Origin of the sequence: Pseudomonas sp. 1912-s, from assembly GCF_029269205.1 — a bacterium.
Lineage (GTDB): Bacteria > Pseudomonadota > Gammaproteobacteria > Pseudomonadales > Pseudomonadaceae > Aquipseudomonas.
On record NZ_JARIXR010000026.1, the window covers coordinates 1 to 56283 of the forward strand.

The following is a 56283-nucleotide window of genomic DNA, read 5'->3' on the forward strand; positions in this document are numbered from 1 at the left end:
GGCCCGTGGGCCCGTGGCTGGTCGAAGGCCTATGCCCAGTCACGCGCTGAACACCTGCTGACGCGCCTGAACATCCCCCAGCGGTGTGACGGAAATCTTTAGCAAAGGCATTTCCAGCACGGCGCGCAATTCGTGCACCAGGCGCTTTTCCAGCGCGGTGTGGCCTTGGGCGTCAGGCTTGCCGACCTGGGCCAGCAGGTTGAAAGCCATCTGCCGGTCGAAGAACTTCGGCTCCAGCGGACGTACGTTCAACAGTTCGGCGGTCTGGCGGGCGAGTTCACTGACGGCTTCACGGCCCTGGGCGGAAACGGCCAGGTTGGCGGTAGACTATATTACTTTGACAAAGGTTGTGGACAAAGTTGAAGAGTTTCGGAAGGGACTGCGCAGGGATGAGATTGTTAACGTCGCTATTTCTGTAACTAAGGAGGGAGATGTTTCTGTGACCCGGTTGATAGGGGGGGATAGGGCGGTATGGAACGCTCCAGAAACAAGGACTCAGTTCACGATAATATCGGGATATCCCTCCCCAAAAGGTATTGAAAAATTTCTAAAGAGTTCCAGCCAGAGCAAGCTTGAGGAAGAAATTTTTTATAGCGAACTTACTGAAGTTACAAAGAAGGTTATTAATGAAAACCAAATCAGAACTAAGAATGACATCGAGAAAACTATAAAAGAACTTAGACAGAACGAGCCGATCTGAACGTGCCTCTAAAGAGTCGAGCCGCAATGTCTACATGAAAATGTCGAAAAACTGGCCCGTCAGGAACCATCGTAGATTCAGGAGCTAAGTAACCTTGCCTGCCGCCACCTGACGCTCATGGATGGCCTGCTTCATCTGCGAGAGGATCTGCTCTTTGAAGCACGTCCGACGCTTTGTATCGTGCATACATGAATCAATGAGTCGCTCAGCGATCCGAGGTGTGTCGTTGAGTACCTGTTTAATGAGCGCTCTCCGCGCGCCCAAACGATTGCCCTGCCTAGCGGCGTCTCTCTCTGTCGCAGAACGGAACTTCGCCTTTGAAAGTTGAGGCATCGCAGCTGTCAGGGTTCTAGGGGCAATCGCCATGAACGCCACAGGCCCGACCAGCCTCAATGCATGGTCGTACTCGTTGAAGGATGAAATCTGCAGTACGCGGGAGTCTAAAACTCGGCCCCCGTCGTTTATTAGGGATTCGTAGATGATCTGTGTTTCATCCTCGACGATCGACGTACGCACCTCGTCTTTGTAACCAAAGTAGAACCCGAAAGGCAGCTTGTCGGTCATGGTGATAGCGTGCTTGACGAAGGTAAATGAATGGCAGAAACCTGCGACCACCGTTAGCTCTCCATGGGCAGCGTCTGTTATCGCCCGCAAATCATGACCGTACTGTTGCCAGCCAATGAAGCCGCCGTTGGGCATGGCCAAGCCATTCTCCGCGTCCCCATGACCATCGATAAAGACCAGCGGCAGTAGCCCCTTTTTACACTTGTCCCCGATCTCGATTATGGCAGCAGCCCAATTATCCCTACTCCTACACTGGAGGAGGTAAATGCGCGATAAGTCGTGGTTGATGTCCTGAGTCGACAGAGTCAGCAACGAGTCACGGATTCCCTCTTCTCGAATGCGAGCTGAATGCTTGTCGAGCTCCCCGAGGCAGTCGATGAGGAAAATGCTGTTGGCATCACAGGCAATCCTTTGCTCGAAATTGATCGTTAACACTTCGCTGTCGTCCATCGCAGCCCCTTCATTGCCTAATATTGGGTTGAGCTTGTTAACCACCAGCGCTACTGGTTACAGGAAGCTCGTCAGTGCTGCAGCGGTATTGGACAGGCTATCGCCTCCCTCATCGCGACACCTGCGTAATTGAATGGCCTTGACCACTCATTTGCATTCAACTTGACCATTTGTTTGCATTGAATTGACCAGCGCACGGGGGTGCAGCATGATCGGTAGACCCAGAGCGGACATCGAAACGTCCGCTGCGGCGTGCTGTTAGTAGGCATGAATGCGCCAAGCCAAGCAATCGGCGTCGCCTTAGAGGAAATTTACGGCGTGCAGTTAAGCTCTCTTGCGTGGTCGAGGCACAGAATTCGAACCATTTATGTGTTTGACATACGTCGAGCCAGTACGGAGACGATCACGGGCGTGGGCTTTCCCGGGGGCAAGTTCGGGTTCGGAGTCTGAACATATGGAAATGTTGCACCTTGATTCCAAGCCAGCACATGCACTGCGGTCACGGTAAATCCTGAATTCTTGAGCATGTACTCGTTGTATTCCTCCGTCACTCCGGCTTTGATCTGATCCTCGCTAACGCCGGGTGGAACTGCACCGCGTTGCACGGTGTGTACCCACTCGACGGATGCAGGGCAGAGAGGCAGATCAACCAATCGATCCTCAACATTTTCTCGGTAAACCTTGGGCTTTTCCTCGATGCTCAAGTTGGCCGGAGTGCGCTTGTCATTGTCGTCAGGATGAGAACCGATGAACCATCCGACGACGACCTTCGGCTGGAACGCCGTGATTGCCTTAAGTAGTTCGTCGGACGGCTCGAACAAGTCTGAGTTGACGATCTCCGCAGTCACTCCGTGATCCTTCAACCGGGACCGAGCGAGATCGATCAAATGGACGTTGTTGTCAATCGCCAAGACAGGCCGGCTTCTAGCAAGGCTTAAAGTGCTCCACCCAGCTCCGCATCCCACCTCCAAGGTCGCTTCAGCGGGAGCAATCTGGCTGAGGTGTTTATAGATATCTTCACTGTCGAATTGAGTTGATTCACGATCCCAAAACTCAGAATAGTCTTTTGGTGTCATCCGTTGAAGCATTGCCCTCTCCTTTAAACATGCCATATTTTTCCGCTGCGTAATCAAGCGGTATGGTTGTTAACGGCCATCGGGCACGAAAACTTTAACGAGCGGGTGGCATGCGCCAATGTCGTTTGTGGCGCCGTGCGAGAGCAATTTGCTGCATTACGACCGGTTTTTGCCTTTGCTCGCCGGCTGCATAGCTACTTCTGTCGATCAAGGCGCACCCCTGCGCTGGTCAAATTCGATGCAAACAAATGGTCAAGTTGAATGCAAATGCCTGACCAGTGGCAATCCAAACAGGTGATCAAGTGGAGTGCAATTCTCCAGACACCACTCCCAGTCTCGAAGAGGCAGCATTTTTCCGGATGATGATTCTAAATAGATGTTGGCGCCGATGCCGAGTTGACCCAGTTGCCGAGATTTACTGACCCAGTCTGACTCCTCGTGAATCATTGTTTGTGCTCGATTGTTGTAGTTTTAGAGGTGGGACAGTCTTGCGTCGGCAATTGGGTCAATCCGGGGACAGCATCAACAGCTAGGTTTTCAACAGGTCATGAAAGTATCCGAAAACGCCGTGTTAGAGCATTGCGACAGTTTTAATTCTCTAGCGCATCAGTTCGAAGCGGCATTTAGTTACATTGCGACAGTTTTGCGCTTCCTCCAAAGGAGGCTGAACCCCGCGAATTCCGTGTACCGATTGCGACAGTTTTAATTCTCAAAAATCACCAGTGCATTTGAATTCCAAGACATCGACGCTTTCAGTAAACCGATGGCCATCCCTACCGATGAACAAATGAAAGCTGCACGCGAGCAGTTTGAGAATGATTATGTGGTACGTAGGGCTCTCAAGCCCGCGTCGGGAAGGTGTTTGGCTAGGCTTGCAGCTGAGACCGTCGGCGATTACATCGAGCCCGCCTTTGAACCCTCATGTGATCAAGCACTAGCATTCGCGGAGCTGACTGATTACCTACGCGACTATCGCGACTGCGCCGAGCACTACTCAAGCACCGCCCGCCTTGAGGTTTTTGATCAGTTGCAGGAGCTCCTAGACCGGCTCAGTGCTCTGGGCGTAACGTTACGCTACGCGACCAGACAGATAGTGCAGAAGGACGCCTCCGAACCGCAGCAGAAACCACAGCCAGTGGGTCAGGTGCTTTACCTCTTGGCATTCATGCATGGAGAGGCTCCGGAAGAACTCGGACTGCCAAGGAAGCTTAATTTTCGGTAAACCTTATCTAAAGGCAACTCAACAAAACATGAAATACCCATCCAAGATTGCAACAGGCGATGCTGGAGAATATTTTTTTGCCTACAAGATTTCGTATGTTCTCGGTTGGCCTTGTCGACTCTTCGATATCGACATTGGCATTGATGCACAAGTCGAAATACTGGACGAGAATCGAAATAGCACCGGGCGATTTGTCGCCTTCCAAGTGAAAACTTCTGCAGATGAGGAGCCTCAGCCTTACTGGTACGTTTCGAAAAATCAGCTCGACTACTGGCGCGACATGGACATACCGGTATTTGTTGCATTGGTCTCGCTAAAAAAGCAGACTATTCACTTGCATCAAATAAAGAAAAAATCCCGCTACCACATAACTGAGAAAGACTCAGTCCGGATTGATTTTGATTTAGTTAATGAGCACTTCACCGAATCAAGCGGCAAGCGAATTAAGGCGGCAGCCGAAGAAAGCACCATGTCGGCAATACAGGAACATTTGTCTAAAGTCCAGATTAAGATCGACGAAGTCAAATCAGCAATCGAAGAGATGGACGATTACTCAGACCCACCCAGCTTAATTGCTATTATGAACAGTAGGTGGGGGGCCTACAATGACTTATTACAAGCCAAAACTCTTTCCGCCAGTTATAAGGTCGGGGCACCCGAATGCAAGCAAATGGAAGAAACCTTAGAGGCAGCCCTGAATGAGCTGAGAACTTTCATGGAAGACTGGAATATGCATATCGATTGGGATGACCGAAAGTACGGGGACGGCGAGATTCAAAAATTCATTGATGAGGCTTAATACCTCACCAACACATTTATCAACCTGTTAGCGTCTTATTTGACACATGCGAAACAAGAGAAGCATGCAGGTTTTGGTTCGCGGATCACGGTTCAATGACTGCCGAAGGCAGCCTCACAACGCCGCCAGCAACATTCTCATCCCTCATCAGGATTTTCTGGGCTTGGCTCGCGCGGTTGGCTCAGCCACCAATGGGTCTTCGGGCCAATAATGCTTTGGATATCGGCCCTGAAGATCCTTCTTTACTTCCACGTAGGTGCTGCGCCAGAAATTTGCGAGATCTTGGGTGACTTGCACCGGCCTGCGGGCCGGCGACAGGAGATGCAAAAGCAGCGATTGCTTACCAAGGGCGATGCGTGGGGTTTCTGCTAGGCCAAAAAGCTCCTGCAGGCGCACTGCGAGGACTGGTGGATGCTGCGAGTAGTCAATACGAATATTGGAGCCGGAAGGCACCTGGATGGTCTGAGGTGCCTGAGTCTCCAGTTCCTGTGGAAGCGGCCAAGGCAGAAGATTTCTGACAATCGAAGCCAGATCCAGATGACTGAAGTGGCTGATCCTCGCGACTTTGCCCAAGTACGGTGTGAGCCACTCTTCCAACGTGGCCAGAAGATTGGCATCGCTGAGGTCAGGCCACTTGCTTTCTGCTTGGCCATTGTGGATATCCAGCTGACGCAGCAGATCGACCCGCGCCTGCCATTGGCGCAGCTCAGGGTTCCAAGGCAGGAGCTCGAGGCCCTTACGCCTCACCAGGTTGACCAAGGCCAACGAACGGGTTTGCTCATCAAGATTCGGCAGGGGTGTCGTCGACAGGATGAGCTGCCCAACCTTCAACTGCCGCTCAGCCTTGAGCACCCCTTCCCTTTCATCCCAATCGACCTCATCGACAGACCTCACGAGGTCATCTAGCTCGTCATCGAAAAGGGCCGGATCGAGGACACTCGCCAGGTAGATCCGCTCCTCACGCTGGCCTTGCCGGCTACCCAGATCGGCTACCACCAGCCACTCGTGCTTGGTGAGAGCATCAGGCTCTGAGAACACGGCAGCCCGACCGTTGGAGAGACGGTACTCGGATGCACTTGCACGCCTCTGGAGACCGATTCGGTCAGGGTAGGCGAATGCCAGTAGACACCCTATCCATCTTGGGTGATCGGGTTCGCTGACAGGGTGAACGACACTCCCTCGTAGCAGGGATCGATACTGCCGAGCAGACTGCTTCACGCGCTGAAAGGAGCCACCGTCTCGACGTGAATGTTGCTCGCCGGATAATGCACTCAATCTGGTGTGAAGATCAGCACCTGCACCACGCAAGATGTCTTTCTCACCGAGCAGCGCCGCGATGTTGCAAGCAAGGTCATCCAGCCCCATCGCGTTGCCTTTAATGAGCATGTGAGCGATCCGTGGATGCGCTGGGAGCTCGCTCATGGCTGATCCGTGTGGTGTGAGCTGTCCAGCATCGTCGAGTGCGCCCAGGCGCTTCAGCAGGTCTCTACCTTGGCCGAAGGGAGCTGATGGAGGTTGGTCGAGCCAGGTCATCTCCTCCGGCTTCATTCCCCACCGGGCCAATTGGAGAGCCAGGGCTGCAAGATCAGCCTGCAAAATTTCAGGGGTACTGTAGCCAGCCATTTGTTCGTGCTGCGACTCAGACCAAAGGCGATAGCAGATACCTGGTTCCAATCGCCCTGCCCGTCCTGCACGCTGAGTAGCACTGGCCTTCGAAATACGCTGTGTGTCGAGCCGGGTCATTCCACTTCGAGGATCGAATTTCGGCACTCGCTCGAGACCACTGTCCACCACCACTCTGACACCTTCGATGGTCAAGCTGGTCTCCGCGATGTTCGTGGCCAGTACGATCTTCCGGGAGCCTTTGGGTGCCGGGTCTATCGCAGCACGCTGAGCATTTAAGTCGAGGTCGCCGTATAGAGGGCATATGATTACCTCTGGACGACCACTCAACTGCCCCTTGAGCGCCTCAGTCACCCGCCGAATCTCTGCCTGCCCAGGAAGGAAAACCAAAACGCTTCCCGACTGTTCGTTGATGGCAGCCAAACAGGTGTCAGTGACTCGCGCATCCATACGCTCGCCCGGCTGATATGGACTGCCCCAAACCGGTACGACCGGATACATCCGGCCCTCACTGGTGACCACAGGCGCATCATTCAGCACTTTTGAAAGGCGAGCACCTTCCAGCGTTGCGGACATCAGAAGCAACTTCAGTGGCGGCTCATCACGCAGAAGCTCACGAGCACTCACGCACAGAGCCAGTGCAAGGTCGGAGTCGAGGTTTCGCAGGTGGTATTCGTCGAAGATCACCACACCCACTCCATCAAGCGCGGGGTCATCTTGAAGCCGGCGAGCCAGGATGCCTTCGGTCACTACTTCAATCTGGGTTCGTGGGCCTACCTTGCTTTCAAGACGAATGCGGTATCCGACAGTCTCACCAACCTTCTCACCAAGCTCACTCGCCAAACGTTCAGCGGCGGCCCGAGCAGCCAATCGACGAGGCTCGAGCATCAGGATCTTCTGATCACCGAGCCAAGGCTCGTTCAGTAGTGCTAGGGGCACTCGAGTGGTCTTGCCAGCACCAGGAGGAGCTTCAAGGATTACTTCGTGGCGGTTGGCCAGGGCCTCTCGTAGGTCTGGCAATACGAGGTCAATAGGTAGTGAAATCATCGAGGCTCCCAAATCAGGGAAGCAGTATACGACGGGGGATCAAGCGAGGAGATTAAGCCCTCAGACTGAGACGGCGTTGTTTGAGAGTTTTTGACAAGAAAGTGATGATTTCTGTGCATTCAGCAAAACGTGGAATTCATCGAAGATCAGCAAACCCACGCCGTCCAGCGCCGGATCATCCTGCAAACGGCGGGTGAGGATGCCTTCGGTGACCACTTCGATCCGGGTGTTGGGGCCGACTTTACTGTCCAGCCGGATGCGGTAGCCGACGGTTTCGCCGACCTTTTCACCCAGCTCGCTGGCCAGGCGCTCGGCGGCAGCGCGGGCAGCCAGGCGCCGGGGTTCAAGCATCAGGATGGTTTGCCCGGCCAGCCAGGGTTCATTCAACAGCGCCAATGGCACCCGTGTGGTTTTACCGGCGCCGGGCGGTGCTTCGAGCACGGCTTCATGGCGCGTCGCCAGGGCGTCACGCAGGGCGGGTAAAACATCATCGATTGGCAACGAATTCATACTGGCTCCAAAGCAGAGCGGCGAGTATAACGGCGAACTGCCGGGTGTCGGTGGTGGTCTCAACGACACGACCCCGTCCTGCCTGGAATGCGGTCAAAGGTGGGAGCTGGCTTGCCTGCGATAGCGGTGTGTCAGCCAACACACCTGACACTGAACCACCGCCATCGCAGGCAAGCCAGCTGCCACATTTGATCATCGTCGCCTTGTAGACTGGCTTATAGTCACTTTCATTATGTTCAAGGAGAGTCCCATGCGTGTTGTTTCCCGTGTCATCGGCGGTGTTCTGGCCGTCACCCTGCTGAGCCAGTTGACGGCTTGCGGCTCGATTTTCTACCCCGACCGCCGTGGCCAGATCGACGGCAAGATCGACCCGGCAATTGCCGTGCTCGATGCGGTCGGCCTGCTGTTCTATGTGATCCCGGGCCTGATCGCCTTTGGTGTCGACTTCGCCACCGGCGCGATTTACTTCGAGCCAGGCAAGACCGCCCAGGTCGCCCCGGAAAAACTCCAGCAAGCCATCGGCGCCGACGGCAAGGTCGATAACGCCAAGCTGCAAACCATCATCCAGAAAGAAACCGGGCGTAACCTGCCGCTGGACGACCCGCGCATGATCCAGTTCAAGGGCAGCGTGCAACAACTCGCCACCCTGGGCCTGCAACCCGCCGCTTAAGGACTGACCCGCCCCATGACCAGCAGTCCAGAACACGCCCGGCTGTTGCGCCTGGCCACCCGCGCTTCCGTCGGCGTGGCCTGTGTGCTGATTGTGACCAAGGCCATCGCCTGGTGGCTCAGCGGCTCGGTGAGCATGCTCGCCGGGTTGACCGACTCGCTGCTCGACGGCGTCACCTCGCTGCTCAACTTGCTGGCCGTGCATTACGCGCTGCGCCCGGCCGATGACGACCACCGTTATGGCCACGGCAAGGCGGAGTCCCTGTCGGGCATGGCCCAGGCGCTGTTTATCGCCGGCAGTGCGGTGCTGATAGCCTTCCAGGCGTTCCAGCGCTTGCAGCATCCGGAGCCGGTGGGCGCACCGTGGCTGAGTATCGGCGTGATCATTCTGTCCCTGGCGCTGACGGCGGCGCTGTTGGTCCTGCAATACCGGGTGATCCGCGAAACCGGCTCCAACGCCATCCGTGCCGACTCGCTGCACTACCGCTCCGACATGATGCTCAACGGCAGCATCCTGGTGGCGCTGGTGCTGGCGGCGTTTGGTTTCCATCAGGTGGACGCCTGGTTCGGCCTGGGCATCGCGGCCTACATTTTGTGGAGCGCGATCCAGATCGCCCGGGAAAGTTTTTCGGTGTTGATGGACGAGGAACTGCCGCCGGACGTCAGCCAGCACATGCTGGAACTGGCGTGCAGCGTGCCCGGCGTACTGGGCGCCCATGACTTGCGCACACGGATTTCCGGCAGCCACTGGTTTGTGCAGTTGCACCTGGAATTGCCGGGGGAGTTGAGTCTGTCTGTGGCCCATGGCATCAGCGACCAGGCCGCCGATGCCATCCACAACGCCTACCCGCGAGCCGAAGTGCTGGTGCACGCCGACCCGCAGGAAGTGGTCAAGGGCGCGAAGGCCTAGTACTGCACCTGATACCCGCGACTGGTCAGGCAGTTGCCCTGGGCCTGGCGGTAGGTTTGCACCACCGCCGGGTCTGGAGCGTAGGTGACGGTCCTTGGGTCAAAACCACTTTGTTGCACGGCCCAGCGATAGCAGTCGTAACCGTCCTGCTGGACTTGTGCCGGTGACTGGCCGTTGGCCGGGTAAGCCACCACGTCATAACCATTGCCCTGGGGCACGGGTTGCGGCGCTGGCGCGGCCGGTGGCGGCTGCACCACTACGTACTGCTGGCTGCTTTCTTCGTAGGTGTAATAGGCACCGGCGGCGAGGAAGAACAGCGCGCTGCCCACCCACACTTCCCGCGCGTAGTCGGGCAGGTATTGCACGCGAATCCCGTAAGGCGGCGTCACGACGACGTAGCGCGGGCCTTGCGGGCGATACCAGTAGCCACCCGAAAAGAAGTAGTCCTGGCCGCGATACGGCACGCGGTAATTGCGGTCGGGGAAGCGGTCCACGATGTAACCCGGGCGGTATTGCGGGCCTGGGCCCCAGCCATTGCCGTGCCCGTCGGGGCGGCCTGGCCAGCGGTGATCGTTGGGATGGTAGTTGTTGCCACCGCCGTTACCACCATTGAAGCCGGGCCGGCCTGGGCCACCCTGGCCACCGTTGCCGGCTTGCCAATGCGGGTTGCCGTCGTTGCGACGCGGAATGTCCTGGTAATTGCCGGGGCGCGGTTCCTGGGTCTGGCGCACGGTATCCGGGCGACCCTGGATCGGCAGGTTATTGGCGGGCTGGGGCGCCTGGTGCGGGGGTTGCTGTTGATTGCCCTGCGGGCGACCTTGCCACTGGCCGCCACCATTGGGGCGCTCGAAATTCTGGTTCTGCGGCCGGGGCTGATTATTTTCGAAATGCTGATTCTGCGGACGTGGCTGATTGTTCTCGGGGCGGGGAGCTTCAGGACGCGGTTGATTGTTTTGCGGTCGAGGCTGGTTATTCTGCGGCCGCGGCTGGTTATTGCCCGGGTGCCCTTCCGGGCCTCTTTCATGCTGACCACCGCCCTCCTGGCGTGGCGGGTCGTCGGCCATCACTTGCGCACCAACGCTCATCATCAGCAAACCAACACCTGCCAAACGCCAGATGCGCTTCATGCTATTCCTCACTGCGGATTAGGGCCTACACGTAAGACTGGAAAACCGGGGCCCGGTTCTGCGACAGGTTATCAGTCACGAGAAGTATTTTCGCAGGCAATAAAAAGGGGCGACCCGTCGGTCGCCCCTTGAGAACTTCGTCCTGGCTCAACGCTTTTGACGTTGGCTCACCTCACGCCGTCTTGTGGACAGTGTGCAGCCCGGGGGCCGGGGCAACCCTGTGGGGTTGGCGGCCGCAGCCGGCCTTATTGGCGGGCTGCAGTGGACTGTATGTCCGGGCAGTGATTCTGTTGATAACTCTACGCCTGGGCCTCGGGCAGATGATTGCGAAGATTGCGTCAATAAACAGTGCTTGCGCAATTTTTAACCCTGGATAGATAATTCGCCGCAATAGTTACGACAAAGGCCAGCCCCATGAGCAAACTTGACCGATACGACCTGAGTATTTTGGCGGAATTGCAGCGCGACGCGAGGATCTCCAACCAGGAGTTGGCCGAGCGGATCGGCCTGTCGCCTTCGCCGTGCTCACGCCGGGTCAAGCAATTGGAGGACGACGGCTACATCGCCCGCCAGGTCGCCTTGCTCGACCGCAAGATGCTCGGCCTGAGCCTGACAGCCTACGTGCTGATCGGCATGGACCGACACACCCCGGAGCGTTTCGAGAATTTCGAGGCGGCCATCCGCACCTTGCCGCAAGTGCTGGAGTGCAGCCTGGTGACCGGGATGGACGCCGACTACCAACTGAAGGTGGTGGTGCCGGACATGGATCACTATCAGAAACTGCTGCTGGGCCACCTGACCCGCATCGAAGGCGTCACCAGCGTGCGCTCAAGCTTTGTGCTGAACCAGGTGCTCAACAGCACCGAATTGCCGCTGACCCACCTGCGCACTTAAGACCAGCGCGGAACAAATGTGGGAGCTGGCTTGCCTGCGATGCAAACGACTCGGTCTTTCCGAGACACCGAGGTGATGCAATCGCAGGCAAGCCAGCTCCCACAGACCGACGCAGGTCAATGTTGAGCCTACGATGCTGGCGTATACTTCTGGCCCTACCCCGCCGGAAACGACCCGATGAACTCGATTGATCCCGCCGTGTTTGAAGAATGGATGATGACCGGCCTGGTCAGCATCCTGATCATTTTCATGGGCTTTATCGTCTGGGACCTGGCGAAGAAATCCAAGGCCGGGCGCTTTGGCTCGATGATCCTGTTCTTCGTGCTGGGCCTGGGCGTTGCCGCGTTCATCATCAAGAGCGTGGTGATCGGCCTGATCGAGTCCGGCGCCTTATAAGCGCGCCGGCACTTCCTTCCATTGGCCTTGATCCAGGCCGTCGATCGACCAGTCACCTATCCGCACCCGCACCAGCCGCAACGTCGGTAAGCCCACCGCCGCCGTCATGCGTCGTACCTGGCGGTTACGCCCCTCACGAATCACCAATTCCAGCCACTGGGTCGGCACGCTTTTGCGAAACCGCACCGGCGGGTTGCGCGGCCACAGTTGCGGCTCGTCCAGTTGCCGCGCTTCAGCGGGCAGGGTCATACCGTCGTTGAGTTCCACACCGTCGCGCAAGCGCTGCAACTGTTCCTCGGTCGGCTCGCCTTCCACCTGCACCCAGTAGGTTTTCGCCAGCTTGTGCTTGGGGTCGGCGATGCGCGCCTGCAACTGGCCGTCGTTGGTCAGCAGCAACAGGCCTTCGCTGTCACGGTCCAGGCGCCCGGCCGGGTAGATGCCGGGGATCTCGATGAAATCCTTGAGGGTCGCCCGCCCGCCTTCGTCGCTGAACTGGGTCAGCACATCGAAGGGTTTATTGAACAGGATCAACTTGGGCTCAGCCGGTGGCGCCTTGGCGACACGACGCGGGGCTGACGAAGTTTGCGGACTTTTCACACCGGGGCGGCGAGAAACGGGACGGGCAGGACGGGACATGGCAAAAGAACATCTAACGGTCAGGACCGACAATGCTAGTGGCCTGACCGTTAAATAACCATCCCAACCGTTTAGCGGAACGGCGGCTCGTCGAAGCTGCGCAGTTTGCGCGAGTGCAGCGAGTTGAGCTCAGTGCGCAACAAATCCACTGCCTCGATGCCGATCTTCAAGTGCTGGCTGACCGCACGCTCATAGAACGCGTTGGCCGAACCCGGCAGCTTGATCTCACTGTGCAGCGGTTTATCCGATACACACAGCAACGTGCCGTACGGCACCCGCAGGCGGTAGCCCTGGGCGGCGATGGTGCCGCTTTCCATGTCCACGGCCACGGCGCGGGACAGGTTGATCAGCGGACGTTCCTGGGCCCAGCGCAGCTCCCAGTTGCGGTCGTCGTAGGTCAGCACGGTACCGGTGCGCAGGCGCTTTTTCAGCTCTTCGCCCTTCTCGCCGGTCACGTTGGCGGCCGCCTGCTGCAAGGCCATCTGCACTTCGGCCAGGGCCGGGATCGGGATGTTCGGCGGCACTACCCGGTCGAGAATCCCGTCGCGGCGCATGTAGGCGTGAGCCAGCACGTAGTCGCCGATGGTCTGGGACTGGCGCAGGCCGCCGCAGTGGCCAATCATCAACCAGCAATGCGGGCGCAACACCGCCAGGTGATCGGTGATGTTCTTGGCGTTGGACGGACCGACGCCAATGTTCACCAGGGTCACACCGTGGCCATCGCTGGCCTGCAAGTGGTAGGCCGGCATCTGGTAACGGTGCCAGACCACGCCCGCAGCAATGGCGGACGCTTCGCCGTGGTCCATGCTCTTGTCGATGATCACGTTGCCCGGCAGCACCATGCGGATAAAGCGCGGGTCACTGCGCAGTTGTTCCAGGCCGTGCACGATGAACTGGTCAACGTAGCGGTGGTAGTTGGTCAGCAAAATCCATGGCTGCACATGGCGCCAGTCGCTGCCGGTGTAGTGCACCAGGCGGCGCAGGGAGAAGTCGACGCGGGCGGCGTCGAACAACGCCAATGGCAGTGGGTCGGTGTTTTCCCAGTCGTAGAGACCATCGGCAATGCCATCGGTGGCAGCAGACAGGTCGGTACTCGGGAACACCCGCGCCAGCGTGGCAGCGGTCACGCCGGAGCCGGCAAGTTCGTCGCCCTGCTCCACCACGTACGGGTAGGGAATGTTCTGCTGGCTGACGCCCACTTCTACCGTCACGGTGAAGTCGTGCATCAATGGCACCAGTTGCTCCAGCAGGTATTTGCGGAAGGCTGACGGATGGGTGACGGTGACGCTGTAGGTCCCCGGCAACTGGACCTTGGCATATGCTCGGGTGGTCTGAGGGACTTCGCCCTGCACCAGGTAGGTCAGGCGAAGTTCCGGGTAGCGAAACAGCGCACGTTGTTCGGCATCGGGTTCGACGCGGTCTTTGAGGTAGCGCTTGAGGGCTTGATTGAGCGCGCCGGTAGCACGCTCATGGAGAGCCGCCAGCCGATCCACGGCTTCTTCGGCGGTTTGAACGACAACAAAAGCTTCGGTCACGGTAAGCATCCTGTGTTCTGACTTGCAGGCCTTCATCTTGCCTGTATCCCTGGCAGACGGGAACCTCCTTCAGAAACCTTGGGGTGTCGACCGCGCGACAATGGCCTCCACATCCACACCCCGCGGCAAGGTGCCATACACCCGGCCCGACGACTCACCCAGCCGGCTGGCAATAAAGCCATCACTCACACTGGCATTGCCTGCCTCCAGCAACAGCTTGGCCTGCAACGCCACCGCAATGTCTTCGGTGAGTTGCCGGGCACGGTACTGGATGTCCTGGGTGTCCATGAACGCCGACTTCAGCTGTTCGATGTGCCGTGCCAGGTGCTGGTGACCATGGCCATCCCCCAGCTCGACAAACAATGCCTCCAACACGCCCGGCTCTTTCGACAAGGCCCGCAGCACATCCAGGCACTGCACATTGCCGGAACCTTCCCACGTCGAGTTGACCGGAGCCTCACGGTACAGACGCGGCAAAATGCTGTCCTCCACATACCCGGCGCCGCCCATGCACTCGGCGGCTTCGTTGATCATCGCCGGGGCACGTTTGCAGATCCAATATTTGCCCACCGCCGTTACCAGCCGGGCGAATTTGGCCTCCTGCTCGTTATCCAGATGGTCCAGCGCGCGCCCCATGCGCATGCTCAAGGCCAGGGACGCCTCGCTTTCCAGCGCCAGGTCGGCCAGCACGTTTTGCATCAGCGGTTGCTCGCTGAGCACCCGGCCACCCACCAGGCGATGGGCGCAATGATGGCTGGCCTGGGTCAGTGCCTGGCGCATCAAGGCGCTGGAGCCGACCATGCAATCGAAACGGGTCATGGCCACCATCTCGATAATGGTCGGTACGCCGCGCCCTTCCTCGCCGATCATCCAGGCCAGCGCACCGCGAAACTCCACTTCGCTGGAGGCGTTGGAGCAATTGCCGAGTTTGTTTTTCAGGCGCTGGATGTAGAACTCGTTGCGGGTGTCGTCCGGGCGGTGCCGAGGCAGCAGGAAACAGGTCAGGCCCTTGTCAGTCTGCGCCAGGGTGAGAAAGGCGTCGCACATCGGCGCCGAGCAGAACCACTTGTGCCCCACCAGCTCATACGCCTGGCCCGGGCCGCCGGCGCCCACCGGGTAAGCGCGGGTGGTATTGGCGCGCACGTCGGTGCCGCCCTGTTTCTCGGTCATGGCCATGCCGATGGTCGCGCCGGCCTTGTGGGCGATGCCGACGTTGCGTGGGTCGTATTCGGTGGCGAGGATTTTCGGCAGCCAGGTGTCAGCCAGGTCCGGCTGCAAGCGCAGGGCCGGGACGCAGGCGAAGGTCATGGTCAGCGGGCAGCCGGTGCCGGCTTCGGCCTGGCTGTGCAGGTAGGTCATCGCGGCGCGGGCCACGTGGGCGCCGGATTGCGGATGAGCCCACGGCAACGACGGCAGGCCATGTTCGACGGCGGTGCGCATCAGTTCGTGGTACGCCGGATGAAACTCCACCAGGTCGATGCGATGGCCAAACCGGTCGTGGCTGTTGAACACCGGCTTGTTCTGGTTGGCCAAAAAACCGGCCTCCATCAGCGGCCCGCCCGCCAGCGCACCATAGGTATCGATGCGCTGCTCGGCCCAGCCGGCGCCAAAACGCCGGGACCAGTCTTGCAGGGGCAAATCGATACGGTACAGGTTGGTGCCGTCCAGGGACGGTGGCTGATTGGTGACGTCGTGGGTTTCGGCGAACTGGTGCAGGTTCATGACGGGCCTCCTGAAAAAAGGCCACGTTCATTGAGGCCTGAATTTCAGTTAAGCACCGTCACCCGGCTTAAAAAAGTGGCATACACGCCTAATTCGCGGCGCTTTCGCCCTCGACCTGATGCAGCAACCGCAGTTGCAGCACCAACTGCAAGGCTTCAAAGCGTACCGGTTTGGTCACTCGGTCAGTGATACCCACGCCGTGGCAGCTCTCGCGTTCCGGCGCATGCTGCGAGGTGCTCAAGGCGATCACTGGCAGTTCGCCACAGCCGGGCAACGCACGAATCTGACAGCACAGAGAGAACCCACCCTCCGGCACATCCAGCAACACGGCATCGAAGGTTTCACTCTGCAATAGCGCCAGGGCGGCCGGCCCGTTGTCGACGGTTTTCACGCGGTAACCGAGCTTGAGCAACATGCCGCGCACCACCAGTTGGGCCACGCTGTTGTCGTCTACCAGCAACACTGCGCACTCCTGAGGGCTGCGTTGTGGCTGCGGTACTCGCCGCACTGGCGCTGGCTCGGGTTGCACTGGGCTGACAGCCAGTTCCAGTTGGAAGCGGCTGCCACGCCGCGGCTCGGAATTATGGGTGAGGCGCCCACCGAGCAATTCGATCAATTGCCGGCAGATTGCCAGGCCGATGCCCATGCCGCCGTACCGACGCGTGGTCGAGCCATCAAGCTGGAAGAAGCGCTGGTACAGGGTTGCTTCATCGAGGTAGGCGAACCCGATGCCGGTGTCGGTCACGATAAAGGTCAGGCGCAACGTCCCGTCAGCCTGGGGCACGCCGACTACCCGAACACGCACCGAACCTTCGTGGGTGAACTTGAAGGCGTTGTCCAGCAGGCAATCCAGGCATTGCGCCAACTTGCCGGGATCAGCGTTGATGCGGTCCGGCAGCTCATCCGCCAGGTCGATCGAAAACTCCAGGCCCTTACTCTGGGCGCTGGTCGCGAACTGCTGGCGCAAGGTGTCGAGCACGCCACGCAGGCTGAACACCTCGGGTTGCGGGCTGAGGCGCCCGGCCTGCAGTTCGGTGAGGGTCAGGATGCCGTTGACCATGCGCATCATCTCGCGGGCCGAGCCGGCGGCAGTTTGGTGATACTGGGCGAGGTCGCCTTGCAGCGGCTCGGTCTGCATCAACTCCAGGGAGCCGATCACGCCGTTCATCGGCGTGCGCAGTTCGTGGGTCAAGGTGGCGAGGAATTCATCCTTGAGCTGGTTGCTGTGGGCCAGTTGGGTGTTGAGCACTTCGAGTTTCTGGCTGGCATCAAACAGGATTTGCGCCTGCTGCTCACGCATCGCATTGATGCGGTCGGCCAGGGCCAGGGACAGCAGGGCCACTTCGAGTGCCGAGCCGATCTGGCTGGCGTACATCGTGAGGAACACATTGGGCAGGTAGCCCAGCACCATCATCGTATTGACCACCCCGCCCAGCAGGAACGCAGTCCAGGCAATGATGAAGTAACGCGCCATCCGCTGGCCGCAGTACCAGGCCTTGATGGCTGCGACGAAGATGGTCACGGTGAACACCAGCGCCAAACCGGTGGCCAGGCGCAGGGCCAATGCATAACTGGTGAACAGCGCCAGCACCATCACCGCCGCACCGCTGACCGCCAGCGCCAGTAACAGCCGGTTGATCCAGCGACTGTAAAGCGCGGTGTGCAGGAAGCTGCGGGCAAACAGGCTGCCGAACAGCGCCGCCGAACCGATCAGGAACGGCACCGCCGCATTCGCCCACCACGGGTTATCAGGCCAGAAGTACTGCACGGCCACGCCATTGACCGACAGTTGATACAGGCCGAACGAAGCAATATAGAGGATGTAATAGAGGTAGCTGGTGTCGCGCACGCTCAGGWAGATGAACAGGTTGTAGACCAGCATGCCGAGCAGCACGCCGTAGATCACGCCCAGCACGTACAGGCGCAGCGGCTGTTCTTCGAGGTACGCGGTGGTGGACCAGAGGGTCAGCGGTGCCTGGATCGAGCCCTGGCTTTGCAGGCGCAGGTACAGGATTTCCCGTTGGTCCGGCGCGAAGTCGAGCTTGAACAGGTAGTTACTCTGGCGAATCTCACGGCTGGAAAACGGCAGGCTGCTGCCGGTGCGCGAGACCAGTCGATAGTTGCCGACGCTGTCCGGCTCGTACAGCTCCAGTTGGTTGAGCGGCGGATACGCCAGTTCCAGCAGCCAGTGGCGCGAGACATCCAGAATTGTCGGACGGTAATGCAGGTCGAGCTTGAGCCAGAACACCGAGCGCGAATAGCCGGCATTCAGGGTGGCTTTGTCATGGGTCTTGAAGCGACTGGCGAGGACCGGCGAGCTGATATCGCCAATGGTCAGGGCGCCACTTGGGTCTTCAAGCACTTGCATCACTTGGCCCAGGGGCAACCGCGTGGTGGTCTCGTTGAACTCGACTGCGCCGGCCAGCATCGGCAGCCCGCTCAACAGTAACATCAGCAAATAGCGCATAGAGCCCCAGCGTGACCTGTCCGGTTATGTCAAAAGCCTCCATTCCTTTTGAGCAGACGTATACCGGCGATACAGTTATTGGTTTGGATCCACTCTAGCATAGCCATTACAGGCCAAAAGACACCATTGAAATAATTTTTTGAAAGGCTCTAGAACGGGCATTACAGAGTATTTGACCTGTATTTGCGCATGATAGCAAACAGCCATTTCGTCCGACTCCTCCGCTAAAAATTCAACCATCGCCCGACAGCCACCCAAAAAGCGTTTGGTGGTAAGCTCGCGCACCATGAATATCTACAGCTCTCGCCCCGTTGTCCTCTGTCTCTCCGGCCATGATCCCAGTGGTGGCGCCGGCTTGCAGGCAGATATCGAAGCCCTGCTCGCCCAGGGTTGTCATGCGGCCCCGGCCGTTACCGCGCTGACCGTGCAGAACACCGTCAACGTCAGCGATTTCCGCGTGCTGGACCGCGAGTGGGTGCTGGCCCAGGCCAACGCCGTGCTCGGCGACTCCGACGTCGCGGCGGTGAAACTGGGCATGCTCGGTTCCCTGGAGATGGTCGACACTGTGGTCGAACTGCTCCAGGCGCACCCGCATCTGCCGGTGGTCTGCGACCCGGTGCTGCGTGCCGGTGGCGGCGGTAGCCTGGGCAAGGACGAAGTCGGCTATGCCATGCGCGAACGGCTGTTGCCGCTGTCGCTGATCGCCACGCCAAACCTGCCCGAAGCGCGCATCCTCGCTGAACTGCCCGAGGGCACGGCGGACGAATGCGCCGCCAGGCTGCTGCCGTTCATCAAGCACCTGCTGATCACCGGCGGCCATGGCGACGAGCACGAAGTGCACAACCGCCTCTACAGCCGCGACGGCACGCACCAGACCTTTACCTGCCAGCGCCTGCCCGGCAGTTATCACGGTTCCGGCTGCACCCTGGCCAGCGCGCTGGCCGGTCGGCTGGCACAGGGCGAAGGTTTGGTGAGCGCGGTGCAATCAGCCCTCAACTACACTTGGCGCACCCTGCGTGACGCTGAACAACTCGGCCAGGGGCAATTCGTGCCTCGTCGTCTGCCGTTGGATTTCTGCTCGTAACACCAAGAGGCCTGTCCGATGAAACTACGTGGCCTTTATGCCATTACCGACAGCCAACTGTTGGCCGGCAAGTTCCTCGCCTACGTCGAAGCGGCGTTGGACGGTGGCGTGACCCTGTTGCAATACCGCGATAAAAGCAGCGACGAAGCGCGCCGCCTGCGGGAAGCCGAAAAGCTCCGTGAGCTGTGCTCGCGCTACAAGACACAACTGATCATCAACGATGACGCCGAACTGGCCGCGCGCCTCGGCGTCGGCGTACACCTGGGCCAGACCGACGGCCCGTTGACCCCGGCTCGTGCACTGCTGGGCTCCAAGGCGATCATCGGTTCCACCTGCCACAGCCAGATCGAGCTGGCCGAGCAGGCCGCCAAAGAGGGCGCCAGTTACGTCGCCTTCGGCCGCTTCTTCAACTCCAACACCAAGCCCGGCGCCCCGGCGGCCACCGTTGAACTGCTGGCCCAGGCCCGCGCGCGGTTGCACCTGCCGATCTGCGTGATCGGCGGCGTCACCCTGGAAAACGCCGAACCACTGGTGGCCCACGGTGCCGACCTGCTGGCGGTGGTGCACGGCCTGTTTGGTGCCGACAGCACCCAGGAAGTCACCCGCCGCGCCCGCGCCTTTAACGATCTTCTAAAATCTTGAATTCAGAGAACACGATCATGTCCCGTTCCGAAACCCTGTTTGCCAATGCCCAGAAACACATCCCCGGCGGTGTGAACTCCCCCGTGCGAGCGTTCAAGAGCGTTGGCGGCACCCCGTTGTTCTTCAAGCATGCCGAAGGCGCCTACGTCACTGACGAAGATGACAAGCGTTACGTCGACTACGTGGGTTCGTGGGGCCCGATGATCCTCGGCCACAGCCACCCGGACGTGCTGGATGCAGTACGCCAGCAACTGCAACACGGCCTGTCCTATGGCGCACCCACCGCCATGGAAACCGAGATGGCAGACCTGGTCTGCTCCATCGTGCCGTCCATGGAGATGGTGCGGATGGTCAGCTCCGGCACCGAAGCCACCATGAGTGCGATTCGCCTGGCCCGTGGTTTCACCGGCCGCGACAGCATCATCAAGTTCGAAGGCTGCTACCACGGCCACTCCGACAGCCTGCTGGTCAAGGCCGGTTCCGGCGCACTGACCCAGGGCGTACCGAGCTCCGCCGGGGTGCCGGCCGCGTTTGCCAAACACACCCTGACCCTGCCGTTCAACGACATCGCCGCCGTCGAGCAGATGCTCAGCGAAGTCGGCCAGGAAGTGGCCTGCATCATCGTCGAGCCAGTGGCCGGCAACATGAACTGCGTACCGCCGGCACCGGGCTTTCTGGAAGGCCTGCGCGAACAGTGCGACAAGCACGGCGTGGTGCTGATTTTTGACGAAGTGATGACCGGTTTCCGCGTTGCCCTCGGCGGCGCCCAGGCGTACTACGGCGTGACGCCCGACCTGAGCACCTTCGGCAAGATCATAGGTGGCGGCATGCCGGTGGGCTGCTTCGGCGGCAAGCGAGAAATCATGCAACACATCGCGCCACTGGGCCCGGTGTACCAGGCGGGCACGCTCTCGGGTAACCCGCTGGCCATGGCCGCCGGCCTGACCACCCTGCGCCTGATCAGCCGCCCGGGCTTCCACGCCGAGCTGACCGACTACACCACCCGCCTGCTGGACGGCCTGCAACAGCGCGCCGACGCGGCTGGCATTCCGTTCGTGACCACCCAGGCGGGCGGCATGTTCGGCCTGTACTTCAGCGGCGCCGACGACATCGTCACCTTCGACGACGTGATGGGCAGCGATGCCGATCTGTTCAAGCGCTTCTTCCACCTGATGCTGGAAGGTGGCGTGTACCTGGCACCGAGCGCCTTTGAAGCCGGTTTCACCTCGATTGCCCATGGTGATGCCGAGCTGAAACTGACCCTCGACGCCGCTGAACGCGCCTTCGCCGCCTTGAAATAAGCGCCTCAAAAACCTGACGTCGCCCCTGGCGGCGTCAGATTTGCTACTTTGCTTACAGATATTTCCGTCTTTTTTCGAGAATTTACCTGCAATCCGGCAGATAACTTGCCCACGCAGCAGAAAAACGAGTAAAGACTTTGTAAGCAGGTGCCTGCTTATTTCATAATGCGCGCTTATTGGATCCCCCCGTGGGTCCCGCGCCCCGTCAGAGGTAAGTCGATTCCCATGAAACGCACCGGCCGCACCCTGGTTCTGGGCTGCCTGTTGCTCCTTCAGCCGCTGCTGGCGTTTGCCCAGGCAGGCGGCAACTCGTTGTTAATCCCAGCGATGGGTCGTTGCACCCTCAATACCCAGCCAGAAAGCCAGGCCGAAGCCCTGAGCGCGTGCCAGAAACAGGCCGATGGTGGGGATGCGCAGGCGCAATACGAGTTGGGCGAGTACTTCTACGACAGTAAAAACCCCGCACGCGACCTCAACAAAGCCTTGAACTACTTCGAGAAAGCCTCGTTGCAGGGCCACGCCCAGGCGCAATTCCAGCTGGGCACCATGTTTTTCCACGGCGAAGGCGTACCGGCCAATAACGTTCAGGCGTATATCGTGCTGAAAATGGCGGCGGTCAATGGCGCCGAAGATGCGCTGGACACGGCCGACGAAGTGGCCGAGCACATGCAGCGCGACGAACTGGAAGTGGCGACCCAGGTACTGGGGCAGATTTTCCGCAACTACCTGCAGGAACTGCAGAGTGCAGATGGCAGCTCGCCATTCTCGCCACTGCCGGATCCTTCACGCTGAGGAATTGCTCCCATGCATGGCATGGGAACATTCACGGTCTTACTTCTCTGGCATCGGCATCGGAAACGGCATGACGTTGCTCATGCCCCGGGCCTCGCTGATTTTCGGCGTCCCCAGGCGCTCGACTTCATCGATGCGCACAATCGAATGCATCGGCACAAAACTGCGCACCACGCCTTCGAACTGAGCCTTGAGTTTTTCCTCGCCCGGGTCGACGACCAGCTGTGTGCGCTCGCCAAAGACGAACTCTTCCACTTCCAGGAAGCCCCACAGATCACTTTGATAGATCTGCTTGGCGTACATTTCGAACACCTGGCCCTGGTTAAGGAAAATCACCTTGTAGATTGGAGCTTCACGTTTGGTCATGGTGGGCGGGTAACACATCGGGGGATATAAAAGAGGGCGCGAACTATAGCATGGCGTCCGATGCACAGTGCTAGGAACCTATCGGCATGCCCCCTATAATGCGCGGTTCTTTACCACCAGTTGACGATCCCCCATGGCCAAGAAGCTTTACATCGAAACCCACGGTTGCCAGATGAACGAGTACGACAGCTCGCGCATGGTCGATCTGCTGGGTGAACATCAGGCCCTGGAAGTCACCGCCCGCGCCGAAGATGCCGACGTGATCCTGCTCAATACCTGCTCGATCCGCGAGCGGGCCCAGGACCGGGTCTACTCGCAGCTGGGCCGCTGGCGCGAGCTGAAACTGGCCAACCCGGACATGGTGATCGCCGTTGGCGGTTGCGTGGCCAGCCAGGAAGGCGCCGCCATCCGCGACCGCGCACCGTATGTCGACGTGGTCTTCGGCCCGCAAACCCTGCACCGCCTGCCGGAAATGATCGACGCCGCCCGCATCACCAAGCTGCCGCAAGTCGACGTCTCGTTCCCGGAAATCGAAAAATTCGACCACCTGCCCGAGCCGCGCATCGACGGCCCGAGCGCGTATGTGTCGGTGATGGAAGGTTGCAGCAAGTACTGCACCTTCTGCGTGGTGCCGTACACCCGCGGCGAAGAAGTCAGCCGCCCGTTCGACGACGTGCTGGCAGAGATCATCCACCTGGCCGAGAACGGCGTGCGCGAAGTGACCCTGCTGGGGCAGAACGTCAACGGTTATCGCGGCCGGACCCACGATGGGCGCCTGGCTGACCTCGCGGAGCTGATCCGCGTGGTGGCTGCCGTCGACGGGATCGAGCGGATCCGCTACACCACCTCGCACCCGCTGGAGTTCTCCGACAGCCTGATCCAGGCCCACGCCGAAGTGCCGGAACTGGTCAAACACCTGCATCTGCCGGTGCAATCGGGCTCGGACCGCATTCTCTCGGCCATGAAGCGCAACCACACCGCCCTGGAATACAAATCCAAACTGCGCAAATTGCGTGCGGCAGTCCCGGGGATTTGCATCAGTTCGGACTTTATCGTCGGCTTCCCGGGCGAAACCGAGAAAGATTTCCAGCAGACCATGAAGCTGATTGAAGACGTCGGTTTCGACTTCTCCTACTCCTTCGTCTACAGCCAGCGCCCGGGCACCCCGGCGGCCGACCTGCTCGACGAAACCCCGGAAGCGTTGAAGAAGGAGCGTTTGAACGCCCTGCAACACCGCCTCAACCAGCAGGGTTTCGAGATCAGCCGACAGATGGTGGGTTCGACCCAGCGCATCCTGGTCACCGACTACTCGAAAAAGGACCCTGGCGAATTGCAGGGCCGGACCGAGAACAACCGGATCGTCAACTTCCGTTGCGATAATCCGACGCTGATCGGGCAGTTCGCCGACGTGCACATCGACGCGGCGCAACCGCACTCGCTGCGCGGCTCGCTGGTTAACTGAGAGCCCGGTTTTCAAGGCAAATGAAGATCAAATGTGGGAGCTGGCTTGCCTGCGATAGCGATATAACAGGCAGCCTCTCTTTTGGACGTGCCGGCCTCATCGCAGGCAAGCCAGCTCCCACACTGGATCGCCTTTGTTCTTGAGAGCGGGTCCGGGATATATAAGTGCTTTCGCACGCAGCCTGCTGGCGTTATCCTTGATTTCATCTTAATTGCCCCAGGGCGGCTAAAAGCGACCTTGAACGCACCCATAGAACCACATCGTTTTCTCCTCGAGCCCTTTGAGGCTCGCCGTTTCGCCAATCTGTGCGGACAGTTCGACGAGCACCTGCGCCTGATCGAACAACGCCTGAGCATCGAGATCCGCAACCGCGGCAATCAATTCGAGCTTATTGGTGAACCCCAACACACCACCTCGGCAGAAAACCTTCTGCGCCGCCTCTACCGGGAAACCAAAGGTAGCGAGCTGTCGCCAGAAACGGTGCACCTGTACCTGCAGGAATCCGCGGTGCAAGACCTGGCCAATAACCCGGTGGCCGAAGCCAGCGTGGCCCTGCGCACCAAGAAAGGCATGATTCGCCCTCGCGGCTTGAATCAGCAGCGCTACGTCAAAGAGATTCTGGGCAACGACATCAACTTCGGCATCGGCCCGGCCGGTACCGGCAAGACCTACCTGGCCGTGGCTTGCGCGGTCGACGCCCTGGAGCGCGAGCAGGTGCGACGCATCCTGCTGGTGCGCCCGGCGGTGGAAGCTGGCGAGAAACTGGGCTTTCTGCCCGGCGACCTGGCCCAGAAGATCGACCCGTACCTGCGCCCGCTCTACGACGCCCTCTACGAGATGCTCGGCTTCGAATACGTGGCCAAGCTGATCGAGCGCCAGGTGATCGAAATCGCCCCGCTGGCCTACATGCGCGGTCGTACGCTGAACAACAGCTTCATCATCCTCGACGAAAGCCAGAACACCACCGTCGAGCAGATGAAAATGTTCCTCACCCGGATCGGCTTCGGCTCCACGGCCGTGATCACCGGCGACGTCACCCAGGTCGACCTGCCCAAAGGCACCAAATCGGGCCTGGCCCAGGTGATCGAGGTGCTCAAGGACGTGCCGGGGATCAGCTTCACCCACTTCATGCCCAAAGACGTGGTACGTCACCCGTTGGTGCAGCGCATTGTCGAAGCCTACGAGCGCTTCGACCACCGCGACGACCAACCGGCCAAGGACACTCGCCGCGATGCTTGAGCTTGACCTGCAACTGGCCACTGAAGCGCCCGCCCCCAGCGAAGAACAGTTCCGCCAGTGGTGCACCCTGGCCCTGCGCCAGCGCACCGCCGACTCGGAACTGACCATTCGCCTGGTGGACGAGCCCGAAGGCCGTGAACTGAATCACACCTGGCGACAAAAAGACTACGCAACCAACGTGCTGTCGTTTCCCGCCGACGTACCCGATGAGCTGCTGGATATCCCGTTGCTGGGGGATCTTGTTATCTGCGTCGAAGTGGTCGAGCGTGAAGCAAAGGAACAAGGCAAGGAACTTGAAGCCCACTGGGCCCATCTGGTCATCCACGGCTGCTTGCATCTCTTGGGTTACGACCATATAGACGATGACGAAGCCGAAGAAATGGAAGCACTGGAACGAACGTTGCTTGCAGAACTGGGTCATCGCGACCCGTATGCAGACGACGAAATTGCAACTACACCTAACTGAAACAATAAAGGATTTAGAGTAATCGCTATGAGCGAAGACCGATCGAGCAACGGGCAAAAGTCATGGCTGGGGAAACTCACCCAGGCCTTTGCCCACGAGCCGAAAAACCGCCAGGAGCTGCTGGAGCTGCTGCGCGAGGCACATCAGAACAAGTTGCTGGACAGCGAAGCGCTGGCCATCGTCGAAGGCGCCATCCAGGTGGCTGACCTGCAAGTACGGGACATCATGGTTCCGCGCTCGCAGATGGTCAGCATCAAGGCGACCCAGACCCCTCGGGAGTTCCTCCCGGCCGTCATCGACTCCGCGCACTCGCGCTACCCGGTGATCGGCGAAAGCCATGACGACGTCATGGGCGTCCTGCTGGCCAAGGACCTGCTGCCGCTGATCCTCAAGGAGAACGGCGACAGCTTCAACATCAAGGACCTGCTGCGTCCTGCCACCTTCGTCCCCGAATCCAAGCGCCTGAATGTGCTGCTGCGCGAATTTCGTGCGAACCACAATCACATGGCCATCGTGATTGACGAATACGGCGGCGTTGCCGGCCTGGTGACCATCGAAGACGTGCTGGAACAGATCGTCGGCGACATCGAGGACGAACACGATGTCGAAGAAGACAGCTATATCAAGCCGCTGCCCAGCGGTGACTTCCTGGTCAAGGCCCTGACGCCGATCGAGAACTTCAACGAGTTCTTCGACAGCGAATTCTCCGACGATGAATTCGACACCGTCGGCGGCCTGGTGATGAGCGCGTTCGGGCATCTGCCAAAACGTAACGAGACCACCGAGATCGGTGCCTATCGCTTCCGCATCCTGAATGCTGATAGCCGTAGGATCCATCTGATCCGCCTGACACCTATTGCCCGCTAAGGACTGACATGCGCCGTATGATTGCACCCGGCTGGCCCGGTAACCTGCTGGCTGTGGTGGCCGGTGCCATCACCACCCTGGCGCTGGCGCCGTTCGATCTCTGGCCATTTGCGCTGGTGGCGGTCGGTTTCTTTTATGCGGGACTGCGTGAGCTGACACCGCGCCAGGCCTTGTGGCGCGGCTGGTGTTTCGGCTTCGGCCTGTTTGGCGCCGGCACCAGCTGGATCTATTACAGCATCCACCATTTCGGCGGCGCTTCGGTGCTGCTGGCGGGCATGCTGATGCTCGCGTTTACCGCGGCAATTGCCTGGTTCTTTGCCCTGCCCGCGTGGCTCTGGGCGCGCTGGCTGCGCCGCAACGAAGCGCCATTGGCCGATGCCCTGGCCTTCGCGGCCTTGTGGGTGGGCCAGGAAGCGTTTCGCGGCTGGTTCCTCACCGGCTTTCCATGGCTTTATTCCGGTTACAGCCAGCTCGACGGCCCCCTCACCGGCCTCGCACCACTGGGTGGCATGTGGCTGATTTCCTTTGCCCTGGCGCTGACTGCCGCCTTGATCTTCAACCTGCCACGTTTGCTGGCAGGCAAGCGCAACCTGTTCATCGGTGCCGGCTTGCTGCTATTGGTGGCGCCATGGGCCATCGGCCTGGCACTCAAGCATCACGCCTGGACCACCCCGGCTGGCGCACCACTGACGGTGGCGGCCGTCCAGGGCAACGTCGAACAAAGCATGAAATGGGACCCCGAGCAGCTCAATGCCCAGCTCGCGCTGTACCGTGACATGAGTTTTACCTCCAAGCCCGTCGACCTGCTGGTGTGGCCGGAAACCGCCGTGCCCGTACTCAAGGAGTCCGTCGAAGGCTACCTGGGCATGATGGGCAAGTTCGCCGCTGACCGGCACACCGCGCTGATCACCGGCGTGCCGATCCGCCAGGAAGTGCACCACCACAAGCGCTTCTTCAATGGCATCACTGTGGTGGGTGAAGGCGACGGCACCTACCTGAAGCAAAAGCTGGTGCCGTTTGGCGAGTACGTACCGTTGCAGGACATGTTGCGCGGTTTGATCGCGTTCTTTGACCTGCCGATGTCGGACTTTGCCCGCGGCCCGGCCGACCAGGCACTGTTGCAGGCCAAGGGCTATCAGATTGCGCCGTTCATTTGCTATGAAGTGGTGTACCCGGAATTCGCCGCCGGCCTGTCGGCCCGCAGCGATTTGTTGCTGACCATCAGCAATGACACCTGGTTCGGCCGCTCCATCGGCCCGCTGCAGCATTTGCAGATGGCCCAGATGCGCGCCCTGGAAGCCGGCCGCTGGATGATCCGCGCCACCAACAATGGCGTCACCGGCCTGATCAACCCGTACGGGCAGATCACCGCGCAGATCCCGCAGTTTGAACGCGGGATTCTCTACGGCGAGGTGGTGCCGATGCACAACCTCACGCCGTACCTGCAATGGCGGTCGTGGCCGTTGATCATCCTGTGCCTTGGCCTGTTCGGCTGGGCCTTGCTGGCCGGGCGGATGTCCAAGACCGTGTAGGAATGGCGCCTGTGGGTTATCGGTAAAACAACCGATAACCCACCTGCCCCACCGCTTCATTCAGCAACTGCCCGCTTTGCCATATCGCCTTGAATTCCGGCATCCAGCCACCCAATGGCCGGGCATTGTCTACCCCCATAAAGCCCACCGGCGCCGGCACCACCGTGAACCCGGCCTTTTCGAAGCTCCAGCGCGAGCGCGGCATGTGCGCAGCGTGAGTGACCACCACCACTCGCTTGATGCCCTGCGGCAACAGAATCTCGGCACTCATCTGTGCGTTTTCCCACGTGGTGCGGCTGCGTTCTTCTTTCCAACGCACGCTCACGCCGAAGTCATCCTGCATCGACACCGCCATCAGTTCCGCCTCGCTGGGCGGCGTGCCGTAGTGCAAGCCACCGGTGGTCAGCACCGGCAAGCCTGAAGCTTTTGCCAGTCGCGCGGCATAGCGCTGACGCTCAAGGCCGATACCGGTCGGCTGATCAGCACCCCATGCCAGATCCCCGCGTTCGCGCCCGGAACCCAATACCACGATGGCATCAGCCCGCTGCGCCAGGGTCGCCCATTCGTCACGCGCCAACGGCGGTTCGGTCGAAAGTGCTTTTGCCCCCCACTCCACCACCACCGGCAGGCTCATCAACCACATCCCGCCGAACCCCAGCGCAAAGCACACCGCCGCGAGGCGCGGACGGCTGCGACGAAACCACCAGGCAAGGGCCAGCAACAGCAACAGAATGCCGGGCGGCAACAGCAATTGTTTAATGAAATAACGAATAGGCATCGGGCATCTCCAAAGATGCCCGAAGCCTAAGGTGTAACGGGGTTTAGCGACAATCTTTACCAGAACACACGCTGAGAAGGCTACAGATAACGCGGTGCTTCACTTGGAACGCACGGACCGGAGTTTTTCCGGGCTGCGACCGGCCGATAAATCCTTGAGCCATACCACCTTGGCCGACTGCGAAAACTCCTGGGCTGGCGGGGAGGCCATGCCATGGGGCGCGCGATGCTCATTTAACGCCAGATACGCCCTGATCACTTCCAGCTCTGCCTGGCTCAAGCCACGCAGTTCCAACTCCAGAGGCCGTTCATCACACAATCGGCCAGAGGTTTTTGCTGCATCCAGTGCTCGACCCAAACGGTCGATCAGTCCTTCGTACACCTGCGGTTTCGTCAAAGTTCGCTGCGAATCAACCATCCCTCACCTCATTGAAGATAAGACTCACTCCCCACTAAACAGCGTAGTCCTGCTGGCCCTGCCTGCCTGACGCCGCGACCAACGGCCTTGGCGGCGCAATCAGGGTTTCCCTCGATAGAGTGGGGTCATGTATGCTACGGCGCTTCCTGTAACTCCACTTCCCGCAGGGTTTGGGCACGGACGCGCCGTTTTTTGGTGTCGATCAACCTGAACGTTGCACCGAAGAGGATTAGGCCACCCCTATTCAGTTCAAAAGTAGCCATGCACGAACAATATCAGCCCCGTGAAATAGAAAATGCCGCCCAGTCGTTCTGGGATGAGCAAAAGTCCTTTGAAGTCAGTGAACAGCCAGGCAAGGAGACTTTCTATTGCCTATCGATGTTCCCTTACCCCAGCGGCAAGCTTCACATGGGGCATGTGCGCAACTACACCATCGGCGACGTAATCTCCCGCTACCAGCGCATGCTGGGCAAGAACGTCCTGCAACCCATGGGTTGGGACGCCTTCGGCATGCCGGCGGAAAACGCCGCGATGAAGAACAACGTAGCGCCCGCCAAGTGGACCTACGAAAACATCGCCTATATGAAGACCCAGCTGCGCAGCCTGGGCCTGGCGGTGGACTGGTCCCGCGAGGTGACCACCTGCAAGCCTGATTACTACCGCTGGGAACAATGGCTGTTCACTCGCCTGTTCGAAAAAGGCGTGATCTACAAAAAGAGCGGCACCGTCAACTGGGACCCGGTGGACCAGACCGTGCTGGCCAACGAACAAGTGATCGATGGCCGCGGCTGGCGTTCCGGCGCGCTGATCGAAAAGCGCGAAATCCCGATGTACTACTTCAAGATCACCGCCTACGCGGATGAACTCTTGTCGAGCCTCGACGATTTGCCGGGCTGGCCCGAGCAGGTCAAGACCATGCAGCGCAACTGGATCGGCAAGTCCCGTGGCATGGAAGTGCAGTTCCCCTACAACGTCGATTCCATCGGCGCAGAAGGCGTACTGAAAGTCTTCACCACCCGTCCGGACACCCTGATGGGCGCGACCTACGTCGCCGTGGCCGCCGAACACCCGCTGGCCACCCAGGCCGCACAGAACAACCCTGAGCTGCAGGCGTTCATCGCCGAATGCAAAGGCGGCAGCGTCGCCGAAGCCGACGTCGCCACCCAAGAGAAAAAAGGCCTGCCGACCTCGCTGTTCGTCGAGCACCCGCTCACCGGTGAGAAACTGCCGGTGTGGGTCGCCAACTATGTGCTGATGCACTACGGCGATGGCGCAGTAATGGCTGTGCCGGCGCATGACGAGCGCGACTTCGAATTCGCCGTGAAATACAACCTGCCGATCAAGTCCGTCGTGCGCACAAGCTCGGGCGACACCAACCCGGCTCCGTGGCAGGACGCGTACAACGAACACGGCACCCTGATCAATTCCGGCGAGTTCGACGGCCTGGATTTCGAAGGCGCGTTCGACGCCATCGAAGTAGCCCTGATCAAGAAAAACCTCGGTGCCTCGCGCACCCAGTTCCGCCTGCGTGACTGGGGCATCAGCCGCCAGCGCTACTGGGGCTGCCCGATCCCGATCATCCACTGCGAAACCTGCGGTGACGTGCCGGTGCCGGAAGACCAACTGCCGGTCGTGCTGCCGGAAGACGTGGTGCCGGACGGTGCCGGCTCGCCCCTGGCGCGCATGCCTGAGTTCTACGAATGCACCTGCCCGAAATGCGGTGCCCCGGCCAAGCGTGAAACCGACACCATGGACACCTTCGTGGAGTCCTCGTGGTACTACGCCCGCTACGCCTCGCCACACTATGAAGGCGGCCTGGTGGAAAAATCCGCGGCCGACCACTGGCTGCCGGTGGACCAGTACATCGGCGGTATCGAACACGCCATCCTTCACCTGCTGTACGCGCGCTTCTTCCACAAGCTGATGCGCGACGAAGGCCTGGTGAGCTCCGACGAGCCGTTCAAGAACCTGCTGACCCAAGGCATGGTGATTGCCGAGACTTATTACCGTCGCGAAGCCAATGGCGCCTACACCTGGTTCAACCCGGCCGATGTCGAACTGGTGCGTGACAGCAAGGCCAAGGTCATCAGCGCAAAACTGATCTCCGACGGCCTGCCGGTGGAAATCGGCGGCACCGAGAAGATGGCCAAGTCGAAGAACAACGGCGTCGATCCACAGTCGATGATCGATCAGTTCGGCGCAGACACCTGCCGCCTGTTCATGATGTTCGCCTCGCCGCCAGACATGAGCGCCGAATGGTCCGACTCCGGTGTCGAGGGTTCGCACCGTTTCCTCAAGCGCGTCTGGCGCCTGGCGCACGCCCATGTCAGCCAGGGTTTGCCGGGCAAACTGGACGTTGCCGCCTTGAGCGATGAGCAAAAAACCATTCGCCGCAGCACCCACCTGGCCATCCGCCAGGCCAGCCAGGACGTGGGCCAGCACCACAAATTCAACACGGCCATCGCCCAGGTGATGACGCTGATGAACGTGCTGGAAAAAGCGCCGCAGGCCACCGAACAGGACCGCGCACTGGTACAGGAAGGCCTGGAAACGGTCACCCTGCTGCTGGCGCCGATCACGCCGCACATCAGCCACGAACTGTGGAGCCGTTTGGGCCACAGCGGTGCAGTCATCGATGCCGGCTGGCCGGTACAGGATGACAGCGCCCTGGTACAGGACACGCTGCAACTGGTGATTCAGGTCAACGGCAAGCTGCGCGGCCAGATCGACATGCCGGCCAGCGCCAGCCGTGAAGACGTCGAAGCCGCCGCCCGTACCAACGAAAACGTGCTGCGCTTCACCGAAGGCCTGACGATCCGCAAAGTGATCGTGGTGCCCGGCAAACTGGTCAATATCGTCGCTAGCTAATCGGATCGGGCGCCAGGGCATACCCTGGCGCCGAACAAAACCTCCAGGGCCTCGATAAGGCCCACATGGTTTCAAGGGGAGCATCAAAATGATCAAACGCAATCTGCTGGTTATGGGCCTTGCCGTGCTACTGAGCGCTTGTGGCTTCCAGCTGCGCGGCACCAACCACACCGAGCTGACGCTCAAGGAACTCGACGTCACCGCCCGCAACTCCTACGGCGAGACGGTAAAACAGCTGCGCCAGGTCCTGGAAAGCAGTGGCGTCAAAGTCTATTCAGGCGCGGCTTACAAACTGAACCTGGCGGACGAAAAAGAAGACCAGCGTAACCTCAGCTACGCCAGTGCCGGGCGCTCTTCGGACGTCGAACTGAGCACCACGCTCTACTTCGAAATCCAGGGCCACGACCACCTGCCGCTGATGGCCGACAAGATCGTCGTGCAGAAAGTCGTGAGCCACGACGGCAACAACCTGGTGGGTTCGGACTCCGAAGTCACCCAGGTGCGCAAGGAAATGCGTCGTGAACTGGTGCAGCGCATGGTTCTGCGCCTGCAACTGATCACCCCGGAGCAATTGGATAAGCTGCAGCAAACGGCAGATGCCAAGGCCAAGGCGGATGCCGATGCGCTGAAAGCGGCGCAAGAGTATGAAAACAGCCAGCCGAAACAATCGCCTGTCGAAGTCCCAGCCGAGTAAGCCAGACGGGGCGCCCCAAGCGCCCCGTTCGCCCTGCCTATGAAACTTGCCCCCGCCCAACTCGCCAAGCACCTGCAAGGCAGCCTTGCGCCCGTCTACATCGTCAGCGGTGATGACCCGCTGCTGTGCCAGGAGGCTGCGGACGCGATTCGCACGGCCGCCCGCCAACAGGGCTTCGATGAGCGCCAGGTGTTCAGCGCCGACGCCAGTTTCGACTGGGGTACGCTGCTGCAGGCCGGGGCGAGCATGTCTCTGTTCGCCGAGAAACGCCTGCTGGAACTGCGGCTGCCTTCGGGCAAGCCGGGTGACAAGGGCGCGGCGGCACTGATGGAATACTGTGCGCGCCCGGCTGAAGACACACTGTTGCTCATCAGCCTGCCCAAGCTCGATGGCAGCGCGCAGAAAACCAAGTGGGGCAAGGCGCTGGTTGAAGGGGCTCAGACCCAGTTCATGCAGATCTGGCCGGTGGACAGCGGGCAATTGCCACAGTGGATTCGCCAGCGCCTGTCCCAATCCGGGCTGACCGCCAGTCATGACGCGGTAGAGCTGATCGCGGCGCGAGTGGAAGGCAACCTGTTGGCCGCCGCCCAGGAAATCGAAAAGCTCAAGCTGATGGCCGAAGGTGGCCAGATCACTGTCGAAACCGTACAAGGCGCCGTGGCTGACAGCGCACGCTTTGACGTGTTTGGCCTGGTGGACGCGATCCTGAACGGCGAACCCGCCCACGCCCTGCGCATGCTCGAAGGGTTGCGCGGTGAAGGCGTCGAGCCACCGGTGATTCTCTGGGCCCTGGCCCGGGAATTGCGCCTGCTGGCCAATATTGCCCTGCAATACAGCCAGGGCATCCCGTTGGACAAGGCCTTCAGCCAGGCGCGACCACCGGTGTGGGACAAGCGCAAACCGCTGATCAGCAAAGCCCTGCAACGGCACTCGGCGCAACGCTGGGCGCAATTGCTGCTGGAAGCCCAGCGCATTGACGCGCAGATCAAAGGCCAGGCCGCCGGATCGCCATGGATGAGCCTGAGTCGTTTGTCACTTTTGATGTCAGGACAGCGCCTGGCGTTGCCTGCTGAATAGTCCTACGCGTCGCTGGGCTGGACAGAATCCAAACTTCGGCAGATGATTCGCACCGCATCATCAACCCGCCAAAGAGTAACCATCATGAGCAAAAAGCCATCCAAGCATGGCCCCAACAAGGCCAAATCCATCATCGCCCAGCCGTTGTTCCGCAGTCGCCAGGAACGCGCCGGCAAGGGCAAAGGCAGCTACCGCCGCGAAGCCTTCCAGTCTAATAGCTGGGAGGCTTCTTACTTTCTGGCTGCCTGAAGGCAAGCGCCCCTCTGGCATGATAAGGTCTGTACCTGATTCGTATTCCCTGGACCTGTGCATGCCCTCTAGTCTTTCCCGTCGTTGGCACCTTCGCCAACTGATCGCTGCCTCCAGCCTCATTCTGTTAGTCGCCTGCGCAGAAAAACCTACCGCCGCCGATGCCCAACCCCTGCCCCCGCTCCAGACTGCACCGGTAGCTGCGCCTGCCGTCGTTGCACCACTGGCGGTGGACAATCTTGATATCCAGCCAACCCAGACCTTTGCCGAATGGCAGGCGGGCTTTCGCGTGGAAGCCTTGAAGGCCGGTATCACGCCACAGGTGTTCGACACTGCGTTTGCCAATGTCGTACCCGACATGGCGGTGATCCGCGCTGACCGCAGCCAGCCTGAGTTCTCCCGCCCGGTGTGGGAATACCTCGACGGCGCCCTGTCGCCGCTGCGCGTGCGCAATGGCCAGGCGCTGCTGGTGAAATACGCCGACATTCTGCAGCGCATTGAGGACCGTTATGGCGTCGACCGCCAGGCACTGGTCTCGGTGTGGGGCATGGAGAGTAACTTCGGCCAGTTTCAGGGCAACAACTCGGTGATCCGCTCCCTGGCGACCCTGGCCTATGAGGGCCGTCGCCCGGCGTTCGCTCAAGCGCAACTGCTGGCGGCGCTGCAAATCATCCAGCACGGTGATATCGCCGCCGACCAGATGAAAGGTTCCTGGGCCGGGGCCATGGGCCAGACCCAGTTCATCCCGACCACCTATAACACCCACGCGGTGGACTTCGACGGTGACGGCCGCCGCGATATCTGGAACAGCCCGGCCGACGCCCTCGCCTCCACCGCGCACTACCTGCAAAGCTCCGGCTGGCAGAAAGGCCAGCCGTGGGGCTTTGAGGTGCAGCAACTGCCGTTGAATTTTGATTACGCCCTGGCCGATGGCAGCGTGCGCAAAACCGTTGGCGAGTGGTTGACACTGGGGATCCAGGTGCCACCTGGCGCCAGCGTCCCGGCCAACGTAAACCAGCTTTCCGCAGCCCTGCTGCTACCGGCCGGCTATCGTGGCCCGGCGTTCCTGGTGCTGGACAACTTCCGCGCGATCCTCAAGTACAACAACTCATCGTCCTACGCGCTGGCGGTGGGCTTGTTGTCGGAAAGGTTCGGTGGCGGAGGCGTGATCCGTGGGAGCTGGCCGAAAGACGAGCTGCCATTGACGCGTTCACAGCGGATTGACTTGCAGACGGTGCTCAGCGCCAATGGTTACGACGCAGGCAACCCGGACGGCATCATCGGCGCCAATACCCGCAAGGCGATTCGTGCTGCGCAGCAGTCCCTGGGCTGGCCGGCGGATGGTTATCCGACGGTGAAGCTGCTGGAGTCGTTGCAGAGCCGCTAGATTACTGTACGGCCGCTACCGCCATCGCAGGCAAGCCAGCTCCCACCTTGACCGCGTATATCACTAACAACGCGATCAAAGGTGGGAGCTGGCTTGCCTGCGATGAGGCCTTCAGAAGCAACAGAAGGTTCAGGCCTTGAACACCACATCCTGCTCCAACACCAACCGCTTCTCCCCCGCATCCAGCCGCACCCTCGCGCCCATCGGCAACGTGAGGTTCGGGTTGCAATGCCCGCTGCGCCAGCCGGCCAGCACAGGAATGCACAGTGGCTCGAAAGTCTCCTTAAGCAGTCGCTCAAGCGCAACGCTATCAACCCCGGCCACATCCCCCACCACCACACCCGCGACCTGAGCCAACTTGCCCGCAAGGCGCAAATGGGTGAGCAACCGGTCGATTCGGTACAGCGGCTCGTTGATGTCTTCGATAAACAGAATGATGCCCTCGGCATCAATCTCGAACGCCGTGCCCATCACGGCTGCGATCATCGACAGATTGCCGCCCAGCAGCCGCCCGCAGGCGATGCCTGGCTCGACAGTGGTCAATGGGTAGGCCACCGGGTGGGTCAGCTGGCTGCCCGCCTTCACCTGGCCACGCAGCATGCTGAACAGTGAAGATTCGGTCGGCTGTTGCTTTTCACCCAACAGGTCGGCGTTGAACATCGGCCCGTGAAAGGTGACGAAACCGGCATAACGGTTGATCGCCAGGTGCAACGCGGTGATATCGCTGTAGCCTACAAATGGCTTGGGGTTGGCCCGCAGCAGTTCAAAGTCCAGGCGGTCCAGCAGGCGCGGCGTGCCGTAGCCACCCCGCAGGCAAAAAATCGCGTCGATGGCCGGGTCGGCGAATGCGGCGTGCAGGTCATTCAGGCGTACGTCATCACTGCCGGCCAGGTAGCCATCACGCTGCCCCACACCCGGGAAAACCCGCAGTGTGTAGCCCCGGGCACGCATCCATTGCGTGGCCTTGTCGATATCCAGCTCGGCCGGCCCGGCAGGGGCAATCAGCCCGATCACGCCTTCGGCGCGCAGCGCAGGTACCGCACAAGTGGTCAATTGAGTCGTCATCCATGGTTCTCCTCATGTGGATTGCCCAAGGCACTCTAAACAGCAATGGTTGCAAACAGAAGAGGAGGAATCAGCCGCTGGATGCGGAAAAAGAGGGTGTAGCAGTGGGAGCGGGAAACCCCGCCCCCACAGTCGGTATCAGGACACCAGACTGGCCTTGACCAGTTTCGCCTGCTCGTCGGCGTGGTACGAGGAACGTACCAGCGGGCCGGAAGCGACGTTCTTGAAGCCCATCTTGTAGCCTTCTTCGGCAAACCAGGCGAACACGTCCGGGTGCACGAAGCGCTGTACCGGCAAGTGGCTGCGGGACGGCTGCAGGTACTGGCCGAGAGTCAGCATGTCGATGTCGTGTTCGCGCATGCGCTTCATGACTTCGATGACTTCTTCGTCGGTTTCGCCCAGGCCCAGCATCAGGCCGGATTTGGTCGGAATGTGCGGCATCATCTGCTTGAATTTCTGCAGCAGGGTCAGCGACCACTGGTAGTCCGAACCCGGGCGCGCGGCCTTGTACAGGCGCGGTACGGTTTCCAGGTTGTGGTTGAACACATCCGGCGGCTCGGCAGCGGTGATTTCCAGTGCTACGTCCATGCGGCCACGGTAGTCCGGGACCAGGGTTTCGAGCATCACGTTCGGCGACAGCTTGCGGATCTCGCGGATGCAGTCGGCAAAGTGCTGGGCACCGCCGTCGCGCAGGTCGTCTCGGTCAACCGAGGTGATCACCACGTACTTGAGTTTCAGGTCGGCGATGGCGATGGCCAGGCTTTCCGGCTCGTTGACGTCCAGTGGCTTCGGCCGGCCGTGGCCAACGTCGCAGAACGGGCAACGACGGGTGCAGATGTCACCCATGATCATGAAGGTGGCGGTGCCGCCGGAGAAGCACTCGCCCAGGTTCGGGCAGGACGCTTCCTCGCACACGCTGTGCAGCTTGTGTTTGCGCAGCAGGGACTTGATGCGGTCGACTTCCGGCGAAACCGGGATGCGCACGCGAATCCAGTCAGGTTTCTTCGGCAGTTCGGTGGTCGGAATGATCTTCACCGGGATGCGTGCAACCTTCTCGGCGCCGCGCAGCTTGACGCCGGCTTCCACCTTGGCACGCGGGGCCGGACGCTCGGTGATATCCAGCGTCGGGATCATGGTTTGCACTGCATCAGTAGTCATAATCAGTCGATTCCGCCCGTTAGGGTCGTCTGCTCAGCATAGTCGAGGTGTTTGACGAGCTGCGCGCGCAGCCGGGCACTTACCTCGGCAAATTCTAGTGGTGTTGCGTGATCGCTCAACTGGGTCATCGCCAAACCGGCGTAGCCACAGGGATTGATCCGGCGAAACGGCGCCAGGTCCATGTCCACGTTCAGGGCCAGGCCATGAAAGGAACAACCGTGGCGAATCCGCAGGCCCAGGGAGGCGATTTTCGCGCCATCTACGTAAACCCCCGGTGCATCCGGCTTGGCGGCTGCGGTCACGCCGTAGCTGCCCAGCAGCTCGATCAGGCATGACTCCATGCGACTGACCAGCTCACGCACGCCAAAACCCAGCCTGCGCACGTCCAGCAACAGATAAGCCACCAATTGGCCTGGGCCATGGTAAGTCACCTGCCCGCCGCGGTCGACCTGCACCACCGGGATTTCTCCCGGCAGCAGCAAATGCTCGGCCTTGCCGGCCTGGCCCTGGGTGAAAACAGGCGGGTGCTCCACCAGCCAGATCTCATCCGGGGCTTCGGTGCCACGCTCGTTGGTGAACCGCTGCATGGCGTGCCACACCGGTTCGTATGCCATTTGGCCGAGCTCGCGAAAGCCCAGGGTCTGTGACATCACAACACCATGTGCACGAAGCCGGTAGCCCGCAGTTCGCTATTGATGTTGTAGAGCTGGTCCTGGTCAGTCGCCACGATGTGCAACTGAATGGTGGTGTACTTGCCGTTGGTGCTTTGACGCTCATCCACACGGTCATGGTTGATCGTTGCGTGTTTCTTGACGATCTCGATGATCTTGTCTTTGTTGCCCACACCCGTATCGCTGATCACCTTGACGGGATAGTCCACGTTTGGGAATTCGATCTTTGGCGCCTTTACTTCGGTATCGGTCATGGCGTAACGGCCTCGTAAGCGTAAGCCGTGGCGACGGGCATAACCCCGCGCCGGATCAGCGCGAGGTCATGCAGGTGCACACTATCAGTTGAACAAGCTGTAGAAGAATAGACGGATGCTATCCCACACGCGTCGGAAGATACCACCTTCGTCGACGGCGTCCAGAGCGATCAGGTCGGCGCTGTGGATCACTTTGTCGTCCAGTTTCACTTCGACCTTACCGATAACATCGCCCTTGGCGATCGGTGCGACCAATTGCGGGTTCATGGTCATGCTGGCAGCGAGCTTCTTGAGCTGGCCTTTTGGCATGGTCAGGGTCAGGTCTTCAGCCAGGCCAGCCTTGACTTGATGGGTCGCGCCTTTCCACACAGGGGCTTGAGCCAGCTCGGTGCCCTTCTGGTAGAAGGTCTGGGTTTCGAAGAAACGGAAGCCATAGGTCAGCAGCTTCTGCGTCTCGGCCGCACGGGCCTGCTCGCTGTTGGTACCGAACACCACGGCAATCAGACGCTGGCCGTCACGGACAGCAGACGACACCATGCAGTAGCCGGCTTCTTCGGTGTGGCCGGTTTTCAGACCATCGACGGTCTTGTCACGCCACAGCAACAGGTTGCGGTTAGGCTGCTTGATGTTGTTCCAGAAGAACTCCTTCTGGGAGTAGATCGCGTAGTGCACCGGGTCGACACGAATGATCGCGCGGGCCAGGATCGCCATGTCGTGAGCCGACGAGTAGTGCTCCGGGTTCGGCAGGCCGGTCGGGTTCATGAAGTGGCTGTTGGTCATGCCCAGGTCGGCCACGGTTTTGTTCATCATGTCGGCGAACGCGTCTTCGCTGCCGGCGATGTGCTCGGACAGCGCCACGCTGGCGTCGTTGCCGGACTGGATGATGATGCCGTGCAGCAGGTCGCTGACCGTTACCTGCGAGCCCACCTTGATGAACATCCGCGAACCGCCGGTACGCCAGGCGTTTTCGCTGACGGTGACCGGATCGTTTTCACCGATCTGGCCGCGACGGATTTCCAGGGTCGCGATGTAGGCAGTCATCAGCTTGGTCAGGCTGGCTGGGGGCAGGCGCTGGTCACCGTTGTTCTCCACCAGCACGTTACCGCTGGCGGCATCCATGAGCACCCAGGCCTTGGCGGCCAGTTGCGGTGAAGCCGGCACCATTTCCACCGCCCAGGCGGCAGGAGTGATGATCAGCGAAAGAAGCAGGCACGTGCGTTTGGCTAAGGTGGTGATGTTCATCCGTCTCTCGAAATTGCTTATGGAAACTTGCCCTCGCGGGCAAAACTATTCAGACAGCCCGTCGCCAGACTGTCGCGTGTTCGGTTGTACGCCCACCCCTTGCCCCTGGGTTTTTTATTGTTCAACGAGCCAACAACCAGGGCTCAAACCCGCGTGCGAGCCTGAGCCATCAATCCTTTGTCTTGCTTATTCGGCGGTGACCACGCTGGGTTGCCCCAGGTTGGCCATGCGCACACTGTTCTGTACTTGCGCCACTTCACTCGGCGAACCGATCGGGCCCATGCGCACACGGTGCAGGGTCTGCTGGTTACGCACAATAGAGCTGATGAAGACCGGCGCGCTGACCATCCCGCTGAGCTTGGACCTTAACAGCTCTGCCGCGTCCGGGTTGGCGAAAGCGCCCACTTGCAGGTACTGCCCGCCCACGGTGGAAGCCCCCGGTGCGGCATGCGGTACGACGACAGTGTCGGGGGCGTGCTGCGCCGGTGGCGGTGTCCACTGCTCGATCTTGCCGGCGGATGCGGTCACTTGCGGTTGTGGGGTCTGCGGCTCGTTGAGCATCAACGGCGCCGGCTTGCCACGCTGGGCCCAGTACTGGGCCGGGTCGATACCTTCCACCTTCACCCGCGCCGTGCCGATCTCGGCGTACCCGAGTTTCTTCGCGGCGGCGTAGGACAAGTCGATGATCCGATCCGAATAGAACGGCCCACGGTCATTGACCCGCAGGATCACCGTGCGGTTGTTGTCCAGGTTGGTCACGCGTACGTAGCTGGGCAGCGGCAGGGTCTTGTGGGCCGCGCTCATGCCGTACAGGTCATACACTTCGCCGTTGGCGGTGTTCTGGCCATGGAACTTGGTCCCGTACCAGGACGCCGTGCCCGATTGCACGTAGGTCTTGGAGTCTTGCAGCGGGAAGTAGTTTTTGCCCAGCACGGTATAGGGGTTGGCCTTGTAAGGGCCGGTGTGCAGGGTCGGCGTGGCGTCCGGGATTTTCGAAACATCCACATCCCACCACGGCGCGCCGTCTTTGTGGGCGCGGTTGATGTCCAGCCCCGGCTGGGAGCGGATGGCGGTGCCACCGGCTTTTTGCACCGGTGCACGACTGGTGGAGCAACTGACCACCAACAACGACAATGCGGCGTATGCCACCAGCTTCAGGGGTTTGTACATCGGTGATACCGGCATTACTTGACGCCCCGTGCTTGGACCAGCATGTCTGACAGCTGATGCACGGCCATGGCGTACATCACACTGCGGTTATAACGCGTGATTGCGTAGAAATTCTTCAGGCCCATCCAATATTCCGGGCCGTTCTCGCCTTCGAGGCGGAACGCCGTCACCGGCATATCATCGCGTGGCGCATTCTGACTCGACCACCCCAGCGCCCGCAACTCCCCGACCGTCTTGGCCGGCTCGATACCCTGGGTCAGGCCTTCGTCGGCGCGGTCACCCGTCACCTCGGCGCGGATCACCACCGGCTCGCCGGCGACCCAGCCATGACGCTTGAAGTAGCTGGCAACACTGCCGATGGCGTCATCGGGGTTGCTCCAGATATTGATATGGCCGTCACCGTCGAAGTCCACGGCGTACGCGCGAAAGCTGCTGGGCATGAACTGCGGCAAACCCATCGCCCCGGCATAGGAGCCCTTGAGGGTCAGCGGGTCGACCTGTTCTTCACGGGCCAGCAACAGGAACTCGCGCAGCTCCTTGCGGAAGAATTCGGCGCGCGGCGGGTAATCGAAGCCCAGGGTCGACAGCGCGTCGATCACCCGGTAGCTGCCGGTGTTGCGGCCGTAGAAGGTTTCGATGCCGATGATTGCCACGATCACTTGAGCCGGTACGCCGTACTCCTGCTCGGCGCGGGCCAGCACGGCTTCGTGCTGGCGCCAGAAGTCCACGCCACGTGCCACGCGGGCGTCGGTCAGGAACATCGGGCGATATTCCTTCCACTGTTTTACGCGTTCGGCGGGCCGGGAGATGGCGTCGAGGATCGCCTGCTTGCGCTGGGCTTCACGAAACACGCCCATCAGTTGTTCACCGGCGAAACCATAGTCACGGGTCATCTCACCGACAAACTCGGCGACCTGGGGCGAACCGTCATAGTCGCCGGCCTGCGCTTCCTGCACAGCGGCTCCCAGCAGGCCCAGCAGGCCCATCCAGGACACGTGCCGAGCCGCCCAGCCGCGCATTACTTGCATTGACATCTTCACCTTATTCAAACCTGTGCGATCCACTTACGATGGGTATGGATCGACATCAAAACCCCAAACGCTGACATCAATGTCACCAGCGAAGTTCCGCCGTAGCTAATGAACGGCAACGGCACCCCAACCACCGGCAACAGGCCACTGACCATACCGATGTTGACGAAAACGTAAACAAAAAACGTCATGGTGAGGCTGCCGGCGAGCAATTTGCCGAACAGCGTCTGCGCCTGGGCGGTAATCACCAGGCCACGACCGATCAGCAGCAAGTAAATCAGCAACAGTGCGCAGATGCCCACCAGGCCGAACTCCTCCCCCATCACCGCGATAATAAAGTCGGTGTGGCTTTCCGGCAAAAAGTCCAGGTGCGACTGGGTGCCCAGCAGCCAGCCCTTGCCGAATACACCGCCGGAACCAATGGCCGCCTTGGACTGGATGATGTTCCAGCCGGTGCCCAGCGGGTCGCTCTCCGGATCAAGGAAGGTAAGGATTCGCTGCTTCTGATAGTCGTGCATGAAAAAGAACCACATGGCCACGGCCACCGGCACGGCGGCGGCCAGCACGCTGAGGATCCAGCGCCAGCGCAGCCCACCCATGAACAGCACGAACGCACCGCCCGCGAGGATCAGCAGCGACGTGCCGAGGTCGGGCTGGCGCACGATCAGGATGAACGGCACGCCAATCAATATCAGGCTGATGCCCACGTGCTTGAGTTGGGGCGGCAATGTGCGTTTTGACAGGTACCAGGCGATGGTCGCCGGCATCAAAATCTTCATGAATTCCGACGGCTGGAAGCGGATCACCCCCGGGATATTGATCCAGCGGGTCGCGCCCATGGCGTTGTGGCCCATGACGTCCACCACCACCAGCAGCAACACGCCGGCGACATAACCCAGCGGCACCCAGCGCGCCATGAAGCGCGGCTCGAGCTGGGCGATCACCACCATCGACAACAGGCCCAGGCCAAACGAGGACGCTTGCTTGATCAGCAGGTCCCAGTTCTTGCCACTGGCCGAATACAGGACGAACAGGCTGCCGGCCGCCAGGGTCAGCAGCAGGATCAGCAGCGGGCCATCAATGTGCATGCGCTGCAGCAAGGTGGCGCGTCGGCGCATCACATCCTCGCTGGAGAGGATGCGATCAAAATTACTCTTCACTGGCCGTAACCTCGGTGCTTGAAGGGGGGCCGCCATATTCGGGCTTGAGCCTGCCGTCGTCGGCCAACAGCCAGGCGTCCATCACCTGGCGCACCACGGGCGCGGCCACGCCAGAACCGGACTCGCCGTTCTCGACCATCACCGCCACGACGATTTTCGGGTTGTCGGCCGGGGCAAAGCCGACGAACAAGGCGTGGTCGCGATGACGCTCCTGAACTTTGGAGCGGTCGTATTTCTCGCCCTGCTTGATCGCGACCACCTGGGCGGTACCGCTCTTGCCGGCAATCCGGTACTGCGCGCCCACCGCCGCTTTACGCGCGGTACCCCGGGCGCCGTGCATCACTTGCTGCATGCCGTGATTGACCTTGGTCCAGTCGGACGGGTCACGCAGCACAATGTCCGGAATCGGGTTTTCATCCAGCGGGCGTTCGCCCTCGATGGTCTTGGCCAGGTGCGGGCGGTTCCACACCCCTTTGTTGGCCACCAGCGCGGTGGCCTGGGCCAGTTGCAGCGGCGTGGCCTGCATATAGCCCTGGCCGATCCCCAGGATCAGGGTTTCGCCCGGGAACCACGCCTGGCGACGAGTCGCACGCTTCCACTCGCGGGACGGCATCAGGCCGGGGGATTCTTCGAACATGTCCAGGGAGACTTTCTGACCGAGGCCGAACTTGCCCATGTAGGCCGACAGCCGATCAATCCCCAGCTTGTGGGCCAGGTCATAGAAGTAGGTGTCGTTGGAACGCATGATCGCCGTGTCCAGGTCCACATAGCCGTCGCCGGTGCGGTTCCAGTTACGGTATTTGTGATCGTAGTTGGGCAGCATGTAGTAGCCGGGGTCGAACACGCGGCTCGATGCGGTCACCACACCCGAGTCCAGGCCGGCAATGGCTACCGCGGGCTTGATGGTCGAACCCGGTGGATACAGGCCGCGCAATACACGGTTGAACAACGGCCGGTCAATGGAATCCCGCAGCTCGGCGTAGGCCTTGAAGCTGATCCCGGTGACAAACAGGTTCGGGTCAAAACTCGGCTGGCTGACCATTGCCAGCACTTCGCCAGTGCTCGGATCCAGCGCCACCACGGCGCCACGGCGACCGCCCAGGGCCATCTCCGCCGCTTCCTGCAGCTTGATGTCCAGGCTCAGCACGATGTCCTTGCCGGGCACCGGATCCGTTCGCTTGAGCACCCGCAGCACGCGGCCTCGGGCGTTGGTCTCAACTTCCTCGTAACCCACCTGGCCGTGCAGTTCCGGCTCGTAGAAACGCTCGATGCCGGTCTTGCCGATATGGTGGGTGCCGCTGTAGTTGACCGGGTCGAGGGTCTTGAGCTCTTTCTCGTTGATCCGGCCCATGTAGCCGACCGAATGCGCGAAGTGCGCCCCTTGCGGGTAGTGCCGCACCAATTGCGCCACCACTTCCACACCCGGCAGCCGGAACTGGTTCACCGCGATCCGGGCGATCTGTTCTTCGGTCAGCTCGAACAGGATCGGCACCGGCTCGAACGGCCGGCGCCCCTGCTTCATACGTTTCTCGAAGATCACCCGGTCTTCCGGCGTCAGTTGCAGCACCTCGACGATCACATCAAGGATCTGCTGCCAGTCGCCGGAACGTTCGCGAGTCATGCTCAGGCTGAAGCTGGGCCGGTTATCCGCGACCACCACGCCATTGCGATCGAAAATCAGCCCACGGGTCGGCGGAATCGGCTGCACATGCACCCGGTTGTTTTCCGACAATGTGGAGTGATAGTCGTACTGGATCACCTGCAGGAAATACAGGCGCGCAATCAACACCCCCAGCAGTACCACCACCAAAATCGCGCCAAACACCACCCGCGCGCGTACAAGACGTGCGTCTTTCTCGTGGTCCTTGATGCGGATCGGCTGGGTCATCAGGCAGGGCGCAGATTATTTGTGGTAAGGGTGCCCGGACAGAACTGTCCAGGCGCGATACAGCTGTTCACCGATCAGGATTCTTACCAACGGGTGCGGCAGTGTCAGGGGCGACAGCGACCAGCGCTGGTCCGCCCGCGCGCACACTTCCGGCGCCAGCCCCTCGGGGCCGCCGACCATGAAGTTGACCGTGCGCGAATCCAGACGCCAGCGATCCAGTTCCACCGCCAACTGCTCGGTGCTCCAGGGCTTGCCGTGCACTTCGAGGGTCACGATCCGCTCGTTGGGCCCGACCTTGGCCAGCATGGCTTCGCCTTCCTGACGGATAAAGCGGGCCACGTCGGCATTCTTGCCCCGGGTGTTGAGCGGTATTTCCACCAGTTCCAGCGCCAATTCGGATGGCAGGCGCTTGGCATATTCATGCCAGCCTTCTTCCACCCACTTGGGCATGCGTGAACCGACAGCGATCAGACGCAGGCGCACAGCCGTTCCTTATTCCTGGTCTTTGTTGAGCTTGTCGAAGTGCGCGTGGCCGACTTCAGGGCTGTGGTGCTTGCCATCCGCGGCACGGCTCTGCTCGGCGCCTTTCCACAGACGCTCCAGGTCGTAGAACTGACGGGCGTTGCTGGTCATCATGTGCACGATCACGTCGTCCATGTCCAACAGGACCCAGTCGCTGTCGCCCTTGCCTTCTTCACCCAATGGCTTGACGCCCTGGGCTTTGACCGCTTCGCGAACCTTGTCCAGCATCGCGCCGATCTGGCGGTTGGAGGTACCGGTGGCGATGATCATGAAGTCGGTGATGCTCTGCTTGTCGCGCACGTCCAGGACTTGAATGTCCTGGGCCTTCACGTCTTCCAGGGCAGCCACGGCAACCTTGACCAGCTCTTCGCCGGCCAGCTCAGGGCCGGTGTGGGCTTCTACTGGCAGAGGAGCGCTCTTGAACGTGCCTTTGCGCTTAACTTTGCTTACGTCTTTGTTCGTCATATAAAACTCGTTTTGCTCGTATGTTCGGGCGCTCGCTGCACGACTGTTCGTGCGTTCAAGCGCGCCTTTTCAGTTCGACGCACGGTAAAGTCCGTGCGCATCGATGTAGGCCAGGACCGCGTCAGGCACCAGGAAACGTACCGACTTCCCGCTGGCCAGCAGTTGACGGATCTGGGTGGCAGACACCGCAAGCGGGGTTTGCCAGACGAATGCAATATTCCCGCTCGGCCCGGTCAGGGCCAATGGGTCACTTACCGACCGCGCTGCCAGCAGGTTGCGCAAGGCATCCGGCGATTCTGCGTCGGCATCCGGGCGTTGCAGCACCAGGATGTGGCAATGCTGGAGCAACTCTTCCCAGCGGTGCCAAGTGGGCAGGCCGCAAAACGCGTCCCAGCCCAAAAGTAGAAATAACTGGTCATCCGCGGCCAACTCGGCCCGCATCAGTTCCAGGGTGTCGACAGTGTAGGACGGTTTGTCGCGTTTGAGTTCGCGGTCGTCCACCACCAGCGGTGCAATGCCGGCCACAGCGAGGCGAACCATCTCCAGGCGCTGCTGCGCAGACACCTGCGGCGTGTCGCGATGGGGCGGCCGGGCATTCGGTGCCAGACGCAACTCATCCAGCCCGAGAGCGTCCGCGACTTCCAGCGCACTGCGCAAATGGCCAATGTGCACGGGGTCGAAGGTGCCACCGAGCAGCCCGATGCGTTTACCCATCAAGTGCGCACATGACCGTCACCGAACACCACGTACTTCTCGCTGGTCAGCCCTTCCAGGCCAACCGGGCCGCGTGCGTGGAGCTTGTCGGTGGAGATACCGATCTCCGCCCCCAGGCCATATTCGAAGCCGTCGGCAAAACGCGTCGAGGCGTTGACCATCACCGAAGCGGAATCCACTTCGTTGAGGAAACGCCGGGCATCGCTGAAATGCTCGGTGACAATAGCGTCGGTGTGCTTGGAGCCGTATTGATTGATGTGGTCGATGGCCTGGTCCAGGTCGTCAACGATGCGGATCGACAGGATCGGCGCCGTGTATTCGGTGTACCAGTCCTGCTCGGTGGCTTCGATCACGTCGCTGCCGAGGATCGCCCGGGTACGTTCGCAACCACGCAGTTCGACGCCCTTGTCGCGGTAGATGGCAGCCAGCGGCGGCAGTACGCGCTCGGCAATGCCGGCGTGCACCAGCAGGGTTTCCATGGTGTTGCACGGGGCGTAGCGATGAGTCTTGGCGTTGTCGGCAATGCGGATCGCCTTGTCGAGGTCGGCGGCGACGTCGATGAACACGTGGCAGACGCCATCCAGGTGCTTGATAACCGGCACCTTGGCATCGCGGCTCACGCGCTCGATCAGGCTCTTGCCACCGCGCGGCACGATCACATCAACAAATTCAGGCATCGTGATCAGCGCGCCAACGGCGGCGCGATCGGTGGTTTCGACCACTTGCACCACTTCGGCCGGCAATTCGGCCACGGCCAGGCCCTGCTGAATGCACGCGGCAATGGCGCGGTTGGAATTGATCGCCTCGGAACCGCCCCGCAGGATGGTGGCGTTGCCGGACTTGAGGCACAGGCTCGCGGCGTCGATGGTCACGTTCGGGCGCGACTCATAGATGATGCCGATCACGCCCAGGGGCACGCGCATCTTGCCGACCTGAATGCCGGACGGCAGGTAGCGCATGTCGCGGATTTCACCGATGGGGTCAGGCAGCTTGGCCACCTGACGCAAACCTTCGATCATGTCGTCGATGCGTGCCGGCGTCAGCGCCAGGCGATCCAGCAAGGCTGGCTCCAGGCCATTGGCCCGGCCGTTGGCCAAATCCAGTTCATTGGCAGCGCTCAGCTCGGAGCGCGAAGCATCCAGAGCGTCGGCGGCCGCCAGCAAGGCGCGGTTCTTCTGCGCAGTGCTCGCACGGGCGATCAACCGCGAGGCCTGACGGGCAGCGCGACCCAGGCGGGTCATGTAGTCAAGAACGGACTCAGTCATGGTCTGGTGGGGTCTTGGCAAAGAGGAAAGCGGCAGATTATAGCTGTGACGCCGTCCTACGGACAGCGGTGAGGGGCGGATGGTCGAAATGAACTGTAAAAACCCGACGTTCAGCGGGAATTAAGGCTGGAGTTGTTATCATCCTGTCACATTTAGCCGTATTACCTTTGATCGCCATGTCCAGTTTTACCCCAATGATCCCCGCCAACGCCCTGCCCGACGGCTTTTTCGACCGTGACGCGCAACTGCTCGCGCGGGAATTGCTGGGAAAAGTCATTCGCCATCGCGTCGGCGATTTGTGGCTGTCGGCGCGAATTATCGAAACCGAAGCCTATTACCTCGCCGAAAAAGGCAGCCACGCGTCCCTGGGCTACACAGAAAAGCGTAAGGCTTTGTTTCTGGATGGCGGCCACATCTATATGTACTACGCCCGTGGCGGTGATTCGCTGAACTTCAGCGCCCACGGCCCAGGCAATGCGGTGCTGATCAAATCGGCCTATCCGTGGGTTGACGAAGTGTCCGGCCCGGCCAGCCTCGCACAGATGCTGTTGAATAACCCGGATGCCAGCGGCAGGCCGCGCCCTTCGCAAAAGCTGTGTGCCGGCCAGACCCTGCTGTGCAAGGCCCTGGGTTTGAAAGTGCCGATGTGGGACGCCAAACGCTTTGACCAGGAGTTGCTCTATGTCGAAGACGTGGGCCAGGCGCCCGGCCAAGTGATCCAGACCACCCGCCTGGGCATTCCCGGCGGTCGCGATGAACACCTGATGTACCGCTTCGTCGATGCCGGCTATGCGCCGTATTGCACACGGAACCCGCTACGCCGGGGCCAGGTCGAAGGCCGCGACTATTTTTTGATTTGAAAACATACATAAACCTGTAGGCGTCCGGCTTGCCGGCGATAGCGGACTCAAGGACGCCATCGCCGGCAAGCCGGACGCCTACAAGGACGATCTACAAAAGGGAGTTGATTGTATGGGCCCATGGCTCGATGGCATTACCGGCTGGCTGACCCTGAACCCGCAGTGGCTGGCCGTGGCGGTGTTTATCGTGGCGTGCGTGGAGTGCCTGGCCATTGCCGGCCTGATCGTACCGGGCACGGTATTGCTCTTCGCCATCGCCGCACTGGCCGGCAGTGGCGCACTGTCCCTGGGGGAGACCCTGTTGCTGGGCTTCCTAGGGGGCATATTGGGCGATGTTGTTTCCTACTTCCTTGGTCGCCATTTCCACCAGAACATCCGGCGCCTTCCGGGCCTGCGGCATCACCCTGAATGGATGAGTGGCGCCGAGACTTACTTCCAGAAGTACGGCATCGCCAGCCTGCTGGTAGGACGCTTCATTGGCCCGCTGCGGCCAATGTTGCCGATGGTCGCCGGCATGTGCGACATGCCCTTCCCGCGCTTCGCCGCCGTCAGCCTATTGGCCGCAGCGGGTTGGTCGGTGGCGTATCTGCTGCCGGGCTGGGCCACCGGCGCCGCATTCCGCCTGCCGCTGCCCGAGGGATTCTGGCCGGAGGCCGGAATTGTCGCCGCGTGCCTCGCCGTATTGATCGGCGTGAGCCTCAACAGCAGCCTGCGCGGCCACCGGCGCGCCACCCTGTGGATCGGCTGCATCGGCGGCACACTGCTGATCGCGTTGTTTATCGGCTATCACTACCTGAACGACTTTGACCAAGGCTTGATGGCCCTGGTGCAGGAACACCGCGGCCCGGCGATCGACCGGGCGATGGTGATGGTGACCCAGCTGGGTGAGTTCAAGAAGATGTTCGTCGCCAGCGCGGTACTGACCGGCCTACTGGTAGTGGCGCGACAATGGCGCCAGGCAATTTTTGTCGGCGCCACGCTGCTGGGCGCCGCGTTGATCAATACCGGCACCAAGCTGTTTTTTGCGCGGATGCGCCCGGAAGTGCTGACCGACCCACTCACCAGCTTCAGCATGCCCAGCGGCCATGCGTCCGGCTCGTTTGCGTTCTTCCTGGCGTTGGCGGTGCTGGCCGGTCGCGGTCAACCGACCCGCCTGCGCCTGACCTGGCTGGTGCTGGGTTGCATCCCGGCTGCCACCATCGCCGTGTCCCGGGTGTACCTGGGCGCCCACTGGCCCACGGACATCCTCGCGGGCACCTTGCTGGCGATGACGGTCTGCGCCTTCAGCCTGCACTTCAGCCAGCACCGCAGCCCGTTGCCGGCGATGCCGCCGAAAGTCTGGTGGTTGATCTTGCCGGTATGTGGGGCGGTGCTGGGCTTCATTGCGTTTACCGGCACGTCCCACGCGTTGCTCAGGTATGCCTACTAAGCAGGGCCCAGCCAATCCGAGGGGGCAGCGCGGCGTTCCACACTGCGCTCGCGCCGCTCCAGAAGCATTTCGTCAGCAACATCCGCGGCGCGTTCGGCGATGTACTCCGCGCCGCGACTGTCGTTCAGATGAAGTATTTGCGTGGTGATGGCCATAAAAAACGCATCCCACACGACCTGCTCAGATTGCGAAAGCCGAATCATCCTTTTCCCCTGATCATCGTTACGTGATTACCAACTATTTCAGGCAACGAGATCAGGGCAACGACGACATTCCTGAAGAACGTGAAGGATAATTCCGAGCGATCCCGGATCAGGTAAACAACTCGCCCTGCAACTCATCCAGCAACAGCTGAATCGCATCCAGCCGTTGCTGCGGGTCGTCGAGCTGCAGGAGGTCGATCTTGTCGGTCTCGGTGAAGGGCAGCAGGTACGCCAGCTGATTGCCCAAGGCTTGCTGGCCATCGGCGTGGGTGCCCATGTCCAGGGACGCGACCATCGGGTGCTCGGCCAGTGCGTGGAGCAGCGCCAGCAAGTCGGCGTCTTCCTCCTCCAGCGGTTGTTCGGGGTGCTCGTGAAGCCACTGCACCTCGGCCACCAACAGTTGATCCTTCTGCACGCCGGCGTCACGCACGCGGAAACGCCGGCCGCCTTCGACCCGAATCCCCAACAGGCCGTTGTCCTGCTGCTTGAAGTCGCGAATCAGCGCTTCGCAGCCAATCAATGCGTAGCCATCCGGCGCCAGCCCGACTTCCTTGCCGTCGAGGATGCACACCACGCCAAAGCTTTCGCCCTTTTTCATGCAGCGGCTGATCATGTCCAGGTAACGCGCCTCGAACAGTTGCAGGTCGAGGGTGCACCCGGGGAACAGCACGGTATTGAGCGGGAAAAGCGCCAGACTCATAAAGGTTTCCTTAAACCCGACTTAACTAACCAGCGACACGGCCAACGGCAGGAACACTGCCGTGGCCACGCCCATCAAACTCATGGCCAGCGCCGCAAAGGCGCCGGTCTCTTCGCTTTCCTGCAAGGCCACCGACGTTCCCACGGCGTGGGCGGTCATGCCAAGGGCCATCCCGCGCGCCTCGGGGCTGTGCACGCCCAGGCGTGACAAATACGCCGGCCCGATCATCGCGCCGATCACCCCGGTGATCAGCACAAACACCGCCGCCAGTGCCGCTACGCCACCAATCTGCTCGGCCACCAGCATCGCAATCGGCGAGGTCACGGACTTGGGCGCCATGGTCATCAGCATCATGTGTTCGGCGCCAAACCACCAGCCCAACAGCACGCACAGGCCAGTGGCCAATACGCCGCCTATCACCAGCGTAGTAAAAATCGGCCAGAACAATTGGCGAATCCGTCGCAGATTCAGGTAAAGCGGCACCGCCAGGGCCACCGTCGCCGGGCCGAGCAGGATGCTCATGATCTCGGTGCTCTTGCGGTACTCGGCGTACGTCAGGCCACACCCCAGCAACACGCCGATCACCAGCAGCATCGACACCAGCACCGGCTGCAGGAAGATCCAGCGGGTTTTCTCGAAACCGGCCAGCACCAACTGATAGGCACCGAGGGTGATGCCGATGCCGAACAAGGGGTGATGAATCACGGCGGCCCAGGCACCCTGCCAATCCACGGTCATTGGCCCTCCTCCCGCTGCGCCTGGCGCTTGACCAGTTTTTGCATCAGCACGCCGACAAAGCCCATGGCGACCACCAGCGACAACACCAACGCGCCGACAATGGCCCAGAAGTCCGCGGCGATGTCCTTGGCATACACCATCACACCCACCGCGGGCGGCACCAGCAGCAAGGGCAAGTAACGCAACAGACTGCCGGCCGCCAGGCTCAGGGGCTCACCGACTTCGCCGCGCCATATCAGGAAGGCCAGCATCAGCAGCAGGCCAATAATCGGCCCCGGCAACACCGGGACAAACAAATGATTGATCGCCGTGCCGAGCAATTGAAACAGCACCAGCCATGTCAGACCGCGTAACAGCATCCGTTCTCTCCCCCCCTTAAAGCGTGTCGGCATTATAAGCACGCCGCCTCTATGGAACGGCATTCGCCAAAAGCATGGTGGGTTGACCGGGCCAAGTGCCCATGATGATCTACATTGGTTCTCTGGACCTGTCCAAAAAATACAAAAATGATGAACCTAAGGAGAGTCGCAATGCCCTCAGTACCCGTAGCGCAACTCAAGGATTATGTCGGCAAGGAACTGGGACGTTCTGCATGGCTCACCATCGACCAGGAGCGCATCAACCTGTTCGCGGAGGCCACCGGCGATTTTCAGTTCATCCACGTCGACCCGGTAAAAGCCGCCCAGACGCCGTTCGGCGGCACCATCGCCCACGGTTTCCTGTCGCTGTCGCTGATACCCAAGCTGATCGAAGACATCCTGATCATGCCCGAGGGCCTGAAGATGGCGGTCAACTATGGCCTGGACAGCGTGCGTTTCATCCAGCCGGTGAAGGTCGACTCCCGGGTACGCCTGGCCGTGACCCTGACCGACGCCACCGAGAAAAAGCCCGGGCAATGGTTGCTTAAAGCCACCTGCACCCTGGAAATCGATGGCCAGGAAAAACCTGCCTACATTGCGGAGTCGCTGTCACTCTGCTTCGTCTGAACCCGGCTGTGGTGAGCCCGTCCGCTCACCACAATTCATGTAAATTTATGTATAGATCTCGCAGCTGCGGCATACTCGGCGCTCAATTATCCGGATCCCGCTATGCGCCCACTCGCTCCCCTTGCTCTTGTCCTGTTGCTCACCGCGTGCGGCGACGGCGAATCGCTGTTGCCGCCCGATGCGCGGCTGCCCGATGGCGGTCGTTACCGTGGCGATGTGGTCAATGGCTTGCTGCAGGGCCAGGGCCGGGTGGATTACCCCAATGGCAGTTGGTACGCCGGCCAGTTCGATAAAGGCCAGTGGCACGGCCAGGGCGAATGGCATGGCAGCAACGGCGAGGTCTACAAGGGCCAGTTCCAGCAAGGCCTGTTCGACGGCCAGGGCAGCCTGACCACGTCGGGCAACAGTTACGTCGGCGGTTTCAAGCAAGGCAAGCGCAACGGCGAAGGCACCCTCAAAGAAGGGCAGATGACCTATCGCGGCGAATTCAAGGACGACCAGTATTCCGGTCTCGGCCGCCTCGAGCTGGCCGACGGCAGCCAGTACCAGGGCCAGTTCGCCCACGGCAAGCCCAACGGCGAGGGCCAGCGCAACGACGACAGCGGCAACCAGTTCAGCGGCCACTTCGTCGATGGCCAGCTGGAGGGCAATGGCACCTTCAACAGCGCCGATGGCGATATGTACATCGGCCACTTCAAACAGAACCAGCTCAACGGCAAGGGCCGTTATGAAAACGCCGACGGCGACGTGTGGATCGGCGAATTCAAGGAAGGCGCCCTCAGCGGCAAGGGCGAACTGATTGGCGTGGACGGCAGCCATTACGTGGGCCAATTCGTCGACTGGCGCTTCACCGGCCCCGGTCGCCTGAACCTTACCGACGGCAGCTTCTATATTGGCGGCTTCGACAGCGACAGCTATCAAGGCCGCGGCACCCTGGTGCTCACCGATGGCACCGTGCAGGCCGGCACCTGGGTCAACGGCATGCGCGTGCGCGATGCCGATGGCAAGTTGTTGCCTGACCCGCTGGAGATCGGCCTGTTTGCCCAGGGCCGCCTACTGGATGCCGCCCTCGCCGCGGTACCCGCCTCCAAATCGGGAGTGGAGCTATACACCCTGGTGGTGGCCGGCGACGGCAAACAAAGCGTATTCCTGCGTGAAGCCGACTATGTCAGCAACATGCTCGCCACGCGATTCGGGGCCTATGGCCAGATCCGCCTGGTGAACCACCGCGACCACATCGCCGACCGCCCCATGGCCACCCGCGAAAGCCTGCGCCGGGCGATCCAGACCCTCGCCGAACGCAGCGGCCCGCAAGACCTGGTGTTCATCTACCTGACCAGCCATGGCACCCACGAACACGAACTGGTGCTCGACCAGCCGCGCATGGAACTGGCCGACCTGCCCGCCGATGAGCTGGCCGCGGTAATGGCGCCGCTGAAAAACCGCGACAAGATCGTGGTGATTTCAGCCTGCTACTCCGGTGGTTTCATCCCGGCCCTCAAGGACGAACACACCCTGATCATGACCGCCTCACGCGCCGACCGCGTGTCGTTCGGCTGCTCCGAAGAGGCCGACTTCACCTACTTCGGCGACGCCCTTTTCGCCCAGGCCTTCAACCAGACCGACGATTTGCAGCAAGCCTTCAAGCTGGCGCAAACCCACGTGGCCGAGCGCGAACAGGCGGACAACTTCGAAGCCTCCGAACCGCAGATCTGGGCCCCCAAAGGCGTGATTGCCCATTGGCAATTATTACGCAAACAGCAGGCACGAAAGGCGCTGGAAAGCGTCTCAATGAATAGCAAGGAAGCCAAGAGCAACTAAGCTGAATCTGTACCAAGGGGGAAACATCATGTACCTGACACCTCAGCATATCTTGCTCGCCGGAGCCTCCGGCCTGACCGGAGAGCACCTGCTGGACCGCCTGCTCAACGAGCCCACCGTGACCCGCGTACTGGCACCCAGCCGCAAGCCATTGGCCGAGCATCCGCACCTGGAAAACCCGGTGGGCGACCCGGCCGTATTCCTGCCGCAACTGAGCGGCCAGGTGGACATCGCCTTCTGCTGCCTGGGCACTACCATCAAGCAGGCCGGCTCTGAAGAAGCCTTCCGCGCGGTCGACCTGGACATGGTCGTGGCCTTCGCCAAGCGCGCTCGGGAAATGGGTGCGCGACACCTGATCGTGATCAGCGCGATTGGCGCCGACCCGAAATCCTCGATTTTCTACAACCGGGTCAAGGGCGAGATGGAGCAGGCGCTGAAAGCCCAGGACTGGCCGCAGCTGACCATCGTCCGGCCTTCGCTGTTGCTGGGAGAGCGGTTGGAGCCACGTTTGGCCGAGCAACTGGCCGGGCCCTTGTCACGGTTGATTCCGGGCAAGTATCACGGCATTGAAGTGTGTGAACTGGCGCGGGCGATGTGGCGCCTGGCGCTGGAAGAACAGGATGGGGTGCGGGTTGTGGAGTCGGATGAGCTGCGCAAGCTCGGCAAGTAACCCGTATTTCGAGGCAGGACACAATCAAAATGTGGGAGCGGGCTTGCTCGCGAAAGCGGAGTTTCAGTCAATACATCACTGACTGATCCACCGCCTTCGCGAGCAAGCCCGCTCCCACATTAAATATGTTGGCGCTCCCGAGATTCACTACTACAGCCCGCCCGTCGCGTTAAACCCAACCCCCAACACCGTCAGCACCGACAGCGGCAACAGCAGCGTGTCGAGCAAGGCGCTGGCCGGCAGGTCGACATGGGGGTAGCTCGGCGCTTCGGCCCCAAAGCGGTCCATCGCACAGCACCCGCCCTGAATCGCGTACATATCCAGCCGCGTCCCGGCATACACCACCGGGGCGCCGGGCTGCGCGGCGTCCAGCGTGCGCGCCGTGGCACACCCGGTCAGTTGCAGCGCCAGGCACAGCATCAAGAGTTTATTCATCACTGCTCAAATGGTGTTCGCCCCAGCGCGGCAGCATGTCTTGAGGGATATTCAGCAGGTTGAGAATCCGCGCCACCACAAAGTCCACCAGGTCATCGATGGTTTGCGGCTGGTGATAAAAGCCCGGCGACGCCGGCAGGATGGTCACGCCCATGTTCGACAACTTGAGCATGTGCTCCAGGTGAATACTCGAATACGGCGCCTCGCGCGGCACCAGGATCAACTGGCGACGCTCCTTCAACGTCACGTCCGCCGCACGCTCGATCAG

56 protein-coding genes and 2 pseudogenes (1 of these 58 only partly in view) are annotated in these 56283 nt (G+C 60.7%); 26 read left to right on the plus strand and 32 right to left on the minus strand.

Translation table 11 applies throughout. From position 1 onward, the window contains the following. Window positions 1-84: 84 nt before the first annotated feature. Window positions 85-396, minus strand: a pseudogene (locus tag P3C29_RS25320) (Asd/ArgC dimerization domain-containing protein); the annotation flags it as partial. Here P3C29_RS25320 and P3C29_RS25325 point away from each other — a divergent pair. Then, entirely contained in the window at window positions 350-700 is a 351-nt protein-coding gene (locus P3C29_RS25325) for a hypothetical protein (RefSeq protein ID WP_275965774.1), read from the plus strand. The pseudogene P3C29_RS25320 and the gene P3C29_RS25325 overlap by 47 nt on opposite strands. An 84-nt stretch (window positions 701-784) precedes the next feature. Here P3C29_RS25325 and P3C29_RS25330 read toward each other — a convergent pair whose 3' ends face one another. Together P3C29_RS25330 and P3C29_RS25335 are read right to left on the minus strand one after the other, a co-directional pair. Further along, complete coding sequence (locus tag P3C29_RS25330; RefSeq protein WP_275965775.1) at window positions 785-1714, minus strand: hypothetical protein; 930 nt, start codon at window positions 1712-1714, stop codon at window positions 785-787. 365 nt (window positions 1715-2079) lie between these two features. Beyond that, entirely contained in the window at window positions 2080-2802 is a 723-nt protein-coding gene (locus P3C29_RS25335) for a methyltransferase domain-containing protein (RefSeq protein WP_275965776.1), read from the minus strand. A 775-nt stretch (window positions 2803-3577) separates the two neighbouring features. Between P3C29_RS25335 and P3C29_RS25340 the strand changes: the two genes are divergently transcribed. Both P3C29_RS25340 and P3C29_RS25345 read left to right on the plus strand, forming a co-directional pair. Continuing rightward, on the plus strand, window positions 3578-4012 hold the full coding sequence (locus P3C29_RS25340; RefSeq protein WP_275965777.1) for an XRE family transcriptional regulator: 435 nt from the start codon (window positions 3578-3580) through the stop codon (window positions 4010-4012). 28 nt (window positions 4013-4040) lie between these two features. After that, window positions 4041-4811, plus strand: a complete 771-nt coding sequence (locus tag P3C29_RS25345) for a DUF4365 domain-containing protein (RefSeq protein ID WP_275965778.1) — start codon at window positions 4041-4043, stop codon at window positions 4809-4811. Between the two features lie 147 nt (window positions 4812-4958). On the opposite strand, the gene hrpB is transcribed toward P3C29_RS25345, so the two are convergent. Next, entirely contained in the window at window positions 4959-7481 is a 2523-nt protein-coding gene (hrpB, locus tag P3C29_RS25350) for an ATP-dependent helicase HrpB (RefSeq protein ID WP_275965779.1), read from the minus strand. A gap of 129 nt (window positions 7482-7610) precedes the next feature. Continuing rightward, window positions 7611-7991 (minus strand): annotated as a pseudogene (locus P3C29_RS25355) (DEAD/DEAH box helicase); the annotation flags it as partial. A 250-nt stretch (window positions 7992-8241) separates the two neighbouring features. Between P3C29_RS25355 and P3C29_RS25360 the strand changes: the two are divergent. Both P3C29_RS25360 and P3C29_RS25365 read left to right on the plus strand, forming a co-directional pair. Further along, window positions 8242-8661, plus strand: a complete 420-nt coding sequence (locus P3C29_RS25360) for a polyribonucleotide nucleotidyltransferase (protein ID WP_275965780.1) — start codon at window positions 8242-8244, stop codon at window positions 8659-8661. Window positions 8662-8676: 15 nt separating this feature from the next. Next, window positions 8677-9570 carry a cation diffusion facilitator family transporter gene (locus tag P3C29_RS25365; RefSeq protein WP_201125441.1) on the plus strand — a complete coding sequence of 298 codons (894 nt, stop codon included), beginning with the start codon at window positions 8677-8679 and terminating at the stop codon, window positions 9568-9570. Here P3C29_RS25365 and P3C29_RS25370 read toward each other — a convergent pair. Further along, window positions 9567-10697 (minus strand): DUF6515 family protein, encoded by a 1131-nt coding sequence (locus P3C29_RS25370; protein ID WP_169386369.1) that lies wholly within the window; start codon window positions 10695-10697, stop codon window positions 9567-9569. The genes P3C29_RS25365 and P3C29_RS25370 overlap by 4 nt on opposite strands. A gap of 414 nt (window positions 10698-11111) precedes the next feature. On the opposite strand from P3C29_RS25370, the gene P3C29_RS25375 reads away from it, so the two are divergent. After that, window positions 11112-11591, plus strand: coding sequence for an Lrp/AsnC family transcriptional regulator (locus P3C29_RS25375; protein WP_003194418.1), 480 nt, complete (start codon window positions 11112-11114; stop codon window positions 11589-11591). Window positions 11592-11777: 186 nt separating this feature from the next. Then, window positions 11778-11987 carry a DUF2788 domain-containing protein gene (locus tag P3C29_RS25380; protein ID WP_026077819.1) on the plus strand — a complete coding sequence of 70 codons (210 nt, stop codon included), beginning with the start codon at window positions 11778-11780 and terminating at the stop codon, window positions 11985-11987. Here the strand turns inward: P3C29_RS25380 and P3C29_RS25385 are convergent. The 4 genes from P3C29_RS25385 to P3C29_RS25400 form a co-directional block, all read right to left on the minus strand. Then, window positions 11982-12623, minus strand: coding sequence for a pseudouridine synthase (locus tag P3C29_RS25385; protein WP_275965781.1), 642 nt, complete (start codon window positions 12621-12623; stop codon window positions 11982-11984). The genes P3C29_RS25380 and P3C29_RS25385 overlap by 6 nt on opposite strands. A gap of 71 nt (window positions 12624-12694) precedes the next feature. Further along, window positions 12695-14194, minus strand: coding sequence for an AMP nucleosidase (amn, locus tag P3C29_RS25390; protein ID WP_177325013.1), 1500 nt, complete (start codon window positions 14192-14194; stop codon window positions 12695-12697). Window positions 14195-14227: 33 nt separating this feature from the next. Then, window positions 14228-15880 carry an acyl-CoA dehydrogenase family protein gene (locus tag P3C29_RS25395; RefSeq protein ID WP_275965782.1) on the minus strand — a complete coding sequence of 551 codons (1653 nt, stop codon included), beginning with the start codon at window positions 15878-15880 and terminating at the stop codon, window positions 14228-14230. 88 nt (window positions 15881-15968) lie between these two features. Further along, window positions 15969-18347 carry a hybrid sensor histidine kinase/response regulator gene (locus P3C29_RS25400; protein ID WP_275965783.1) on the minus strand — a complete coding sequence of 793 codons (2379 nt, stop codon included), beginning with the start codon at window positions 18345-18347 and terminating at the stop codon, window positions 15969-15971. Window positions 18348-18633: 286 nt separating this feature from the next. Between P3C29_RS25400 and P3C29_RS25405 the strand changes: the two genes are divergently transcribed. The 4 genes from P3C29_RS25405 to P3C29_RS25420 all read left to right on the plus strand — a co-directional run bounded on the left by P3C29_RS25405 (window position 18634) and on the right by P3C29_RS25420 (window position 22166). Continuing rightward, window positions 18634-19431, plus strand: a complete 798-nt coding sequence (locus P3C29_RS25405) for a hydroxymethylpyrimidine/phosphomethylpyrimidine kinase (RefSeq protein ID WP_010174803.1) — start codon at window positions 18634-18636, stop codon at window positions 19429-19431. A gap of 18 nt (window positions 19432-19449) precedes the next feature. Next, complete coding sequence (gene thiE / locus P3C29_RS25410; protein WP_201125445.1) at window positions 19450-20073, plus strand: thiamine phosphate synthase; 624 nt, start codon at window positions 19450-19452, stop codon at window positions 20071-20073. A 17-nt stretch (window positions 20074-20090) separates the two neighbouring features. Beyond that, the gene (hemL, locus tag P3C29_RS25415) at window positions 20091-21374 is read left to right on the plus strand and encodes a glutamate-1-semialdehyde 2,1-aminomutase (protein ID WP_063026923.1); all 1284 of its coding nucleotides are present in this window, start codon (window positions 20091-20093) and stop codon (window positions 21372-21374) included. Window positions 21375-21599: 225 nt separating this feature from the next. Then, the gene (locus P3C29_RS25420) at window positions 21600-22166 is read left to right on the plus strand and encodes a tetratricopeptide repeat protein (protein WP_010174800.1); all 567 of its coding nucleotides are present in this window, start codon (window positions 21600-21602) and stop codon (window positions 22164-22166) included. Window positions 22167-22205: 39 nt separating this feature from the next. Here P3C29_RS25420 and P3C29_RS25425 read toward each other — a convergent pair whose 3' ends face one another. After that, entirely contained in the window at window positions 22206-22532 is a 327-nt protein-coding gene (locus P3C29_RS25425) for a DUF1820 family protein (protein WP_003215457.1), read from the minus strand. Between the two features lie 133 nt (window positions 22533-22665). Between P3C29_RS25425 and miaB the strand changes: the two genes are divergently transcribed. From miaB to lnt, 5 genes are all read left to right on the plus strand, one after another. Further along, complete coding sequence (gene miaB, locus P3C29_RS25430; RefSeq protein ID WP_275965784.1) at window positions 22666-23994, plus strand: tRNA (N6-isopentenyl adenosine(37)-C2)-methylthiotransferase MiaB; 1329 nt, start codon at window positions 22666-22668, stop codon at window positions 23992-23994. A gap of 237 nt (window positions 23995-24231) precedes the next feature. Next, window positions 24232-25233, plus strand: coding sequence for a PhoH family protein (locus P3C29_RS25435; RefSeq protein WP_010174798.1), 1002 nt, complete (start codon window positions 24232-24234; stop codon window positions 25231-25233). After that, window positions 25226-25699, plus strand: a complete 474-nt coding sequence (ybeY, locus tag P3C29_RS25440; protein WP_003215452.1) for an rRNA maturation RNase YbeY — start codon at window positions 25226-25228, stop codon at window positions 25697-25699. Before P3C29_RS25435 ends, ybeY begins: the two co-directional genes overlap by 8 nt. 27 nt (window positions 25700-25726) lie before the next feature. Continuing rightward, window positions 25727-26566 carry an HlyC/CorC family transporter gene (locus tag P3C29_RS25445; protein WP_003215451.1) on the plus strand — a complete coding sequence of 280 codons (840 nt, stop codon included), beginning with the start codon at window positions 25727-25729 and terminating at the stop codon, window positions 26564-26566. Between the two features lie 8 nt (window positions 26567-26574). After that, entirely contained in the window at window positions 26575-28098 is a 1524-nt protein-coding gene (lnt, locus tag P3C29_RS25450; RefSeq protein ID WP_275965785.1) for an apolipoprotein N-acyltransferase, read from the plus strand. A 16-nt stretch (window positions 28099-28114) separates the two neighbouring features. On the opposite strand, the gene P3C29_RS25455 is transcribed toward lnt, so the two are convergent. After that, window positions 28115-28876 carry a YdcF family protein gene (locus P3C29_RS25455; protein WP_275965786.1) on the minus strand — a complete coding sequence of 254 codons (762 nt, stop codon included), beginning with the start codon at window positions 28874-28876 and terminating at the stop codon, window positions 28115-28117. Window positions 28877-28975: 99 nt separating this feature from the next. Then, complete coding sequence (locus P3C29_RS25460; protein WP_275965787.1) at window positions 28976-29293, minus strand: hypothetical protein; 318 nt, start codon at window positions 29291-29293, stop codon at window positions 28976-28978. A gap of 261 nt (window positions 29294-29554) precedes the next feature. Here P3C29_RS25460 and leuS point away from each other — a divergent pair, with 261 nt between their 5' ends. The 5 genes from leuS to P3C29_RS25485 all read left to right on the plus strand — a co-directional run bounded on the left by leuS (window position 29555) and on the right by P3C29_RS25485 (window position 35568). Beyond that, on the plus strand, window positions 29555-32161 hold the full coding sequence (gene leuS / locus P3C29_RS25465; RefSeq protein ID WP_201125447.1) for a leucine--tRNA ligase: 2607 nt from the start codon (window positions 29555-29557) through the stop codon (window positions 32159-32161). An 88-nt stretch (window positions 32162-32249) separates the two neighbouring features. Then, window positions 32250-32855: an LPS assembly lipoprotein LptE gene (lptE, locus tag P3C29_RS25470; protein WP_275965788.1), complete on the plus strand. Its 606-nt coding sequence runs from the start codon at window positions 32250-32252 to the stop codon at window positions 32853-32855. 39 nt (window positions 32856-32894) lie between these two features. Next, window positions 32895-33932 carry a DNA polymerase III subunit delta gene (gene holA, locus P3C29_RS25475; protein WP_169386375.1) on the plus strand — a complete coding sequence of 346 codons (1038 nt, stop codon included), beginning with the start codon at window positions 32895-32897 and terminating at the stop codon, window positions 33930-33932. An 84-nt stretch (window positions 33933-34016) separates the two neighbouring features. Then, window positions 34017-34181: an alternative ribosome rescue factor ArfA gene (gene arfA, locus P3C29_RS25480; protein WP_003176285.1), complete on the plus strand. Its 165-nt coding sequence runs from the start codon at window positions 34017-34019 to the stop codon at window positions 34179-34181. Between the two features lie 61 nt (window positions 34182-34242). Continuing rightward, entirely contained in the window at window positions 34243-35568 is a 1326-nt protein-coding gene (locus P3C29_RS25485; protein WP_029616064.1) for a lytic murein transglycosylase, read from the plus strand. A gap of 129 nt (window positions 35569-35697) precedes the next feature. On the opposite strand, the gene P3C29_RS25490 is transcribed toward P3C29_RS25485, so the two are convergent. From P3C29_RS25490 to P3C29_RS25550, 13 genes are all read right to left on the minus strand, one after another. Continuing rightward, entirely contained in the window at window positions 35698-36633 is a 936-nt protein-coding gene (locus tag P3C29_RS25490; protein ID WP_275965789.1) for an LD-carboxypeptidase, read from the minus strand. A 138-nt stretch (window positions 36634-36771) separates the two neighbouring features. Further along, complete coding sequence (gene lipA / locus P3C29_RS25495; RefSeq protein WP_010174789.1) at window positions 36772-37767, minus strand: lipoyl synthase; 996 nt, start codon at window positions 37765-37767, stop codon at window positions 36772-36774. Between the two features lie 26 nt (window positions 37768-37793). Then, window positions 37794-38441, minus strand: coding sequence for a lipoyl(octanoyl) transferase LipB (gene lipB, locus P3C29_RS25500; RefSeq protein WP_010174788.1), 648 nt, complete (start codon window positions 38439-38441; stop codon window positions 37794-37796). Beyond that, window positions 38441-38716 (minus strand): DUF493 domain-containing protein, encoded by a 276-nt coding sequence (locus tag P3C29_RS25505; protein WP_003215438.1) that lies wholly within the window; start codon window positions 38714-38716, stop codon window positions 38441-38443. Before P3C29_RS25505 ends, lipB begins: the two co-directional genes overlap by 1 nt. 84 nt (window positions 38717-38800) lie before the next feature. Further along, entirely contained in the window at window positions 38801-39958 is a 1158-nt protein-coding gene (locus tag P3C29_RS25510; protein WP_010174787.1) for a D-alanyl-D-alanine carboxypeptidase family protein, read from the minus strand. Window positions 39959-40144: 186 nt separating this feature from the next. Continuing rightward, window positions 40145-41143 carry a septal ring lytic transglycosylase RlpA family protein gene (locus P3C29_RS25515; protein WP_201125450.1) on the minus strand — a complete coding sequence of 333 codons (999 nt, stop codon included), beginning with the start codon at window positions 41141-41143 and terminating at the stop codon, window positions 40145-40147. Then, entirely contained in the window at window positions 41143-42156 is a 1014-nt protein-coding gene (mltB, locus tag P3C29_RS25520; RefSeq protein ID WP_275965790.1) for a lytic murein transglycosylase B, read from the minus strand. The genes P3C29_RS25515 and mltB overlap by 1 nt, the downstream gene beginning before the upstream one ends. 17 nt (window positions 42157-42173) lie before the next feature. Next, window positions 42174-43277, minus strand: a complete 1104-nt coding sequence (gene rodA / locus P3C29_RS25525; protein ID WP_050543221.1) for a rod shape-determining protein RodA — start codon at window positions 43275-43277, stop codon at window positions 42174-42176. Between the two features lie 31 nt (window positions 43278-43308). Further along, on the minus strand, window positions 43309-45207 hold the full coding sequence (mrdA, locus tag P3C29_RS25530) for a penicillin-binding protein 2 (protein ID WP_010174783.1): 1899 nt from the start codon (window positions 45205-45207) through the stop codon (window positions 43309-43311). Between the two features lie 15 nt (window positions 45208-45222). After that, on the minus strand, window positions 45223-45690 hold the full coding sequence (gene rlmH, locus P3C29_RS25535) for a 23S rRNA (pseudouridine(1915)-N(3))-methyltransferase RlmH (RefSeq protein WP_003185785.1): 468 nt from the start codon (window positions 45688-45690) through the stop codon (window positions 45223-45225). A 9-nt stretch (window positions 45691-45699) separates the two neighbouring features. Further along, entirely contained in the window at window positions 45700-46194 is a 495-nt protein-coding gene (rsfS, locus tag P3C29_RS25540; RefSeq protein ID WP_003215432.1) for a ribosome silencing factor, read from the minus strand. Between the two features lie 69 nt (window positions 46195-46263). Continuing rightward, complete coding sequence (nadD, locus tag P3C29_RS25545) at window positions 46264-46908, minus strand: nicotinate-nucleotide adenylyltransferase (protein WP_003215431.1); 645 nt, start codon at window positions 46906-46908, stop codon at window positions 46264-46266. Beyond that, window positions 46908-48173 carry a glutamate-5-semialdehyde dehydrogenase gene (locus P3C29_RS25550; protein ID WP_010174772.1) on the minus strand — a complete coding sequence of 422 codons (1266 nt, stop codon included), beginning with the start codon at window positions 48171-48173 and terminating at the stop codon, window positions 46908-46910. The genes nadD and P3C29_RS25550 overlap by 1 nt, the downstream gene beginning before the upstream one ends. Before the next feature lie 176 nt (window positions 48174-48349). Between P3C29_RS25550 and P3C29_RS25555 the strand changes: the two genes are divergently transcribed. Together P3C29_RS25555 and P3C29_RS25560 are read left to right on the plus strand one after the other, a co-directional pair. Continuing rightward, window positions 48350-49033, plus strand: coding sequence for a DNA-3-methyladenine glycosylase (locus P3C29_RS25555; protein ID WP_275965791.1), 684 nt, complete (start codon window positions 48350-48352; stop codon window positions 49031-49033). Window positions 49034-49145: 112 nt separating this feature from the next. Beyond that, window positions 49146-50462 carry a bifunctional DedA family/phosphatase PAP2 family protein gene (locus tag P3C29_RS25560; RefSeq protein ID WP_275965792.1) on the plus strand — a complete coding sequence of 439 codons (1317 nt, stop codon included), beginning with the start codon at window positions 49146-49148 and terminating at the stop codon, window positions 50460-50462. On the opposite strand, the gene P3C29_RS25565 is transcribed toward P3C29_RS25560, so the two are convergent. The 4 genes from P3C29_RS25565 to P3C29_RS25580 all read right to left on the minus strand — a co-directional run bounded on the left by P3C29_RS25565 (window position 50459) and on the right by P3C29_RS25580 (window position 52462). After that, window positions 50459-50665 (minus strand): hypothetical protein, encoded by a 207-nt coding sequence (locus P3C29_RS25565; protein WP_201125454.1) that lies wholly within the window; start codon window positions 50663-50665, stop codon window positions 50459-50461. The two genes, P3C29_RS25560 and P3C29_RS25565, sit on opposite strands and share 4 nt — an antisense overlap. 109 nt (window positions 50666-50774) lie before the next feature. Next, the gene (locus P3C29_RS25570; protein ID WP_275965793.1) at window positions 50775-51365 is read right to left on the minus strand and encodes an LON peptidase substrate-binding domain-containing protein; all 591 of its coding nucleotides are present in this window, start codon (window positions 51363-51365) and stop codon (window positions 50775-50777) included. A 21-nt stretch (window positions 51366-51386) separates the two neighbouring features. Beyond that, complete coding sequence (locus P3C29_RS25575; RefSeq protein ID WP_010174764.1) at window positions 51387-52103, minus strand: LrgB family protein; 717 nt, start codon at window positions 52101-52103, stop codon at window positions 51387-51389. Further along, window positions 52100-52462 carry a CidA/LrgA family protein gene (locus tag P3C29_RS25580; protein ID WP_010174762.1) on the minus strand — a complete coding sequence of 121 codons (363 nt, stop codon included), beginning with the start codon at window positions 52460-52462 and terminating at the stop codon, window positions 52100-52102. The genes P3C29_RS25575 and P3C29_RS25580 overlap by 4 nt, the downstream gene beginning before the upstream one ends. A gap of 171 nt (window positions 52463-52633) precedes the next feature. Here P3C29_RS25580 and P3C29_RS25585 point away from each other — a divergent pair, with 171 nt between their 5' ends. The 3 genes from P3C29_RS25585 to P3C29_RS25595 all read left to right on the plus strand — a co-directional run bounded on the left by P3C29_RS25585 (window position 52634) and on the right by P3C29_RS25595 (window position 55580). Then, a complete protein-coding gene (locus P3C29_RS25585) occupies window positions 52634-53089 on the plus strand; it encodes a MaoC family dehydratase (protein ID WP_010174760.1) in 456 nt (151 codons plus the stop codon). 102 nt (window positions 53090-53191) lie between these two features. Continuing rightward, a complete protein-coding gene (locus tag P3C29_RS25590; protein ID WP_275965794.1) occupies window positions 53192-54910 on the plus strand; it encodes a C13 family peptidase in 1719 nt (572 codons plus the stop codon). Between the two features lie 28 nt (window positions 54911-54938). Beyond that, window positions 54939-55580 (plus strand): oxidoreductase, encoded by a 642-nt coding sequence (locus tag P3C29_RS25595; RefSeq protein ID WP_169386383.1) that lies wholly within the window; start codon window positions 54939-54941, stop codon window positions 55578-55580. Window positions 55581-55730: 150 nt separating this feature from the next. On the opposite strand, the gene P3C29_RS25600 is transcribed toward P3C29_RS25595, so the two are convergent. Both P3C29_RS25600 and ubiX read right to left on the minus strand, forming a co-directional pair. Continuing rightward, a complete protein-coding gene (locus P3C29_RS25600; protein WP_201125455.1) occupies window positions 55731-56015 on the minus strand; it encodes a YceK/YidQ family lipoprotein in 285 nt (94 codons plus the stop codon). After that, window positions 56008-56283, minus strand: the end of a protein-coding gene (gene ubiX / locus P3C29_RS25605) for a flavin prenyltransferase UbiX (protein WP_003219402.1). 354 nt of this gene lie beyond the right edge of the window; 276 of the gene's 630 nt are visible here — the last part of the coding sequence; its start codon lies off the right edge, out of view — the gene reads right to left on this strand; it ends in the stop codon at window positions 56008-56010. The genes P3C29_RS25600 and ubiX overlap by 8 nt, the downstream gene beginning before the upstream one ends.

Bases quoted from the DNA above. Each gene is read 5' to 3' on its own strand.
- P3C29_RS25330 (WP_275965775.1), bottom strand. From the start codon at position 1,714: ATGGACGACAGCGAAGTGTTAACGATCAATTTCGAGCAAAGGATTGCC.
- P3C29_RS25335 (WP_275965776.1), bottom strand. From the start codon at position 2,802: ATGCTTCAACGGATGACACCAAAAGACTATTCTGAGTTTTGGGATCGT.
- P3C29_RS25340 (WP_275965777.1), top strand. From the start codon at position 3,578: ATGAAAGCTGCACGCGAGCAGTTTGAGAATGATTATGTGGTACGTAGG.
- P3C29_RS25345 (WP_275965778.1), top strand. From the start codon at position 4,041: ATGAAATACCCATCCAAGATTGCAACAGGCGATGCTGGAGAATATTTT.
- hrpB (WP_275965779.1), bottom strand. From the start codon at position 7,481: ATGATTTCACTACCTATTGACCTCGTATTGCCAGACCTACGAGAGGCC.
- P3C29_RS25360 (WP_275965780.1), top strand. From the start codon at position 8,242: ATGCGTGTTGTTTCCCGTGTCATCGGCGGTGTTCTGGCCGTCACCCTG.
- P3C29_RS25365 (WP_201125441.1), top strand. From the start codon at position 8,677: ATGACCAGCAGTCCAGAACACGCCCGGCTGTTGCGCCTGGCCACCCGC.
- P3C29_RS25370 (WP_169386369.1), bottom strand. From the start codon at position 10,697: ATGAAGCGCATCTGGCGTTTGGCAGGTGTTGGTTTGCTGATGATGAGC.
- P3C29_RS25375 (WP_003194418.1), top strand. From the start codon at position 11,112: ATGAGCAAACTTGACCGATACGACCTGAGTATTTTGGCGGAATTGCAG.
- P3C29_RS25385 (WP_275965781.1), bottom strand. From the start codon at position 12,623: ATGTCCCGTCCTGCCCGTCCCGTTTCTCGCCGCCCCGGTGTGAAAAGT.
- amn (WP_177325013.1), bottom strand. From the start codon at position 14,194: ATGAAGGCCTGCAAGTCAGAACACAGGATGCTTACCGTGACCGAAGCT.
- P3C29_RS25395 (WP_275965782.1), bottom strand. From the start codon at position 15,880: ATGAACCTGCACCAGTTCGCCGAAACCCACGACGTCACCAATCAGCCA.
- P3C29_RS25405 (WP_010174803.1), top strand. From the start codon at position 18,634: ATGAATATCTACAGCTCTCGCCCCGTTGTCCTCTGTCTCTCCGGCCAT.
- thiE (WP_201125445.1), top strand. From the start codon at position 19,450: ATGAAACTACGTGGCCTTTATGCCATTACCGACAGCCAACTGTTGGCC.
- hemL (WP_063026923.1), top strand. From the start codon at position 20,091: ATGTCCCGTTCCGAAACCCTGTTTGCCAATGCCCAGAAACACATCCCC.
- P3C29_RS25420 (WP_010174800.1), top strand. From the start codon at position 21,600: ATGAAACGCACCGGCCGCACCCTGGTTCTGGGCTGCCTGTTGCTCCTT.
- P3C29_RS25425 (WP_003215457.1), bottom strand. From the start codon at position 22,532: ATGACCAAACGTGAAGCTCCAATCTACAAGGTGATTTTCCTTAACCAG.
- miaB (WP_275965784.1), top strand. From the start codon at position 22,666: ATGGCCAAGAAGCTTTACATCGAAACCCACGGTTGCCAGATGAACGAG.
- ybeY (WP_003215452.1), top strand. From the start codon at position 25,226: ATGCTTGAGCTTGACCTGCAACTGGCCACTGAAGCGCCCGCCCCCAGC.
- P3C29_RS25445 (WP_003215451.1), top strand. From the start codon at position 25,727: ATGAGCGAAGACCGATCGAGCAACGGGCAAAAGTCATGGCTGGGGAAA.
- lnt (WP_275965785.1), top strand. From the start codon at position 26,575: ATGCGCCGTATGATTGCACCCGGCTGGCCCGGTAACCTGCTGGCTGTG.
- P3C29_RS25455 (WP_275965786.1), bottom strand. From the start codon at position 28,876: ATGCCTATTCGTTATTTCATTAAACAATTGCTGTTGCCGCCCGGCATT.
- P3C29_RS25460 (WP_275965787.1), bottom strand. From the start codon at position 29,293: ATGGTTGATTCGCAGCGAACTTTGACGAAACCGCAGGTGTACGAAGGA.
- leuS (WP_201125447.1), top strand. From the start codon at position 29,555: ATGCACGAACAATATCAGCCCCGTGAAATAGAAAATGCCGCCCAGTCG.
- lptE (WP_275965788.1), top strand. From the start codon at position 32,250: ATGATCAAACGCAATCTGCTGGTTATGGGCCTTGCCGTGCTACTGAGC.
- holA (WP_169386375.1), top strand. From the start codon at position 32,895: ATGAAACTTGCCCCCGCCCAACTCGCCAAGCACCTGCAAGGCAGCCTT.
- arfA (WP_003176285.1), top strand. From the start codon at position 34,017: ATGAGCAAAAAGCCATCCAAGCATGGCCCCAACAAGGCCAAATCCATC.
- P3C29_RS25485 (WP_029616064.1), top strand. From the start codon at position 34,243: ATGCCCTCTAGTCTTTCCCGTCGTTGGCACCTTCGCCAACTGATCGCT.
- P3C29_RS25490 (WP_275965789.1), bottom strand. From the start codon at position 36,633: ATGACGACTCAATTGACCACTTGTGCGGTACCTGCGCTGCGCGCCGAA.
- lipA (WP_010174789.1), bottom strand. From the start codon at position 37,767: ATGATCCCGACGCTGGATATCACCGAGCGTCCGGCCCCGCGTGCCAAG.
- lipB (WP_010174788.1), bottom strand. From the start codon at position 38,441: ATGTCACAGACCCTGGGCTTTCGCGAGCTCGGCCAAATGGCATACGAA.
- P3C29_RS25505 (WP_003215438.1), bottom strand. From the start codon at position 38,716: ATGACCGATACCGAAGTAAAGGCGCCAAAGATCGAATTCCCAAACGTG.
- P3C29_RS25510 (WP_010174787.1), bottom strand. From the start codon at position 39,958: ATGAACATCACCACCTTAGCCAAACGCACGTGCCTGCTTCTTTCGCTG.
- P3C29_RS25515 (WP_201125450.1), bottom strand. From the start codon at position 41,143: ATGCCGGTATCACCGATGTACAAACCCCTGAAGCTGGTGGCATACGCC.
- mltB (WP_275965790.1), bottom strand. From the start codon at position 42,156: ATGCAAGTAATGCGCGGCTGGGCGGCTCGGCACGTGTCCTGGATGGGC.
- rodA (WP_050543221.1), bottom strand. From the start codon at position 43,277: ATGCGCCGACGCGCCACCTTGCTGCAGCGCATGCACATTGATGGCCCG.
- mrdA (WP_010174783.1), bottom strand. From the start codon at position 45,207: ATGACCCAGCCGATCCGCATCAAGGACCACGAGAAAGACGCACGTCTT.
- rsfS (WP_003215432.1), bottom strand. From the start codon at position 46,194: ATGACGAACAAAGACGTAAGCAAAGTTAAGCGCAAAGGCACGTTCAAG.
- nadD (WP_003215431.1), bottom strand. From the start codon at position 46,908: ATGGGTAAACGCATCGGGCTGCTCGGTGGCACCTTCGACCCCGTGCAC.
- P3C29_RS25550 (WP_010174772.1), bottom strand. From the start codon at position 48,173: ATGACTGAGTCCGTTCTTGACTACATGACCCGCCTGGGTCGCGCTGCC.
- P3C29_RS25555 (WP_275965791.1), top strand. From the start codon at position 48,350: ATGTCCAGTTTTACCCCAATGATCCCCGCCAACGCCCTGCCCGACGGC.
- P3C29_RS25560 (WP_275965792.1), top strand. From the start codon at position 49,146: ATGGGCCCATGGCTCGATGGCATTACCGGCTGGCTGACCCTGAACCCG.
- P3C29_RS25565 (WP_201125454.1), bottom strand. From the start codon at position 50,665: ATGATTCGGCTTTCGCAATCTGAGCAGGTCGTGTGGGATGCGTTTTTT.
- P3C29_RS25570 (WP_275965793.1), bottom strand. From the start codon at position 51,365: ATGAGTCTGGCGCTTTTCCCGCTCAATACCGTGCTGTTCCCCGGGTGC.
- P3C29_RS25575 (WP_010174764.1), bottom strand. From the start codon at position 52,103: ATGACCGTGGATTGGCAGGGTGCCTGGGCCGCCGTGATTCATCACCCC.
- P3C29_RS25580 (WP_010174762.1), bottom strand. From the start codon at position 52,462: ATGCTGTTACGCGGTCTGACATGGCTGGTGCTGTTTCAATTGCTCGGC.
- P3C29_RS25585 (WP_010174760.1), top strand. From the start codon at position 52,634: ATGCCCTCAGTACCCGTAGCGCAACTCAAGGATTATGTCGGCAAGGAA.
- P3C29_RS25590 (WP_275965794.1), top strand. From the start codon at position 53,192: ATGCGCCCACTCGCTCCCCTTGCTCTTGTCCTGTTGCTCACCGCGTGC.
- P3C29_RS25595 (WP_169386383.1), top strand. From the start codon at position 54,939: ATGTACCTGACACCTCAGCATATCTTGCTCGCCGGAGCCTCCGGCCTG.
- P3C29_RS25600 (WP_201125455.1), bottom strand. From the start codon at position 56,015: ATGAATAAACTCTTGATGCTGTGCCTGGCGCTGCAACTGACCGGGTGT.